Origin of the sequence: Arcobacter rhizosphaerae (assembly GCF_049472155.1) — a bacterium.
Lineage (GTDB): Bacteria > Campylobacterota > Campylobacteria > Campylobacterales > Arcobacteraceae > Arcobacter_B.
In genome coordinates, this window is record NZ_JBMOVW010000011.1 from 1 (window position 1) to 57,671 (window position 57,671).

Annotated in this window: 46 protein-coding genes and 3 pseudogenes (1 of these 49 running past the window's edge); 12 read left to right on the plus strand and 37 right to left on the minus strand. The window is 27.6% G+C overall.

Translation table 11 applies throughout. From position 1 onward, the window contains the following. The 12 genes and pseudogenes from ACH5BH_RS13245 to gltB all read right to left on the minus strand — a co-directional run. The coding region (locus ACH5BH_RS13245) for a nucleotide sugar dehydrogenase (RefSeq protein WP_423298689.1) at window positions 1–759 on the minus strand (759 nt) is incomplete at its 3' end. 32 nt (window positions 760–791) lie between these two features. Continuing rightward, the gene (locus tag ACH5BH_RS13250; RefSeq protein ID WP_423298690.1) at window positions 792–1,682 is read right to left on the minus strand and encodes a lipid A biosynthesis lauroyl acyltransferase; all 891 of its coding nucleotides are present in this window, start codon (window positions 1,680–1,682) and stop codon (window positions 792–794) included. Continuing rightward, complete coding sequence (waaC, locus tag ACH5BH_RS13255) at window positions 1,675–2,676, minus strand: lipopolysaccharide heptosyltransferase I (protein WP_423298691.1); 1,002 nt, start codon at window positions 2,674–2,676, stop codon at window positions 1,675–1,677. The genes ACH5BH_RS13250 and waaC (ACH5BH_RS13255) overlap by 8 nt, the downstream gene beginning before the upstream one ends. After that, window positions 2,676–3,194: pseudogene (locus tag ACH5BH_RS13260) on the minus strand (Ppx/GppA family phosphatase); the annotation flags it as partial. The pseudogene ACH5BH_RS13260 and the gene waaC (ACH5BH_RS13255), both read right to left, overlap by 1 nt. A 39-nt stretch (window positions 3,195–3,233) precedes the next feature. Then, window positions 3,234–3,467, minus strand: a pseudogene (locus tag ACH5BH_RS13265) (UDP-glucose 6-dehydrogenase); the annotation flags it as partial. Window positions 3,468–3,523: 56 nt separating this feature from the next. Then, the gene (locus ACH5BH_RS13270) at window positions 3,524–4,414 is read right to left on the minus strand and encodes a lipid A biosynthesis lauroyl acyltransferase (RefSeq protein ID WP_423298690.1); all 891 of its coding nucleotides are present in this window, start codon (window positions 4,412–4,414) and stop codon (window positions 3,524–3,526) included. Further along, window positions 4,407–5,408, minus strand: a complete 1,002-nt coding sequence (gene waaC, locus ACH5BH_RS13275) for a lipopolysaccharide heptosyltransferase I (RefSeq protein WP_423298691.1) — start codon at window positions 5,406–5,408, stop codon at window positions 4,407–4,409. Before waaC (ACH5BH_RS13275) ends, ACH5BH_RS13270 begins: the two co-directional genes overlap by 8 nt. Further along, window positions 5,408–6,877: a Ppx/GppA phosphatase family protein gene (locus tag ACH5BH_RS13280; RefSeq protein ID WP_404307963.1), complete on the minus strand. Its 1,470-nt coding sequence runs from the start codon at window positions 6,875–6,877 to the stop codon at window positions 5,408–5,410. The genes waaC (ACH5BH_RS13275) and ACH5BH_RS13280 overlap by 1 nt, the downstream gene beginning before the upstream one ends. Further along, window positions 6,877–7,131: a YfhL family 4Fe-4S dicluster ferredoxin gene (locus ACH5BH_RS13285; RefSeq protein ID WP_404307965.1), complete on the minus strand. Its 255-nt coding sequence runs from the start codon at window positions 7,129–7,131 to the stop codon at window positions 6,877–6,879. Before ACH5BH_RS13285 ends, ACH5BH_RS13280 begins: the two co-directional genes overlap by 1 nt. 37 nt (window positions 7,132–7,168) lie before the next feature. After that, window positions 7,169–7,924 carry an inositol monophosphatase family protein gene (locus ACH5BH_RS13290; protein ID WP_423298692.1) on the minus strand — a complete coding sequence of 252 codons (756 nt, stop codon included), beginning with the start codon at window positions 7,922–7,924 and terminating at the stop codon, window positions 7,169–7,171. Beyond that, window positions 7,924–9,297 carry a glutamate synthase subunit beta gene (locus tag ACH5BH_RS13295; protein ID WP_423298693.1) on the minus strand — a complete coding sequence of 458 codons (1,374 nt, stop codon included), beginning with the start codon at window positions 9,295–9,297 and terminating at the stop codon, window positions 7,924–7,926. Before ACH5BH_RS13295 ends, ACH5BH_RS13290 begins: the two co-directional genes overlap by 1 nt. Window position 9,298: 1 nt before the next feature. Further along, window positions 9,299–13,735 carry a glutamate synthase large subunit gene (gene gltB, locus ACH5BH_RS13300; protein WP_423298694.1) on the minus strand — a complete coding sequence of 1,479 codons (4,437 nt, stop codon included), beginning with the start codon at window positions 13,733–13,735 and terminating at the stop codon, window positions 9,299–9,301. 362 nt (window positions 13,736–14,097) lie between these two features. On the opposite strand from gltB, the gene ACH5BH_RS13305 reads away from it, so the two are divergent. The 3 genes from ACH5BH_RS13305 to ACH5BH_RS13315 are packed head-to-tail and all read left to right on the plus strand — an operon-like array spanning window position 14,098 to window position 17,000. After that, window positions 14,098–15,093, plus strand: a complete 996-nt coding sequence (locus tag ACH5BH_RS13305) for a TRAP transporter substrate-binding protein (protein ID WP_404307973.1) — start codon at window positions 14,098–14,100, stop codon at window positions 15,091–15,093. A 6-nt stretch (window positions 15,094–15,099) separates the two neighbouring features. After that, window positions 15,100–15,717 (plus strand): TRAP transporter small permease, encoded by a 618-nt coding sequence (locus ACH5BH_RS13310; protein WP_423298695.1) that lies wholly within the window; start codon window positions 15,100–15,102, stop codon window positions 15,715–15,717. Then, on the plus strand, window positions 15,717–17,000 hold the full coding sequence (locus ACH5BH_RS13315) for a TRAP transporter large permease (protein ID WP_423298696.1): 1,284 nt from the start codon (window positions 15,717–15,719) through the stop codon (window positions 16,998–17,000). The genes ACH5BH_RS13310 and ACH5BH_RS13315 overlap by 1 nt, the downstream gene beginning before the upstream one ends. 478 nt (window positions 17,001–17,478) lie before the next feature. On the opposite strand, the gene ACH5BH_RS13320 is transcribed toward ACH5BH_RS13315, so the two are convergent. Together ACH5BH_RS13320 and ACH5BH_RS13325 are read right to left on the minus strand one after the other, a co-directional pair. Beyond that, window positions 17,479–18,729 (minus strand): SEL1-like repeat protein, encoded by a 1,251-nt coding sequence (locus ACH5BH_RS13320; RefSeq protein WP_423298697.1) that lies wholly within the window; start codon window positions 18,727–18,729, stop codon window positions 17,479–17,481. Continuing rightward, window positions 18,726–20,204 (minus strand): hypothetical protein, encoded by a 1,479-nt coding sequence (locus ACH5BH_RS13325; RefSeq protein WP_423298698.1) that lies wholly within the window; start codon window positions 20,202–20,204, stop codon window positions 18,726–18,728. Before ACH5BH_RS13325 ends, ACH5BH_RS13320 begins: the two co-directional genes overlap by 4 nt. A gap of 436 nt (window positions 20,205–20,640) precedes the next feature. Between ACH5BH_RS13325 and ACH5BH_RS13330 the strand changes: the two genes are divergently transcribed. After that, window positions 20,641–21,039: a phosphate-starvation-inducible PsiE family protein gene (locus ACH5BH_RS13330; RefSeq protein ID WP_423298699.1), complete on the plus strand. Its 399-nt coding sequence runs from the start codon at window positions 20,641–20,643 to the stop codon at window positions 21,037–21,039. Between the two features lie 23 nt (window positions 21,040–21,062). Here the strand turns inward: ACH5BH_RS13330 and rimK are convergent, their stop codons facing one another. Beyond that, complete coding sequence (gene rimK / locus ACH5BH_RS13335; protein WP_423298700.1) at window positions 21,063–21,989, minus strand: 30S ribosomal protein S6--L-glutamate ligase; 927 nt, start codon at window positions 21,987–21,989, stop codon at window positions 21,063–21,065. Continuing rightward, window positions 21,989–22,414 (minus strand): ATP-dependent zinc protease family protein, encoded by a 426-nt coding sequence (locus ACH5BH_RS13340; RefSeq protein ID WP_423274233.1) that lies wholly within the window; start codon window positions 22,412–22,414, stop codon window positions 21,989–21,991. Before ACH5BH_RS13340 ends, rimK begins: the two co-directional genes overlap by 1 nt. 109 nt (window positions 22,415–22,523) lie before the next feature. Between ACH5BH_RS13340 and ACH5BH_RS13345 the strand changes: the two genes are divergently transcribed. The 4 genes from ACH5BH_RS13345 to ACH5BH_RS13360 are packed head-to-tail and all read left to right on the plus strand — an operon-like array spanning window position 22,524 to window position 28,253. Further along, complete coding sequence (locus ACH5BH_RS13345; protein ID WP_423298701.1) at window positions 22,524–24,473, plus strand: hypothetical protein; 1,950 nt, start codon at window positions 22,524–22,526, stop codon at window positions 24,471–24,473. 47 nt (window positions 24,474–24,520) lie between these two features. Beyond that, window positions 24,521–25,129, plus strand: coding sequence for an arylesterase (locus ACH5BH_RS13350; RefSeq protein WP_423298702.1), 609 nt, complete (start codon window positions 24,521–24,523; stop codon window positions 25,127–25,129). After that, entirely contained in the window at window positions 25,129–25,791 is a 663-nt protein-coding gene (locus ACH5BH_RS13355; RefSeq protein WP_423298703.1) for an ABC transporter ATP-binding protein, read from the plus strand. Before ACH5BH_RS13350 ends, ACH5BH_RS13355 begins: the two co-directional genes overlap by 1 nt. Then, the gene (locus ACH5BH_RS13360) at window positions 25,785–28,253 is read left to right on the plus strand and encodes an ABC transporter permease (RefSeq protein ID WP_423298704.1); all 2,469 of its coding nucleotides are present in this window, start codon (window positions 25,785–25,787) and stop codon (window positions 28,251–28,253) included. The genes ACH5BH_RS13355 and ACH5BH_RS13360 overlap by 7 nt, the downstream gene beginning before the upstream one ends. Window positions 28,254–28,262: 9 nt before the next feature. On the opposite strand, the gene ACH5BH_RS13365 is transcribed toward ACH5BH_RS13360, so the two are convergent. The 15 genes and pseudogenes from ACH5BH_RS13365 to ACH5BH_RS13435 all read right to left on the minus strand — a co-directional run bounded on the left by ACH5BH_RS13365 (window position 28,263) and on the right by ACH5BH_RS13435 (window position 49,302). After that, window positions 28,263–28,730, minus strand: a complete 468-nt coding sequence (locus ACH5BH_RS13365; RefSeq protein WP_423298705.1) for a hypothetical protein — start codon at window positions 28,728–28,730, stop codon at window positions 28,263–28,265. 532 nt (window positions 28,731–29,262) lie between these two features. Beyond that, window positions 29,263–30,321 carry a lipase family protein gene (locus tag ACH5BH_RS13370; RefSeq protein ID WP_423298706.1) on the minus strand — a complete coding sequence of 353 codons (1,059 nt, stop codon included), beginning with the start codon at window positions 30,319–30,321 and terminating at the stop codon, window positions 29,263–29,265. 7 nt (window positions 30,322–30,328) lie between these two features. Continuing rightward, window positions 30,329–30,970 carry a hypothetical protein gene (locus ACH5BH_RS13375; RefSeq protein WP_423298707.1) on the minus strand — a complete coding sequence of 214 codons (642 nt, stop codon included), beginning with the start codon at window positions 30,968–30,970 and terminating at the stop codon, window positions 30,329–30,331. 73 nt (window positions 30,971–31,043) lie between these two features. Beyond that, the gene (locus tag ACH5BH_RS13380) at window positions 31,044–31,958 is read right to left on the minus strand and encodes a WYL domain-containing protein (protein ID WP_423298708.1); all 915 of its coding nucleotides are present in this window, start codon (window positions 31,956–31,958) and stop codon (window positions 31,044–31,046) included. Between the two features lie 5 nt (window positions 31,959–31,963). Beyond that, window positions 31,964–33,439, minus strand: coding sequence for a DUF2779 domain-containing protein (locus tag ACH5BH_RS13385; protein WP_423298709.1), 1,476 nt, complete (start codon window positions 33,437–33,439; stop codon window positions 31,964–31,966). 9 nt (window positions 33,440–33,448) lie between these two features. Further along, on the minus strand, window positions 33,449–34,252 hold the full coding sequence (locus ACH5BH_RS13390; RefSeq protein WP_423298710.1) for a hypothetical protein: 804 nt from the start codon (window positions 34,250–34,252) through the stop codon (window positions 33,449–33,451). A gap of 2,389 nt (window positions 34,253–36,641) precedes the next feature. Next, a pseudogene (locus ACH5BH_RS14455) lies at window positions 36,642–36,755 on the minus strand (AAA family ATPase); the annotation flags it as partial. Between the two features lie 606 nt (window positions 36,756–37,361). Next, the gene (locus tag ACH5BH_RS13400) at window positions 37,362–39,065 is read right to left on the minus strand and encodes a hypothetical protein (protein ID WP_423298711.1); all 1,704 of its coding nucleotides are present in this window, start codon (window positions 39,063–39,065) and stop codon (window positions 37,362–37,364) included. 4 nt (window positions 39,066–39,069) lie between these two features. Then, a complete protein-coding gene (locus tag ACH5BH_RS13405) occupies window positions 39,070–39,834 on the minus strand; it encodes a hypothetical protein (RefSeq protein WP_423298712.1) in 765 nt (254 codons plus the stop codon). A 15-nt stretch (window positions 39,835–39,849) separates the two neighbouring features. After that, on the minus strand, window positions 39,850–43,431 hold the full coding sequence (locus ACH5BH_RS13410) for an AAA family ATPase (protein WP_423298713.1): 3,582 nt from the start codon (window positions 43,429–43,431) through the stop codon (window positions 39,850–39,852). Beyond that, window positions 43,428–44,615 carry an exonuclease SbcCD subunit D C-terminal domain-containing protein gene (locus tag ACH5BH_RS13415; protein ID WP_423298714.1) on the minus strand — a complete coding sequence of 396 codons (1,188 nt, stop codon included), beginning with the start codon at window positions 44,613–44,615 and terminating at the stop codon, window positions 43,428–43,430. Before ACH5BH_RS13415 ends, ACH5BH_RS13410 begins: the two co-directional genes overlap by 4 nt. Window positions 44,616–44,808: 193 nt before the next feature. Next, a complete protein-coding gene (alr, locus tag ACH5BH_RS13420; RefSeq protein ID WP_423298715.1) occupies window positions 44,809–45,984 on the minus strand; it encodes an alanine racemase in 1,176 nt (391 codons plus the stop codon). 133 nt (window positions 45,985–46,117) lie between these two features. Further along, window positions 46,118–47,626, minus strand: a complete 1,509-nt coding sequence (locus ACH5BH_RS13425) for an alanine/glycine:cation symporter family protein (RefSeq protein ID WP_423298716.1) — start codon at window positions 47,624–47,626, stop codon at window positions 46,118–46,120. Between the two features lie 36 nt (window positions 47,627–47,662). Further along, a complete protein-coding gene (locus ACH5BH_RS13430) occupies window positions 47,663–48,901 on the minus strand; it encodes an NAD(P)/FAD-dependent oxidoreductase (protein ID WP_423298717.1) in 1,239 nt (412 codons plus the stop codon). Between the two features lie 26 nt (window positions 48,902–48,927). Further along, window positions 48,928–49,302 (minus strand): RidA family protein, encoded by a 375-nt coding sequence (locus ACH5BH_RS13435; protein WP_404308017.1) that lies wholly within the window; start codon window positions 49,300–49,302, stop codon window positions 48,928–48,930. A 301-nt stretch (window positions 49,303–49,603) separates the two neighbouring features. On the opposite strand from ACH5BH_RS13435, the gene ACH5BH_RS13440 reads away from it, so the two are divergent. Beyond that, window positions 49,604–50,254: a helix-turn-helix transcriptional regulator gene (locus ACH5BH_RS13440; RefSeq protein ID WP_423298718.1), complete on the plus strand. Its 651-nt coding sequence runs from the start codon at window positions 49,604–49,606 to the stop codon at window positions 50,252–50,254. A 127-nt stretch (window positions 50,255–50,381) separates the two neighbouring features. Here the strand turns inward: ACH5BH_RS13440 and ACH5BH_RS13445 are convergent, their stop codons facing one another. The 4 genes from ACH5BH_RS13445 to ACH5BH_RS13460 are packed head-to-tail and all read right to left on the minus strand — an operon-like array spanning window position 50,382 to window position 53,782. Next, window positions 50,382–50,693 (minus strand): AzlD domain-containing protein, encoded by a 312-nt coding sequence (locus ACH5BH_RS13445; RefSeq protein WP_404308021.1) that lies wholly within the window; start codon window positions 50,691–50,693, stop codon window positions 50,382–50,384. Continuing rightward, window positions 50,686–51,369 (minus strand): AzlC family ABC transporter permease, encoded by a 684-nt coding sequence (locus tag ACH5BH_RS13450; RefSeq protein WP_404308023.1) that lies wholly within the window; start codon window positions 51,367–51,369, stop codon window positions 50,686–50,688. Before ACH5BH_RS13450 ends, ACH5BH_RS13445 begins: the two co-directional genes overlap by 8 nt. Before the next feature lie 47 nt (window positions 51,370–51,416). Continuing rightward, the gene (locus ACH5BH_RS13455; protein ID WP_423298719.1) at window positions 51,417–52,247 is read right to left on the minus strand and encodes an AraC family transcriptional regulator; all 831 of its coding nucleotides are present in this window, start codon (window positions 52,245–52,247) and stop codon (window positions 51,417–51,419) included. A 47-nt stretch (window positions 52,248–52,294) separates the two neighbouring features. Then, window positions 52,295–53,782, minus strand: a complete 1,488-nt coding sequence (locus ACH5BH_RS13460; RefSeq protein ID WP_423298720.1) for a cache domain-containing protein — start codon at window positions 53,780–53,782, stop codon at window positions 52,295–52,297. A 145-nt stretch (window positions 53,783–53,927) separates the two neighbouring features. Here ACH5BH_RS13460 and ACH5BH_RS13465 point away from each other — a divergent pair, with 145 nt between their 5' ends. The 3 genes from ACH5BH_RS13465 to ACH5BH_RS13475 are packed head-to-tail and all read left to right on the plus strand — an operon-like array spanning window position 53,928 to window position 56,215. After that, window positions 53,928–54,623, plus strand: coding sequence for a response regulator transcription factor (locus ACH5BH_RS13465; protein WP_404308029.1), 696 nt, complete (start codon window positions 53,928–53,930; stop codon window positions 54,621–54,623). Further along, window positions 54,624–55,034 carry a hypothetical protein gene (locus ACH5BH_RS13470; RefSeq protein ID WP_423298721.1) on the plus strand — a complete coding sequence of 137 codons (411 nt, stop codon included), beginning with the start codon at window positions 54,624–54,626 and terminating at the stop codon, window positions 55,032–55,034. It abuts the gene before it with no gap. Beyond that, a complete protein-coding gene (locus ACH5BH_RS13475) occupies window positions 55,031–56,215 on the plus strand; it encodes a S8 family peptidase (RefSeq protein ID WP_423298722.1) in 1,185 nt (394 codons plus the stop codon). Before ACH5BH_RS13470 ends, ACH5BH_RS13475 begins: the two co-directional genes overlap by 4 nt. A 21-nt stretch (window positions 56,216–56,236) precedes the next feature. Here the strand turns inward: ACH5BH_RS13475 and ACH5BH_RS13480 are convergent, their stop codons facing one another. Beyond that, window positions 56,237–57,079, minus strand: coding sequence for an EI24 domain-containing protein (locus ACH5BH_RS13480; RefSeq protein ID WP_423298723.1), 843 nt, complete (start codon window positions 57,077–57,079; stop codon window positions 56,237–56,239). Between the two features lie 39 nt (window positions 57,080–57,118). After that, a protein-coding gene (locus ACH5BH_RS13485) for a radical SAM/SPASM domain-containing protein (protein WP_423298724.1) crosses the window boundary here: on the minus strand, window positions 57,119–57,671 show its 3' portion. It continues 368 nt past the right edge of the window; 553 of the gene's 921 nt are visible here — the last part of the coding sequence; its start codon lies off the right edge, out of view — the gene reads right to left on this strand; it ends in the stop codon at window positions 57,119–57,121.

A 57,671-nucleotide genomic window follows, 5' to 3' on the forward strand; every position in this document is an offset into this window, starting at 1 on the left:
ATTATAATGATTTCCAATTCTTGGATCTAATCCTACACCTTCTATTATTTGTTTTGAATTTAGATTATGAGCTAACGCGTAAGAGTCTAATTCATTAAAATATGATACTCTCATAGCTAGGTATGTATTTGAAAATAGTTTTATTGCTTCTGCTTCTGTAGAATCAGTAAACAAAATATCTATATTCTCTTTTATTGCTCCTTGAGCAAGTAGTTTTGCAAAAGTCTGAGCTCTATCACTTTGTTCACCTACTATTATTCTTGAAGGGTATAGATTATCATGTAAAGCTTTTCCTTCTCTTAAGAACTCTGGTGAAAAAATAATATTACTTGTTTTAAATTTTTTTGATATTTCTTTTGTATATCCTACTGGTATAGTTGATTTTATTACCATTGTTGTATTTGGATTTATTTCAAGTACATCAGATATCACATACTCTATTGATTTTGTATTAAAATAGTTTGTTTCTGGATCATAATCTGTTGGTGTTGAAATTATTACAAAGTCTGCATTTTCATAAGCTTCTTTTTTATCTAATGTTGCTTTAAAGTTTAAATCATCTCTTAGTAAGTATTCACTTATTTCTTTATCTTCTATTGGTGATTTTTTATTATTTAGAAGTTCTACTTTATCACGGATTATATCTAATGCTATTACTTCATTATCTTGGGCTAATAGTATCCCATTTGATAGACCAACATACCCCGTTCCTGCTATGGCTATCTTATACTTCATAGTTTGATTACTTTTTTCAAGCATTATTTATTTTCCTTTTTTATTTCTAAAGATTTCTAATTATATAATGATTCATATTGATTTTTCCATCTTTGATGTAACCAAAACCATTCTTCTGGTTTATCTTCAATAATTTTTTGAGTAATATCAGCCTGAGCTTGTACACATTTTCTAATATCTTCTTCTTTATCATTAGTATTATCGATTTCTATTGGTTTAAAAAATTTAACAACAAAATTATTATAATCATTATTTTGAATAAATGCAGGAATAATTAATGCATCAAATTTCTTTGCTAAAACTGCGACACTAGGAGTATGTCTTGCTTTTTTTCCAAAAAAGTCAATTAAAATCCCTTCATTATCTTTTGTATTTTGATCAACTAATAAACCTACGGGTCTACTAGATTTTAAAGATTTAACCATGCCTTTCATTGCACCTGATTTACTTAATAACTCAATATCAAACTGTTCTCTATTTTTTGTAAGAATTTTATTCATAACTTCTGAATCTAAATCTCTCCCTACTATAGATAAAGGTGTAAATTTAGCTGCAATACTTAAGGATAACAACTCCCAATTACCATAATGAGCAGTAACAATAATAATTTTTTTGTTCTCTCTAATCGCATTTTCTAATATTTGACTATTTTCAAAAGATACTTTCTCTAAAATCTCTTCTTTAGTAGCCCCTTGATTTTTTATAAAATCTGCTAAAGTATAGACTAAATTTCTGTAACATTTTTTAATAATATTTGTTTTTTCTTTTTTTGATATTTTATTTTCATAAGCTAAATCAAGATTTACTTCTGCAATTTTTCTATGCTTTTTATCAATAGAATAAATAAAAAATGATAAAAAATTTAAAATTGGATTTATAATAAATTTTGGAGTAAATTTTATAAAAAACCTAAATACATAAAATATAAATAAATAAATATTATCCATTTAATAACTTCTTTGACATTTCTATAATTATATCCTCTTTTATCTCACATATTGAGAAATCATTTTTATTTAATTTAAAGTGGTTTACTTTAGAAGAAGATTTTACCACTTTATTGATTGGAGTTTCATAAACTCTATTAGTAGGGGTTGGTCCAAAAATTGTAATTGATGGAATATTTAATGCCCATGCCATGTGAGTTGGACCTGTGTCATTTCCAATTAGCAAATCAGACTTAGCGATTAAAGCCTTTAAAGAATTTAAATCACATTTAGCCATAGCTTTAGCATAGTATGAGTTTTCTTCAATATATAAAGCTTTTTGTCTTTCATTTTCATTACCCCAAACAACTATACAATTCTCTTTTAATTCATTTGCTATCTTTACAAATTTTTCTTTTGGATAATTTCTGCTTTCCCAAGTAGAGCCAACTACAAAAATAATATTTTTTTCTTCTTTTGATAAAAATTCATTTATAACATGAGATTCATTTTCATAAAATAAAAAAGCTTTTTTATTTAGAATATCTTCACTTGTAATATTAAAACCTAAAGGATTAGATAATACCTTTACATTTCTATCAATAGTATTTTTGTCATAAGCTATAAAAACTTTTTTTTTATAAAAAAATGATGCAAACTTTTCACGAATTGAATCTTTTGAAAATCCTGCAATATTCTCTCCTAATAACTTAGCAACAATTGCAGATTTAATTAAACCTTGTGCATCAATAACTAAGTCATAATTGTTTTTAGAATATTTTTTAAGTAAAGAAATTTGAGTAAAAATAGCTTTTTTATTTTTTTTGATACTTTTTAAATTAATAGTATATATATTATCTATATCTATATTTCCTTGAAGAATAGAAAAAAAAGATTCTTCTACAAACCAGTCAATTATAATATTTGGATATTCTTTTTTTATATATTGTAAGGCTACCATTGCATGAATAATATCACCCATTGCTGATAGCTTAACTATAGCTATTCTTTTCATTAAACTAACTCTAATTTTAAATTTTTTGGTAACTCCAACTTATCAATATTTGAAGCTATCATAAAAGATTTATTTTCTAATTCAATTTTTAAAGTGTTATCACTTAAAATATATCGAGTATTTGGTCTTGATAGATCTTGATTAACAGCTATATTTAATGCAATCATAAATGACATCCATTTCATATCGTGAGTTTTAGGTAAAAGTTCACTAAATTTTTCTAAATCACTTTTATTTGGTAAAGATTTTTTAGAATATTTAATAGTATGAGCTATTATAACTCTTGAACTATGTTGAAAGTCATAGTTTAAACCATTTAATATAAAGTCAAAAGCATTATCATTTGATTTATAGAAGTTTAAAGAACTACCAATTGTATGAAGTTTAGAAGCTATTATTAAAAGTTGTCTAAATTTATCATCAAGCTCATGAAGTGGTTTTAATACATCATAAATTTTACCAGCATTTGAGCCAAAATATGCACTTTGTTTTTGATCAATTTGGAATCTATCAAGTAAACTTCTAACACTTACATTATAGTTTGAAGGAAACTTATTATAGTCTGCATTTTCATAAGCTTCTTTTTTATCTAATGTTGCTTTAAAATTTAAATCATCCCTTAGTAGGTATTCACTTATTTCTTTATCTTCTATTGGTGATTTTTTATTATTTAGAAGTTCTACTTTATCACGGATTATATCTAATGCTATTACTTCATTATCTTGGGCTAATAGTATCCCATTTGATAGACCAACATACCCCGTTCCTGCTATGGCTATCTTATACTTCATAGTTTGATTACTTTTTTCAAGCATTATTTATTTTCCTTTTTTATTTCTAAAGATTTCTAATTATATAATGATTCATATTGATTTTTCCATCTTTGATGTAACCAAAACCATTCTTCTGGTTTATCTTCAATAATTTTTTGAGTAATATCAGCCTGAGCTTGTACACATTTTCTAATATCTTCTTCTTTATCATTAGTATTATCGATTTCTATTGGTTTAAAAAATTTAACAACAAAATTATTATAATCATTATTTTGAATAAATGCAGGAATAATTAATGCATCAAATTTCTTTGCTAAAACTGCGACACTAGGAGTATGTCTTGCTTTTTTTCCAAAAAAGTCAATTAAAATCCCTTCATTATCTTTTGTATTTTGATCAACTAATAAACCTACGGGTCTACTAGATTTTAAAGATTTAACCATGCCTTTCATTGCACCTGATTTACTTAATAACTCAATATCAAACTGTTCTCTATTTTTTGTAAGAATTTTATTCATAACTTCTGAATCTAAATCTCTCCCTACTATAGATAAAGGTGTAAATTTAGCTGCAATACTTAAGGATAACAACTCCCAATTACCATAATGAGCAGTAACAATAATAATTTTTTTGTTCTCTCTAATCGCATTTTCTAATATTTGACTATTTTCAAAAGATACTTTCTCTAAAATCTCTTCTTTAGTAGCCCCTTGATTTTTTATAAAATCTGCTAAAGTATAGACTAAATTTCTGTAACATTTTTTAATAATATTTGTTTTTTCTTTTTTTGATATTTTATTTTCATAAGCTAAATCAAGATTTACTTCTGCAATTTTTCTATGCTTTTTATCAATAGAATAAATAAAAAATGATAAAAAATTTAAAATTGGATTTATAATAAATTTTGGAGTAAATTTTATAAAAAACCTAAATACATAAAATATAAATAAATAAATATTATCCATTTAATAACTTCTTTGACATTTCTATAATTATATCCTCTTTTATCTCACATATTGAGAAATCATTTTTATTTAATTTAAAGTGGTTTACTTTAGAAGAAGATTTTACCACTTTATTGATTGGAGTTTCATAAACTCTATTAGTAGGGGTTGGTCCAAAAATTGTAATTGATGGAATATTTAATGCCCATGCCATGTGAGTTGGACCTGTGTCATTTCCAATTAGCAAATCAGACTTAGCGATTAAAGCCTTTAAAGAATTTAAATCACATTTAGCCATAGCTTTAGCATAGTATGAGTTTTCTTCAATATATAAAGCTTTTTGTCTTTCATTTTCATTACCCCAAACAACTATACAATTCTCTTTTAATTCATTTGCTATCTTTACAAATTTTTCTTTTGGATAATTTCTGCTTTCCCAAGTAGAGCCAACTACAAAAATAATATTTTTTTCTTCTTTTGATAAAAATTCATTTATAACATGAGATTCATTTTCATAAAATAAAAAAGCTTTTTTATTTAGAATATCTTCACTTGTAATATTAAAACCTAAAGGATTAGATAATACCTTTACATTTCTATCAATAGTATTTTTGTCATAAGCTATAAAAACTTTTTTTTTATAAAAAAATGATGCAAACTTTTCACGAATTGAATCTTTTGAAAATCCTGCAATATTCTCTCCTAATAACTTAGCAACAATTGCAGATTTAATTAAACCTTGTGCATCAATAACTAAGTCATAATTGTTTTTAGAATATTTTTTAAGTAAAGAAATTTGAGTAAAAATAGCTTTTTTATTTTTTTTGATACTTTTTAAATTAATAGTATATATATTATCTATATCTATATTTCCTTGAAGAATAGAAAAAAAAGATTCTTCTACAAACCAGTCAATTATAATATTTGGATATTCTTTTTTTATATATTGTAAGGCTACCATTGCATGAATAATATCACCCATTGCTGATAGCTTAACTATAGCTATTCTTTTCATTAAACTAACTCTAATTTTAAATTTTTTGGTAACTCCAACTTATCAATATTTGAAGCTATCATAAAAGATTTATTTTCTAATTCAATTTTTAAAGTGTTATCACTTAAAATATATCGAGTATTTGGTCTTGATAGATCTTGATTAACAGCTATATTTAATGCAATCATAAATGACATCCATTTCATATCGTGAGTTTTAGGTAAAAGTTCACTAAATTTTTCTAAATCACTTTTATTTGGTAAAGATTTTTTAGAATATTTAATAGTATGAGCTATTATAACTCTTGAACTATGTTGAAAGTCATAGTTTAAACCATTTAATATAAAGTCAAAAGCATTATCATTTGATTTATAGAAGTTTAAAGAACTACCAATTGTATGAAGTTTAGAAGCTATTATTAAAAGTTGTCTAAATTTATCATCAAGCTCATGAAGTGGTTTTAATACATCATAAATTTTACCAGCATTTGAGCCAAAATATGCACTTTGTTTTTGATCAATTTGGAATCTATCAAGTAAACTTCTAACACTTACATTATAGTTTGAAGGAAACTTATTATTAGTATTTCTAAGTAAGTCACAAAGATAAACTCCTTCTCTTACTCCAGCACCTGAGGTTATAACTTTTTTAATATTTAATTCTTCTAAAATAGTTTTAAAAATAAAAGTACCTTCTTTTATAGTATCAAATCTATCTTTTTTTACTCCAAGGTTTTTAAGTTCTTTATTCGTCTTTGCATTTACTATCAAATCAAAATGAGAAAATTCATTTTCAACATTATATTTGTAACCATGTAAAATATCAAGAGGATATTCATTTTTTTGCATTATAAGTTTTGATAAAGATCTAATACTTCCTCCAATACCAACTGCCGTTAGAGGAACATTCATATTTAAATCAAAAAGCTCTTTTAAATTATCTAAAATATATTTTCTTGCACCTTCAATATCATTTTTATTAAAGAACAACTCTTTTATTCTTACAGTTCCTATATTTAATGAAATTGATTTTAAAATAACACCATTATTTACAAATGAAAATTCAGTAGAACCTCCACCAATATCAACTGTTATAAAATTGTCTTCATGAATAAGATTTGATGCAGCAATACCTCCATAAAAAGCCTCTTTTTCTCCATCAATTACTTTGATATTTAAACCAAAGTCATTTTTAATTCTGTTTAAAAAAACTTTTGCATTAGGTGCATCTCTTAAAGCCGAAGTAGCAACACATATAATTTTTCTTGATTTTAATGATTTAGATATATTTAAAAAAGATTTTAGTGACTCATAAGCTCTTTGCATAGGTATTTCTTGAAGATTGCCATTATTTTCATAGCAACCCTCAGAAATTTTTACTCTACTTTTTGTTTCATTGATTAGGTTAAAAGCAAATCTACTGCTTTTTTCCAATACAACCATACGCATTGAGTTTGACCCAATATCTATAATAGTTGTAATCTTTGCCATTAGGCTTCTTCTTCCATTATTTGTTCATATTTGAACTTTAACTCTTCCATTGTCTCTTGATTATCTGGATCTATAATAATACAGTCAACTGGACAAACTTCAATACATTGTGGTTCCTCAAAGTGTCCAACACATTCAGTACATCTATCAGAGTCAATTAAATATATTGGATCTCCTTCTTCGATTGCATAATTTGGACACTCATCTCTACATGCATCACATGCGATACATTCATCAGTAATAATTAAAGACATATAACACCAATCCCTAGTTTTAAAATATATGTTGGAGTTATAACCTATTATTCTTTATAATTTCTTTAATCAGCTCAACTTTTTGTATATTTTTAGATATAAGCAAAAAATGTTTACTTTTATAAATATTTTGTTCGTTACATATATATAAAGAAGCAGCAATATCAAACTCTCTAATATCACCCATAAACAATACAAAATCATAATTTTTAGCAAAAGCCAAGGAAACCGCTGCTGCCCCTAAAGAACGATATTTTATGTGATTTTTATATAATTTATATGTAATTTTTGGATATTTATAAGCTCTTTCAAAAATACCAAATTTATTTAATTTTTCACTATTTATGATATTTTTTTTATCTAAATTTATCTCATTTAATTCGTAATTAAATGCTTTATATATTAAACTACCTGTAGCTAAATTACAAACAAAACCTGCAATAATTTTATCCTTATATTTTAAAGCTACAGAACTTCCATAATACTCTAAACCTGAATAAAAATTATCACTTCCATCAAGAGGATCAATAATAATTGTAAAGTCTGATTTATAATCTAAAAAACCGCACTCTTCAGAATAAATATTTCCAAATTTTTTCAAATATTTAATAAAAATATTTTCAGCATATAAATCAATATTTAAAGAATTATCTCCACCATATCCTATAATATTTGAGTATTCTAAATCTGTTTGTTTTAAATTAAAGTGTATATATTTGTATAGTTCTTTGTTAGCATTTATTACAGAACTTATAAAGTCTTCTTTATAAGCTTCTGCAATATTTTCAATCATTATGAAAGTTTTTCAATTATGGCTTTTGCAGCTTCTCTACCATCAACAGCTGCAGTTACAGCAAGGTGAGCACCTCTTTGACAATCTCCACCTGCATAAACTTTTTTATTTGATGTTTGATAATTAGTAGTTTCTATTCCACCCCACGAATTAGTTTCAATATTTAATTCTTTTAAGAATTGTGGTTTCTCTGGTGAAAATCCTAAAGCAAGAATTACGACATCAGCTTCTTCAAAATATTCAGTACCTTCATTGATCACAACTCTTTGTCTTCCTGACTCATCAGGATCAGACATAGATGTAGTTAGTAACTCAACAGCAGATACTTCTCCATCTTCAATTTTTAAAGATTTAGGTGAAACATTAAATACATATTCAACACCCTCTTCTTTAGCATTTACAACTTCTTTTTTAGATCCAGGCATATTAGCTTCATCTCTTCTATATAAACATTTAACAGATTTAGCTTTTTCTCTTACAGATGTTCTTACACAGTCCATTGCAGTATCTCCACCACCAATTACAACTACATTTTTATCTTTTACATCTATAAACTCTACATCAGTACCTAAATTTCTTTTTTGAATTCCAGTTAAAAAATCCATTGCTAAATGAACATTTGAAGCCTCTTTTTCCCCATCCATTCCAGTGTATCTACCATCTTTTGCACCAGTTCCAAGATAGATTGCATCAAAATTTTCTTCAAGTTCTTTTACTGATACATCTTTTCCAACTTCACAATTTAAATGAAGTTTCATACCAGCTTCAAGTAACCAATTAATTCTTCTATTTACTGTTGTCTTATCAAGTTTAAACCCAGGAATTCCATACATAAGTAAACCACCAGCCCTATCTTCTCTTTCAAACATTTCTACTTGGTAACCTTTTCTTAAAAGAAAAGTTGCAGCAGAAATACCAGAAGGACCAGAACCAACTACAGCGATTTTTTTATCTACTTTTTTATCAGTAAATTTAGGTTTTAAACCTCTTTCAAAAGCTTTTTCACTAATATGAGTTTCAATAGCACCAATTGAAATTGCACCATGACCTGTATTTAAAGAACAAGCCCCTTCACAAAGTACATCTTGAGGACAAATTCTTCCTAAAATCTCAGGAAAAGGTGATGTTTCATTTGATAAAGCAAAAGCTAAATCAGGATTTTTAGTAGCCGTTTGCTTTAACCATGCTGGTATAAAATTTCCTAATGGACATCCTGTATGACAGTATGGATCTCCACACTGCATACATCTATCAGCTTGTTCTTTTGCTCTTTGCTTTCCAAACACTTCATAGATCTCATTAAAATCTTTTAATCTTTGAAGTACATCTCTTTTTTCAGGGTTAATTCTTTCAAATTTTGTAAAGTTTAACATTTTAATCTCCCTCATCTGGATCTAATGGTAATACAGTCATATTTTTTGGTTTTACCATCCAGAAGTTTCTAATTTCTGCTCTAAAATTATCTAAAATATTTTGTGCTGCTTCACTTTCAGTTTCATGAACATAATCTAAAAGTAATCTTTTCAGATATAATCTTTCTCTTTCCGCTGCATCTGTATCTATTCTAACTGCTTCGATTAACTCTTGGTTCATTTTATCAACAAAGGCTTTTTCTGGATCATAAACAAATGAAATACCACCTGTCATACCTGCTCCAAAGTTAATACCAGTATTTCCAAGGATTACTACAATACCACCAGTCATATATTCACAAGCATTATCACCTGTACCCTCAACTACAGCTATTGTTCCAGAGTTTCTAACACCAAATCTTTCACCAACACTTGCTCTTACATATAATTTTCCACCAGTTGCACCATATAAACAAGTATTACCAGCACCTGCAAACTCTTGACCTTGATGAACAGGATTAATTATAATCTTACCACCATTCATTCCTTTACCAACATAATCATTAGCAGCACCATCAAGTGTTAAACTCATTCCTTTAGAAAGGAAAGCACCAAAAGATTGTCCAGCAATACCTTTTAGATTAATATTGATTGAGTTTTCTGGTAATCCAGAATCACCATAAAATCTAGCAATTTCTCCAGAAATCAGAGCTCCAAATGATCTATTTAAGTTAGAAATTTCTGTATTAACTTTTATAGGAGTATTTGGATTCTCTATTGTTCTATGAACTTTTTTTAATAATTCTTTCTCAAATTTATTATCATCAAATGGGTCATTTGATTCTTTTTGACAAGTATCAATTCCATCAACTTTTCTTAAAATATTTTGAAAGTCAAATTTTTGTGCAAACTTATCATCAATTACTTTTAATAAATCAGATCTACCAACAATTTCTTCGATTGTTTTATATCCAAGTTCTGCAAGTATTTCTCTAACTTCTTGAGCAATAAATGTAAAATATGAAATAAGTCTTTCTACAGTTCCTGTAAAGTGTCCTCTTAAATCTTCATCTTGCGTAGCAACACCAACAGAACATTTATTTGTATGACAAATTCTTAAAATTTTACATCCAAGAAGTGTTAATGCAGCTGTACCAAATGCATAAGATTCAGCACCTAATAAAGCTGCTTTAACAACATCTAAACCAGTTTTTAATCCACCATCTGTTTGTACATGAACAGAAGATCTTAAATTATTTGCTTTTAAAGCATTATGAGCTTCTGAAAGTCCCATTTCCCAAGAGTTACCTGCATGCTTAATAGATGTTAATGGAGCAGCACCTGTACCACCATCTCCACCTGAGATAATAATTTTATCAGCATAAGCCTTTGCAACACCTGCTGCAATTGTTCCTACACCTACAGAAGATACTAATTTAACTGTTATTTTTGCCATTGGATTGATTTGTTTTAAATCAAAAATTAACTGAGCTAAATCCTCAATAGAGTAAATATCATGGTGTGGTGGTGGAGAAATAAGAGTTACACCTGGAACAGTATGTCTTAATGTAGCAATAAGATTTGTTACTTTATGTCCTGGTAATTGTCCACCCTCACCTGGTTTTGCACCTTGTGCAACTTTGATTTGTAATTCTTCAGCACTTCTTAAATAACCAGGAGTTACACCAAATCTACCTGATGCGATTTGTTTAATTTTAGAATTTTTTAAAGTATTAAACCTTGCTGGATCTTCTCCACCCTCACCTGAGTTTGATGATCCACCAATTGTATTCATAGCCTGTGCTAATGCTTCATGTGCTTCTGGAGAAATAGAACCACATGACATTGCAGCAGAAGCAAATCTTTTAAAGATATCTTCTTTTGATTCAACTTCATCAATAGAAATAGGTTTTCTATCTGAATTAAATTCTAAAAAGTCTCTAATAAATTTTTTATCTCTATTTTGAACTAATTTTTTAAGTCCATCAAAGTCTGTAATCTCTTCTTTTGTAGTTGCAGATTTATTATGCATAGCTCTTGTTGTAGCTGGACCATAATCATGGTATTCACCACCATTTATATATTTGTAGAATCCACCTAAATCAAGTGGGAACATGTGATTATCATCATGGAAAGCATTTAAATGAGATTTTTCAATTCTCTCCTCGATATCTTCGTATCCAAGACCTGCTAACTCAGAATAAGCATCTGGGAAACAGTCTTCTATAATTTCATCAGATAATCCAATCGCATCAAATAATGATGAATTTCTGTATGAAGCAACTGTAGAAATACCCATTTTTGACATAATTTTTAAAAGACCTGCATTTAATGCTTTTTGTGTATTTTTAAGTACTCTTTGCATCTCATATTTAGATACTTCTTTTCTTTCATATAATGCTACAGTAGTTGCATACATCATATATGGATACATTGCTTGAGCACCAAAACCTAACATTACTGCTGCCATGTGCGGATCATATACTTCACCTGTTACAGGTACTATTGAAACACAATGTCTAACATTTGCTTTTAATAAAGCTTGATTTACATATCCAACAGCCATTGCCATAGGAATAAGTTTTGTGTTTTCACTAATATTTCTATCATCTAAGATAACTATTGAAATACCATCTTCTTTTACTGCTTTTATAACATAAGAAGCTAAGCTTTTTAATGCTTCTTTTAAATCATTTTTAAATGTAGTTGAGAATACTCTGTTTTTATAATATTCATCATATCTTGGAGAATTTTCATCACCAAATGAAAATAAAACATCAAATTTTTCTTTCATTAAAATAGGACTTGCTACTTTAATTCTTTTAGCATCTTCTGGTTTTTCAACTAGTATATTTTGAACCTTACCAAATCCAGTTTCTAAAGACATTACAACTTTTTCTCTATATGGGTCAATCGGTGGATTTGTAACTTGTGCAAACTTTTGTTTAAAAAAGTCTGTAAAGTTTCTATTTACTTTTGAAAAACATGCTAAAGGAGTGTCATCACCCATTGAACCAACTGGTTCTTTACCATCTTTAGCCATTGGCTCTATCATTTGATCAATTGCTTCATAAGTAATATTAAAATATTTTTGTCTTTTCTCTAAGTTTTCTATTTTATAATCACTTATATTTAAAAAAGAGTCTTCAATATATTCTTGTAAGTAATCCATATCATCATTTAACCACTTAGCATAGTGCTGTGATGATTTTAAATAGTCATTTATATCTTCTTCTTTTAATATTTTACCATGTTTAAGATCAAGTCCAATCATCTGTCCTGATTGTAATCTACCTCTTTCACTGATATTATCTTCATCAATTTTTAATGTTCCATACTCAGAAGTAATATATAATTTATCATCTTTTGTAATTACATATTTTGATGGTCTTAAACCATTTCTATCAATTAAACATCCAATATGTCTACCATCAGTTAAAGATACAGCAGCAGGTCCATCCCATGCTTCCATAGCAGTTGCTGTATATTCGTAAAATGCTCTTAAATCCGCATCCATGTGTGGTGAGTTTTGCCAAGGAGCAGGAACTAATGATCTTGCTGCTTTAAAAAAGTCTACACCATTTGCTAACATAAATTCAAACATATTATCTAAAGAAGCAGAATCTGAACCACCTTCTTGTAAGATTGGTAAAAGTCTTTTTATTTCTTCATCAGAAAATACTTCTGATTTAATTTTTTCTGACTTAACTTTTACATTAAATCTATTTGCTTCAACAGAATTAATTTCACCATTGTGTGCTATAGCCCTAAATGGTTGTGCTAATCTCCATTGAGGTAATGTATTTGTTGAAAATCTTTGATGAAATAAAGAAAAAGAGATTTTAAAATCATCATCTCTTAAATCAACATAAAATCGCTTAATATGCGTAGGCATTACAAGACCTTTGTACGCAATCACTTTAGATGAGAATGTAGGAATATAAAAATCTTTCTTATCTATTAATTTGTGTTCACACTCTTTTCTTGTCATATATAGCATTGCATCAAATCTCTTTGATGACATTAGAGTATTTGGAATAACAAATACTTGAATAATATAAGGTAATGTTTCTAGTGCTTGTTGACCTAGTGCTTCTGTGTCAACTGGAACATCCCTTGTTAATACAACTTTTAAATCATTTATTTCACAGAACTCTTTAAAAGTTTCAATATCTTGTAAATCTTTTGTAAAGATCATAGCTACACCATATTTTTCAGGTAAATCTATACCTTTTTGCATAGCTACTTTTCTCATAAATTGATCTGGCATTGATAAAAGTAAACCAGAACCATCTCCTGTTTTACCATCAGCTGCTACTGCACCTCTGTGCATCATTCTTTCTAACGAAGTTATTGCATCTTCTAAATTCTTATGACTTGGTCTGTTCTTCATATCAGCAACAAGACCAAAACCACAGTTATCTTTAAAAGAAGTTAGTAAGTCTAAATTAGAACCCATTATTTTCCTTTGTTTTAATCTTTTATATTCCTAAGAAAAGTGGAATATACTACTCTAATCTTGTTTAAAAAATGGTTAAAAAAAACTTGTCATTAATTTTGGCTTCTAATTTTTGTTATATCATAGAAGATTGATTTCATGGTATCTATAACAACTTTTTGAAATTAATATGAAACTTTTATGTGACTTATAAAACACTACATTTAGTATTACAATTTGTATTACTTAAACTAAATTTAATAAATAGTATTAATATCTTATAATAAGCTAAAATAAGTTTAAAACTTTTGTTGATTTTACATAATTGTGACATAAGTTTTTACTATAATTTTCTTATATCAAAATAATTAAGGAGAAATGATATGAAAAAATTAGTACTAGGAACTATTGCAGCAGCAATGGTTGCAACATCAGGATTAGCAGCGGAGTATACTTTAAAGTTTTCACATGTAGTAAGCCCAAATACACCAAAGGGTAAAGCAGCAGATTTCTTTGAAAAGAGATTAGAAGAGTTATCAGGTGGTAAAATTGACGTTCAAGTTTATCCATCATCACAGTTATATAAAGATAATGCGGTTTTAAAAGCATTAAGATTAAACTCTGTTCAAATGGCAGCACCTTCATTTTCTAAATTTGGTAAGATTGTTCCAAACTTAGCACTATTTGATTTACCATTCCTTTTCAAAGATATTGATCACTTACATAGAGTTCAAGACGGTGAAGTAGGCCAAGCTTTAAAAGATAAAGTAACAGCTAAAGGTATCGTAGCATTAGATTTTTGGGATAATGGATTTAAACAATTATCATCATCTACAAAAGCTTTAATTAATCCAGAAGATGCAAAAGGTCAAAAATTTAGAATTATGTCTTCTAAAGTATTAGAAGCTCAATTCCATGCAGTAGATGCAAATCCTCAAATGATGCCATTCTCAGAGGTTTATTCAGGTTTACAACAAGGTGTTATTGATGGTCAAGAAAATACAATTTCTAACATTTATACAAAAAAATTCCATGAAGTACAAAAAGATTTAACAATTTCAAATCACGGATACTTAGGTTACTTAGTTGTAATGTCAAAAAAATTCTGGAATTCATTACCATCTGATTTACAAGCAAATGTAAAACAAGCAATGAAAGAAGCTACAGCAAAAGAAAGACAATACGCACAAGAATTAAATGATTCTCAATTAGAAAAAATTAAAGAGTATGCAAAAACTACTGGTAAATTAAATATTCATACTTTAACTCCTGAGCAAAGAGATGCATGGAGACAAAAAGTTAGTAAAATTTACCCAAAATTCTACTCTAATAGAACAATTGGTGAAGATTTAATCAAAAAAACTATTGCTACAAAGTAGTAAATTATGTTTAGTTTTATAAGTAAACTTATAGGCTTTATAAATCAAACAATAGCAGCATTCGGTATTACAGCCGGTGTTGCTATTGCTTTTACTAATGTTGTAGCAAGATATGTATTTGACGCATCATTAGTATGGGCAACAGAGCTTACAATCTTTTTATTTTTATGGAGTGTTTTTTTTGCAGCTGCGTATTGCTTCAAAAAAGATGCTCATATTGCTGTTACAGTAGTATTAGATATTGTTCCAACAAAAATTGCTAAACCAATGTTATTAATTTCTCATATTGTAACGTTTTTCTTTTTACTTGCAGTTGCATATTATGGATATGAATATTTATTATTAGTGGCAGAACTTGATGAAAGATCTATTGATTTATGGGATATGCCTATGTGGATTGTATATTTAGTTATACCTGTTTCTTTTGCATTTGGTGCATATAGAGTAGCAGAAAAAATAGTACATATTATTAAAACTCCACATGATAAAGTAGTACCTGAAAGTGAAGCTGAAATGGTTTTAGCTGAATTAGGTGTTAAACATGATGATGATTCAAATAAACACGTAAAAGAGTTAAATGATATGGTTAAAGAAGTAGAAAAGAAAACGGGAGGAATGCTATAATGAGTGTAGGTGTATTATTTGGTATATTTTTCTTCCTTGTAATTCTTGGAGCTCCAATCGCAATTTGTTTAGGTGTAGCTACGTTTACAACATTAATGTTATTTACGCCAATTTCACCAATTGAAATTTCAGCAATGATGTTTGAAAAAGTTGAGCATTACTCGCTTATGGCTATCCCAATGTTCATTTTTGCAGGTAATTTACTTTCAAAAGGTTCAGCTGCAACTAGAATTATTGAATTTGCAAAAGCTTGTGTAGGTCACTTACCTGGTGGTCTTCCAATTTCAGCTATTTTTGCATCTATTATTTTTGCTGCTGTTTCTGGTAGTTCACCTGCAACAGTTGTTGCTATTGGTTCTATTATGTTTGGTGCTATTATGCAAGCTGGTTATCCTAAAAGATATGCAGTTGGTACTATTGCTACAGCTGGTTCATTAGGTATCTTAATCCCACCATCAATTGTACTTATCGTATATGGAGTAACTGCAGAAGTTTCTATTGGTAAGTTATTTATGGCTGGGGTTGTGCCAGGTATTATGCTTGGTCTTATGATGATGGTTGTTACATATATAGGTGCAAGAAGACTTGGATTTGAAAAAACTGAGCCAGCTCCTTTAAAAGTAAGACTTCAAAAGATGAAAGATGCAGCATGGGGATTAATGACAATTGTTATTGTTATTGGTGGTATCTATGGTGGTATTTTTACACCAACTGAGGCAGCAGCAGTAGCTTGTGTATGGGCATTTGTTGTTTCTGTATTTATCTATAAAGATATTAAAGTGACACAAATTTGGGGAACAGCTTTAGAATCAGCAAAAACAACTGCAATGATTATGTTTATTATTGCTAATGCTATGTTATTTGCTCACTTCTTAACAATTGAAAACATTCCTCAAGGAATTACAAATGCGTTAATTGAAGCAAATGTTGATAAATACATGTTCTTATTAATGGTAAATATCTTATTAATCTTAGCTGGTTCATTTATGGAACCAAGTGCAATTATTATGATTATGGTTCCATTATTACTTCCAGTTGCTGTAGCACTTGGAATTGACCCAATTCACTTTGGTATTGTAATTACTATCAATATGGAGCTTGGTATGGTGTCCCCACCTGTTGGTCTAAATTTATTCGTAACTTCAGGACTTACAGGAATGAGTATAAAAGATGTTATTGTTGCGGCATTCCCATGGACAATGACTATCTTAGTAGGACTTTTAATCACTACATATATCCCAGAAGTAGCCCTTTGGTTACCAAATCTAATGTATGGTGGATGATAAATAGATAAATCCCTTAAATATGGGCTTAAATGCCCTATTTATGGGTACTATACTAATAAAAATTCACAAAAAAAGAAATACTATAAACACAAAGCTAAAATTTATCAAAAGTTTCTACATATAGATTAAGTTATCCAACTCTAACTTCATACATCTTTTATTCTAAGTTTTTCTTTTATTATTTCTAAGTGTTTTGCTGAGTTTTCTAAAAGATTGTAAATTTCAATTAATATTGCCTTTTTATCTATCGTAATATAAAATTTTTGATTAAGATAAGGGAAGAATACGATCATATAATCTTTTGAAAAAGTTTTAGAAGAGAATTCTTTTTCTTTTTTTGAATAATCTACATTAAATACTTTTTGTTGTTTATTATTACTTATTAATTCTAAAAAGTTTTTTTAACTTTATTTGATTATTATAAAACTCTTTAAAGCTATCCCATAAAAGTTGTTTATCATTAAAATTTAACTCATTAAATGATTCCTATCTCAACTATTAATTTACCACTATCTTTATCAAATTTTGCATACCAGTAAAACTTGTAATTATATTGTGTGATTTGATTTTTAAACTCAAAGCTTTCATTTTTTGATAGTAAGCCAACTGTTACAGTATAAAATTTATTAAACTCCTTTGCTTCACTTAAATCAACTAGTAAAACCTTATATAAAAGTTTCATATCCACTATCATTTTTCTTTGTTTGAAATGATTATTTAATGTTGTTTCTAGTATCAGTTTTTTATCTTCAAAAATTAATGAGCTTTGATCTCTATAAAATTTAACTACATTTGATTTATCTTCTTTCCATCTTTTTTTGCTATACTCATAATCTTCTTCCCATTTACTATAAAGTGGGCTTTTTTTATTAAACATTTCTTTTAGCCTATAATATAGATCAAAACTATTTGAAAATTCTAAATTTTTTACCTTTAAAATATCTCTATATTTACTTCCCAATGCTTCTTCTAAAAAAAGTCTTGTTGTACTTATACTTTTTATATATGGATTTTTTAAATAAGATTTAGCTTCATTATCTCCTAATAGTGATGCTTTTAACAAATGATATTTATACATTAAATCATTCTTCTTATATGCATAATAAACAGCCATATTATAGTTTGTAATATCATTATAACTATCGTCCCAATAAGCTTTTTTCCAATATTTACCTGCTAATTCTTTATCTTTTTTCACATATCGTCCATTAAAAAGGTACATACCATAATCCGTAAAACATTCAGTATAGTTTTTAGAAGAGCCTTCTTTAAAAAGCTCATAAGCTTCTTTTAGCATATCTAGCTTATCATATTCTCTTCCTAGATAACAAATATTTCGCTCTTCCCCTGCTTTTATTGAAAGTTTTATATATTTAATTTGATTTTTTTTGTCACCAAGTCTTCCGTAAAGTCTAGATATAGTATCAGTAAGATAATTATCTTTTGCATCCCAATCATTTTTAAGTATTGAAGATATATTGTTTTTATATGATTCAAGTAAATAGCTTAAACTTTGTTTTGTTCTTCCTTGAACATGAAATAGATTATATCCTATGTAAAACTTTTTACATAAGTCACCCAAACCATCGCATTTGTATTGAAACTCTTTTGGAACATATTTTTTAAACTCTTTATCAATTTTTACTTCTTCTGATGCATTAAGGTTTATTATACTTGCATATAGAAATATTAGTAAAAAAGAAATATTGTATTTTAATTTCTTCATCTAACATCCTTTAATAGCTCTTCTACTTCATCTTTTACATTATTATATTGAACTGTATATTTAAAGCTTATCCAGTCGTTTTCATTAAATAGTATAAAGTTTTTATTTTTATCATTTTCTTTATAATATATATCTACTAACATAGAAGCATGATGTCCTTGTTCTGCATTATCATAGTATCTTTTTTTTATCCAATTACAATTTTTAAGTATTTTTTCTAACTTTTCAATTCTTTCATTTTCTTCTGGATTTATAAAACTATCTATTATAAAAGTGTTGTCAAATTCTCTATTTACATATACATCGTTTAAATACAATTGAGCAATTGACAAGAAATGATGAAGCTTATTTTTCTCTTCTTCATTTAGGTAATTATAAATTTCTTTATTTGGTAAAAAGAAAGGATTAGAAAGGTGTGAATGGGATATATTATGAGCTAATATTCCTCCAGTATCTTCTTTTGTAAAATAGATTTTTTTACCAAATGTTGTACAAGGATAATCTAAATAATAATCTCCAATTCTTCTTCTTGTTATTTGAGGAGATAAGTTTTCAATGTCTTTTGATTCATTATAAACTTCTTCAAAATAGTTATATTCAATTGTCGGTCTAAAAAATTTTTTATCATAGGAATAGTTTAATTCTGTTTTATCTTTGTCATCTAAAACTCTTGTTTTAAAAGAAAAAATATTCTCATATCTTTTAATATCAAGTTTTATCTCTGAATCTTCATCTTTAATAAAAGATAATCTATATGAATTTGTGATGTTTTTATTATCTTTATAGATAATTTCAATTATATCATCTCTATAATATGAATCATGATTGCTTGATAAATGAAATATATTTACTATTTGTTTTATATCAATTAGTATATCATGAGTAGTTTGTATGAAATCTTCTTCAAATATTGTATCTTCATTATAAGTAGTTTTCATAACTCTTGCATCTAAGGGTTTACTATTAATTTTAAAAAAAGTTGCTATTCCATACATAGAACTTATATGATAAACGGGTTCAATATTTAAAAACTTTTTTGTGTTATCTTTTAGGTAAACAATTCCTATTTCCTCACCTAGTTTATTTACTTCTAAGATTTCACAGTTTTTAATATTTTCAAATATAATTGTTTCTTTTTCACTTTTGAATTTTTTAAATTCTCCATCTATAGTTCTTTCCAAGAATTGCTTATAAACCCTTGGAGCAATCTGCTTTACATAGTCATCTTCACTAAAATCATCATTTTCTATTTTATAGAAATATTTTCTTGATTTAAAATATAAATCTTCTAAGTCTATATAAGTTTTTGTTTGAGGACAAAGTTCTTTTAGTTTCTCTTCAATTGTATATCGAAGAAAATTTTTTGCATCAAAAACTTTATCGAATTCTTTTACTAAATGCTTGTGTTTAGTCTTATCCTTTAAATAAATACAATTGATATTAAATGTTTTCTTTTTAAATAGATTAAATATCATAGTAATAAATCCTTTATTAGTAAAACAGCTATTATAAATAGTGTAGAATGCCCAAGTATGTAGACACTTTTTTATTCAATTAAGCCTTAAATTGAATAACAAATTTATTATAGCTCTTCTCAAATTCATTTGGACTTATAAAAACTATGTCTTCTTTTAAAGTTATAAAACATTTCTATACATGCAAATATTTTATCTTTTGGGTCTGTTCTCGTATTAAGGATTAATTTATTGTCTTTAATTCTATGAGTTATTTTTTCAAAACTTTAATTATCAAAGATGAAGAAGTTTTTGAAGATTTTTCTTCTTTAATTGAAGGTTTCATCACTTGATATAAACAAAGAAAAAATAGTTAAATATAATTTTTTCACAATAAGAATACTTTAAGAATAAAAATCAATTTTTTCGATTATAATTCGAAAAAAAAGGAATTTTAATGAAAAGTTTTTTTATTGAAAAAAACATGCCACCTCTTATAAAGTTTATAATAGCATTAGTTCTATTTATATCAATAAAAGACTTTAATTCTATTGATTCATTTAGTAAACTAGCTGTAGCTTTATTAGAATTGATCATTATACTAGAGCTTGTAAGAATGCTTATTGAATTTTTACTAAGTGATGAAAACAGAATTAGAATGAGATTAATGATTGATTCAACTATTGTGTTTTTTATTAGAGATATAATGCTAATAGTAAATGACACTTTTGATTCTAAAAAAATATTTGCTATTTTAGGAATTATTGCTATTTTATTTGCTTTTAGAATTTTTACTGTTAAGTATAGCCCATCTTTCTTTGAAAAAGAGTATACAAAAAAAGAAACAGATGAATAAAATTCATCTATTTCTTTATAGACTTAAACACCTATTTTATCTCTTTTTATTCTTCTTTTTTTATTTGGTTCTATTGGTGTTATATTTTTTTCAATATAATCCATAATCTTACCAGCAATATCAATTTGAGTTGACTTTTCAATTCCTTCAAGTCCAGGTGATGAATTAACTTCCATAACTAAAGGCCCTCTACTTGATGGAATCATATCAACTCCACAAACTCCAAGTCCCATAGCTTTTGCAGCTGCTAAGGCTGTTGATTTCTCTTTTCTTGAAAGTTTATGAGCAACAGCTGTTCCACCTTGATGTAAGTTTGATCTAAAATCACCCTCAGCACCTTGTCTTCTCATAGCTCCAACAACTTCACCACCTACAACAAAAGCTCTAATATCAGCACCACCTGCTTCTTCTATGAACTCTTGAACAAGTAAGTTTACATCCATTCCATAAAAAGCATCAAGAACTGATTTTGCAGCTTTTTCACTATCAACTAAAACAACTCCAACACCTTGTGTCCCTTCTAAAATCTTAAGAACTAAAGGCGCTCCACCACTTAGAGCGATTACGTCTTTTGAGCTTGACATATTTGATGCAAATACTGTTTTTGGCATATCTACATCATTTTTAGATAAAACTTGTAGACTTCTTAACTTATCTCTACTTCTAGCAATTGCTAAATTTCCTGATGTACTAAATACATCCATCATTTCAAAGTGTCTAACCATTGCTGTACCATAAAAAGTTCTACTTGCACCTATTCTTGGAATAATCGCATCAGGAGTTGGTAAAACTTTTCCTAAATAGTTGATAACTAATTCACCTTTCATAATCTCAATCGTACATTTTAAATAGTCAATTACTTTTATTTCCCAACCTCTTTGTTCACCAGCTTCAACCAATCTTTTTGTAGAATAAAGGTTTTTATTTCTCGATAATACATAAACTCTCATTACTTCTCCTGTTTTGATAAATAATCTTGTGAAACATCTACAAGAAATCTATTTTTTAAAAATAATCGACCTAATAACATAGGAAACTTCATATCAGCTCTATTTGTCAAAGAAATAACAGTACTATACTCTTTTCCAAAGAAAGCAACTTTTACTTTTATAGATGGTCTTTCTTGAACAACACCATTTGAACTTTTTACCTTTTTTAGTTTATATAAAGGCATTTTCATAGTTTTACCATGATAAGCGGGATGTACCTCATCTAGTAATTTAAAATGAACAAAGTTTTCGTCATCAATAAAGATATCATCACAATGTAAAGCATTTGAATCAGCTCCAGTATCAACCTTCGCATCCAAATCATATAAATCCAAATCCAAAATAGAGATAATCTCTCTTCTACCAATAATAGTTTTATCTTTCATTTTACTAACCTCACAAAATAATATTATATAAATGATTAAATAATAGAATATTATTACCCTTTAAATTCTATAAAGTAGTACACAGTTCATATAAACTATAATTACTTTAATGAAATACTACATATATGACTTAGAAACCTTCCCTAATATCTTTACTTGTGTTATGCAAAATGCTCAAACAAAAGAGCTTAGATTTTTTGAGTTAAGCATAAGACAAAATGATTTAGCAAAACTTCTAAAAACTTTAGAATGGCTAAGTAAAACTGATAAAATACTAGTAGGATACAATAACCTAAACTTTGATTATGCAGTGCTTCAATACATCTATAAAAATGCTAAAAAGTATGAAATAAAAGAGCTTGTTTATAAAACATTTCTTTTTGCTGATGATTTAATAAAAAACAATACCATATATAAAGAAGATAAAGACTCTATAAAAATCAATCAACTTGACCTTATGAAAATACATAACTTTGACTATAAAGCAACAAGAGTTAGTCTAAAAGTTTTAGAAGTAAATATGTGTATGGACTCTATTGAAGATTTGAACTTCACTATTGGTGAAAATCTAAAAGTAGATGAATTTGATAATCTTATCAAATACAATAAACATGACGTTGAAGCAACCCTACTTTTTTTTAATCACTCCTTAGAAGCTATAGAGTTTAGAGAAAATTTAAGTTCAAAATATAATGAGTATATGCTTAACTACAGTGATACAAAAATAGGGAAAAGATACTTTATACGAAATCTTGAAGAAAAACTTGGTAAAAACATTTGCTATATAAACGGTAAACCAAGACAAACAGTAAGAAACTTTTTAAATTTTGATGAGATTATATTTGATTATATAAAATTTGAAAGTTATGAGTTTCAAGCTCTTTTAAAGTACCTAAAAAAACAGTACACAAACGATATGTCAAAAGTCTTTTCTAATATCAAAAAAGAAGACTTAGAAGAGCTATCATCTTTTTGCACACTAAATGCCAAAAGTGAAGCTTCATCTTTGCACTTAAACTATAAAGATTTTTCTTTTTACTTTGGAACTGGTGGTCTTCATGGAAGTGTTGAAGGAAAGTTTTATGACCAAAGTGATGAGTACTTAATCATAGATGTAGATGTTGCTAGTTACTATCCATCTATTGTGATACAAAATGGTCTTTACCCAGAACATCTAGGGGCTGAATTTGTAGATATATACAAAGAAATAAGAGATATGAGATTTTCTTATGAAAAAGGAACTTCTCAAAACAAGATGTTAAAACTAGCTCTTAACTCAGCTTATGGAGATACAAACAATAAATTTAGTCCATTTTATGACTATAAAATGACTCTAAGTATCACTTTAAATGGTCAACTAATGCTTTGTATGCTTGCTGAAAAACTTATGAGTATAGAGTCAGTTTCACTAATACAAGCAAATACAGATGGTCTTACTTTTAAAATAGACAAAAAAGATAAAGCTCTATATGAAGGTATTTCTAAAAACTGGCAAGAGTTTACAGGCTTAGAGTTAGAAGAGACTATTTATAAAAAACTTTGGATAAGAGATGTAAACAACTATATAGCCCTAAAAGAAAATGGTGAAGCAAAAAAAATAGGTGCCTATAAATATGAACTTGCTTGGAATCAAAATCATTCATGCCTTGTGGTTCAAAAAGCTGTTGAAGCTCATCTTTTAAAGGGTATTTCAATAGAAGAGTTTATACGTAATCATAGAAATAAATATGACTTTTTACTAAATACCAAAGCTACTAAAAACATAGACCTAGTACTTGAAAAAGTTTACTCCCTAGAAAAAACCTATATGAAACTGCCAAATACAATAAGATATTTTATAAGTAAAAATGGATTTCCTTTAAAGAAAATCCTTCCACCTCTAAATAATAATAGCGAGCCAAGAGTAATAGGTATAAATGTAGGATACAAAATAGAACTTTGTAATAATATAAATGACTTTTCTTATGAGTTTTTAGACTTTGATTTTTATATAAAAGAAGCCTATAAACTAATAGAACCTTTTAAACAAAAACAAGAATCTCTTTTTGATTTTAGCTAATTTATCTTCTTTATGATTGGTTAACAAATTTTTGATAACATACCAACATGAAAAAAATAATTTTTATCTTATGTGTAATTATACTACAAATTTTAACAGCAAATTCAAGTACTAAAACTATCCTATTTTTAGGAGACTCACTAACTGAGGGCTTAGGAGTATCAAAAAATCAAGCCTATCCAAACTTAGTACAAGAACTAGCAAGAAATGAACTAAACAAAAATATCAAAGTTATAAATGGTGGAGTTTCTGGCTCAACAACAAGTGATGCAATATCAAGACTAAAATGGTACCTAAAAAGAAAGCCTGATATAGTTTTTGTAGCTCTTGGTGCGAATGATGGACTTAGAGGTTTAAACCTTACTCAAAGTCAAAAGAACTTAGAAGAGATTATAAATCATGCCCAAAAAGCAAATGCAAAAGTACTATTAGCAGGTATGCTAATCCCACCAAATTATGGACCTACTTACTCAAAAGAGTTTGAGCAAATGTATCTTAAAATCAAAGAGAAATACCAGCTTAGATTTATGCCCTTTTTACTAAAAGATGTGGCAGGAGTACAAGAACTAAACCAAGCAGATGGGATACACCCAAATCAAAAAGGTCATAAAATTATGGCAAAAGAAGTTTTCAAGTTTTTAAAGGAAGAGTTATAATGCTACAAATCAAATCACTTAAAAAATCATACACTCAAGGCGCACAAGAAGTAAAAATCTATGAAGATTTAAACTTTCATGTAAAAAAAGCTTCAAGAGTAGCTATTATGGGAAAATCAGGAAGTGGAAAATCAACCCTGCTTTCACTAATCTCAGGTATTATCAAACCAACATCAGGTGATATTTTACTTGATGGTGTTTCATATAAAGATATGAAAGAAGAGCAGATAAATGACTTTAGAGCTTCAAATATAGGCTTTGTATTTCAAAACTTTCATCTTGTTTCATACTTAAATGCCTTAGAAAATGTAATGCTTCCTGCAAAAGTATGTGGTATAAAAAATCCAAAAGAAAAAGCAATTGAACTTCTACAAAGTGTAGGCTTAGGACATAGACTTGATCACTTACCATCTGAACTAAGTGGTGGAGAGAAACAAAGAGTAGCAATAGCAAGAGCTTTGATACATAATCCAAAGATAATTCTAGCTGATGAACCAAGTGGAAACTTAGATGAAGAGACAGGAATAGCTGTGATGGATAAGCTTTTTGAGTTAATCAAAAAAAACAATACAACTTTGATTTTAGTAACTCACTCAAAAGATGTAGCTGCTAGATGTGAAGAAACTTATTCACTAAATCATGGAAACTTAGAGAAATGTTAGTAGCTGAACTAGTTTCAAAAGCCCTTAAAAGGTCAAAATCTTTTAGTCTTATTTTTATACTAAACTTTTGTTTGGCTATTGCATCACTATCTTACTTGCAGTTTTTTAAAGGAAGTATCGATACTTCCCTTGATACAAAAGCCAAAAGTTTGCTTGGAGCTGATTTAGTAGTAAACTCTAGATTTCCAATAAGTGATAAGCAAAAAGAACAAGTAAAAGACCTACTTCCTCAAATCAAAAGCTTCGATGAAGGTATCTCAACAGTAAGTATGGTGGCATCAGAAAAAAGAGCTAGACTTATGGAACTTGTGCAAATAAATAAAGGTTTTCCATACTATGGTGGTTTAGTTTTCAATGACAGCTCAACTTATCCAAAAGAGCAAGCCCTACCAAAAGAGAATGAAGTTTGGGTATATCAAGAAGTTTTAGACTTACTAGGACTTAGTCTTGGAAGCACTCTTAAAATAGGAAGTAAAAACTACACTATTGTAAAAGTTATAAAAGAAGATAGTCTTAAAAATATAAGTTTTAGTGGTTTTATGCCAAAAGTATATCTAAGTGCCAAAGGTCTTGAAAGAAGTGAACTTCTAAAGTTTGGCTCAACTGCTAGATATAAACTAAACTATCTTTTTGAACAAAATCTAAGCAATGATAAACTTGAAGAGTTAGAAGAGCAAATAGAAGCAAAACTTGATAGAAGTCTTAGAGTTTTATCCCCAAATGATGGAAGAGATAGACTAATAGCCGTTCTTAGTTTCTTGACAAATTTCCTATCACTTGTATCTTTGATTTCATTTTTCTTAGGACTTGTGGGACTTATATATCTATACTCAGGCTTTTTGAAAAAGCATGAAAAAGATATTACAGTTTTAAATGATATTGGAGTTAGTAAGAAAAACCTTATCATGACTTACTTAACTCATCTTTTTGTACTTATATCAATAGCTACTGTTTTAGTTTTTGCTTTTATCACAGCATCTTCTCAGTTCATAGGGCCACTTGTTCAAAAGTATATTGATTTTAGTTTTGATTTTAGTCTTGATTATATGTTTTTTGTGAAGTCTGCTGTTGTGCTTTTTGCTTTAAGTTTATCTATTGGGCTTCCTTTGATACTACCACTTGTACAAAGACAAAAAAGAAAACTATCAAGAGTTATCATAAGTTTTACTCCTTTTGTAGTGTTTTTACTTGTGCTTTCACACTTTGTAACACCAGCTCGGAATATAGGATTTTTCTTTGCTTTAAGTGTGCTTGTAATCATCGCCCTACTTTTTGCTATAGGCTCTTTTGTATTAAAAAGATTTGATTTTTCAGGTCATCTTGATAATCTAGCTTTATCACTAGCTCTAAAAAATATCACAAGGCAAAAAAGAACTTCACTTACACTCTTTAGTGCCATACTTTTATGTACTGCATTTTTTAGTTTGATACCTCAAGTTGGAAGTTCTTTATCAAATGTCTTATCAAAAAGTGTAGAAGAAAGACCTAGATTTTTTGTAGTAGATGCAAAGGAAGAGCAACTATCAGATATAAGTAAAGAAGTTGAAAAACTAGGAGCAAAACTAGAAAACATAGCCCCAATGATTCGAGCAAGAGTTCTTAAAATAAACGGCCAAGAACAATCACAAGAAGGCGAAAACGCAAGAAACTCAGCTGTAAACTTATCATATAGAAGTGATTTGAAAACAACTGAGCAAATACTAGAAGGTAGAGAGTTTAGTGGAGTTTATAACTCTGCTGATTTCTCAAAACCTATTGAGCTTAGTGTTGAGAAAAGATATGCAAAAAGAAGAGGCATAAGCTTAGGTGATACAGTAGTATTTGATGTATTAGGTCTTGAACTAGTTGCGAAAGTAGTAAATATAAGGTCAGTTAAATGGACAGAGTTTACACCAAACTTTTTCTTACTTCTACAAGAAGGAGCTATAAATGACGCTCCCAAAACTATGCTAGCAACTATTTCTACAGGTGAGTATGACGCTTCTAAAATGCTACTAGCATTAACAGATAAGTTTCCAAGTCTTACTGTAATAGATGTGAAGAGCTTATTTGAGTCATTTGCTACAGTAGTTGATGATGTTACAGCTATTACTGAAAAGATGAGTTTTTACTCTGTTGCTATTGGGCTTCTTATGAGTTTTATCATCATACAGTATCAAATGAACTTACAAAAAAACAATATCCTAAGACTAAAGATGATAGGTATAAAAAATAAGAGTATTAAAAACTCATTTTTATTGGAGTTTGGGCTTATTGCACTTAGTGCAAGTAGTATAGGTATCATACTTGGAAGTGTTGGTTCGTACTTTATAAGTAGTTTACTTTTTGAGTCGTATTGGGATTTTAGAGCTGATATACTAGTGCTTTATTTCTTACTAATACCAATACTTACTATTTTAGTTGTAAATTTCTTTACATCTAAAATCATACATCAAAAAGAGAATGTACTTTTTGGTGAATAAAAAAGGGTTTTAAGGTTTTAATCTATACAAAACCTGCCCTACAAAAAAGGCAAGCAAAACACACAAAGACATAAGAGCTGAGAAAAAGCTTTTAGGTTTTTTCTTGTGTTGTCTTTGATACTTATGTATATACATCCACTTTTTCACAAGATAAAAAACAAACCCATCAGCAAAACTAAAATGCTTTAGCAAAAATATCACAGGAGCCAAAACAAACAAGTATCCCCTAAAAGTAAGCTCATCATAAAGTGAAGCCACCTCAACAGTTTCAAACTCATACTCATCATCACTTAAGTATTTTTTACTATTTAAAACACTACAAATAGTCTCTCTTTTCTTCACCATATCCAAATCAACATGAACTCTTTTTTTATAAAGAACTGAACCAAGAAGAGAGATAATAAAGCAAAAAAGTAACCAGATAGTAAATAGTGGTATGCTTATGAGGTAGGCTGTTGTTTTTTGTATAAGTGTCATAAATTACTTTATTTTTAGTTCACTATCTACTCTTGCACTTACCATTGAATCTAAAGACATAATTCAATCCTCTTTATTTTTATAAATTGTAGTACCTTTATACTACAAAGTCAATATTATACTTTGTTCTTAAAATAGCTTCTATATTGACTTATTACTAATGTTTTTATATGATTTTACTATGACGCCCATTAAGTCTTAAACCTTAGAGTTTAAGCTTGGGTTTTTTATGCACATGTAACTAATGACACTAAACTAGTCACAGTTTGTGACCAGTTCTTTTTTCTATCAAATTATTTTAATACGATTAGCTTGTTATTGCATTTATTTATATTTTGTGTTATAATTTAATTCTAAATTCCTACGGGACGACCCATCTTTTTGATGGGGTTAATCTATCAACTCTTTAAACTTATTTTTAAATTCCATAGATATATTTTCTTTTGCTATTTTTTTTAATATTATTCCAAAATAAAACCTTTTTTAATGATAAATATTCTTCTAATGGAAGAATACCACTATTTAATAAAAATCAATTCTCCTTATTCTTATTTTTTTCTATAGCTATTGACTTTAACTTCTTTCTATAAACTGAAATTGAGTGATCTGATGGTAAATCTGATATAGCTCTTACTTTTTTATAATATGCCCTTAATCTTCTCATCAAAGTAACTGAATAAAGTAACTTTGCAGATTTATAATCACCTACATCAACATTTGTTAAAAATCTCATATATCCTAAATGATAATATCCACCAAATTTATCACTTAAATTTTTTGATAATTTTGTTAATCTTAGTAACCTAAGGATCCATGTGGTAAATGTAATCAAATCGCCTCCAGGAGGGAGCATTGTCACAGGATCTGCTGAGTTTACTATTCTGTAAATGGGTGTTTTTATGCCATTCATCCATTCTTCATTTCCTACTCTTGGTGAGCCATATGTATAACAAGCTGCAATTTTTGAATATTTTAATTTCTTTGTTGCAACTATAGCTAAAGCTCCTCCTAAACTATGACCTGTAATAAAAAGAGGTTTATCTTCTTTTTCAAGAGAATTTAAATAATTTTGAATATCAATGTAAACTTCATTAAAAGCATCATAAAAACCTGTATGCATTTTGCCACCAGATTCACATACTCTAATATTCGCTTTTAAATCAGCTTTTATATCTTTTATACTTGTTACTTCTGTACCTCTAAAAGCTAAGACATAAAAGCTATCATTTTTGATAATAATTGCTTGTGTACCATTATTATCAAAAGTTTTTACTAATTCTAAATTTAAAAAAGATAATTCTTCTTTTAACTTTTTAATCTCTTCTTCATGGTCATATCCAAATATTTCATAAAGTTTTTTAAATGAAGATAATTTATTATTATCAATAAGTAATGAGACTTTTTTAATAAGTTTTTTATCATCTTTATCAAAAAAAGGTTTATTAAATTGTAAGTAAACTAATTCTGATAAGCATGCCATAATAAATGATGTTCTATCACTATAAGCTTGTCGATAATTTGGTATTTCTTTGGAAATTAATGTACTAAGTTCTTCTTTTTCACGATTTGACTTTACTAATATATTTGTCATAATAATTCTACCTTTTATTAGCATTTGCTAATAACGCTAAAACTATACTAGCTGATATTATAAAACTTTTAAATAAAGTTAATGTTGAAACAAAATATACATTTAATGCTAATATAATAACAATAAAACAAAGAACACCATGCATTCTAAAAATATCCCAATCTTTTTGGTTTACTTCATAAAAATGATCTTTTACATTTATAAATAATTGTGAAAACTTTGTACCTACATATAAAGTAGGAAATAAAAGAATAAAAGCTACACCTAAGCAAACCCATTTTAATGGTTCTATTTTAAACACTAAATATTCTTTACTTAATCCTAGAATATTTACGATATTACTATTAGATAAGTCAACCATACTATTTAGAAACCCTGCTTTAAATAAAAATGGCCCATATAATGCACCCCAAAGTAAAAAAAGGCTAAATACAATAAAAAAAAGATTATAAAAAAAGCTACGATTTTGAACTCTCTTGTTATCATCTACATTAAAAGTTCTTTTCTTATTGATAAAAGAAAACTTTTCATTAAATAGATATGCGGGTTCATAGTCGCTATTTCTTATTAAGTTATCATATATATAAGCACCTACAATACTTGTTATTAATCCCATAATTAAAGCAATTAAAAGCTCATCAAAATTCATTTTCTATCCTCCAACATTTTATTTATGTAGAAAGTATAAGACAAATTGAGGACAGAAATGTGTCCTCATAAATTTATATTTGAAATTTTTTTAAATTGTCACGAATAATTGTTTTAAGTTCTTCTGGTTTAACAACTTCAATTAAAGGTATCCATTGTTGAATTAAAGGAGATATTTCTCTTAAGTTAGACACAGTAATAGACATAAGATACTTACCATCATTTTCAGTATCTTTTTTTATTTCTTGTGAACTATTTAATTTTCTACGTTTTAAAACTTTCATTGGAGCTTTTTCTAATCTTAAAAGTACCTTATTCTCATCATTAATATTAAAGTATGCATTTATTGCATTATCCAATTTTTTATAATATAGTTCTTCATCTAATTCAAAATAATTAGCAAGTACATTTATATTCTTAATTCCTTTAAAATGATATGTTCTAAATGACTTAACATCTAAATCGTAACAAAATAGATACCAATACTGTTCTAAATTTGTTATTTTAAGAGGCTGAACATGTTTAATATTATCATCATAATGAAAAGAGAACTTAATCTCTTGTTTCTTTTCTATAGCATCTTTAATTTTATAAAACTCTTCTTTATATGAAGGTAACAACTCCTCTATTGAATTTTGCTTATAAATAGAATGAGATACTTTTTCTTGGAGAAAATCAAATAATTCAATAGTTTTTTCATATAAATACAAATCATCATGATAAGCTTTTTTTAAAAGTAATGCAATTGAAACTAAATTAGAGGGAGTATATGCACGTATGTCTATGATAGGTTTAGGAACAATCCATACTCGATTGCAAAATTCTATTGGAGATTCAAATAAGACAGAAATTACATTTTTAAAATCTCTCACTACTGTTTTTCTATGGCAGCCTAAATGATTAGCAATTTGAACTGGTTTTAATTCTTCATTACGTTTTATCTTTCCAAAGATATATTCATAACGTTCTAAATCTTTTGAATCAATCATTAAGTCTATACTCCTTTTAATTTTCTCAAAATCTCTACCATAGCCAAAGTGTCAAGTTTACAATACTCTAAAAGTGAAGTTCTCATTTTTTCTTTCTCTTTATTATCAAGCTTTCCAAGATTTGCAAAAGCATTCATAGCTTGGTTTCCATTTTGTACTCCATCTAGTTCTTTATATCCTTTTTCAAACTGTGGTACTAATGCTGGTAATACATACTTGATAGAATAACTTCCTTGCATAGAAGGAGTTATGTACCATTTCTTTTGGAAAGGTATCATCAAGTCTTTCATATTTTCATTTATACCTAGAAGATGTTCACTATATTCTGAATATGTATTTGCTAATCTTTTTATAACACCTTTTTCAAAACTCATGTTGTAAGCTAATACTGTCATATCACTTGGTATATCTTCAATTAATCTTTTTACAATTTGCTCTCTTGGGTCAATACCATCTTGTGCTAAAAACTCTTTGTGTTCTAAAGTTCCATCTTCATACTCTATATGAAGTGAATATTGAAAAGGTATTTGTTCAAAAGGTTTAAGACCTTTATATTCTGGTATTGCTTGTTGGAATGTCTCAAAATCTAAATGATAAATAGGATATGTCAAATCATCACAAAAAGCTTTGATATTTTCTTTATCGATATGTGTTGTTTTATTTTTATAGTTTTCTACTGTTTTTACCTGATTTTCAGTCATATCAAAAGAAGAAGGAATATCTTTTATATTTACTATCCCTTGAGAGTATAGTTCTACTTGCTTTTTACTTCCAATATTAAAAATATTAAATATAGAATAATCTGGAATTTGTCTTTGAACTTTCCAACAGTAATCTTTTGCATCACATTCATAAGGCTTTTTACAATGACTTCCTATATCAATATTTGGTTCATTTTGTTTATCATCTAAGTACGCACTAAACTCTTCTAAAACATTTGGGATATTTGATTGTAATTCTTCTACTTGTGAACTAACTTCATCAATAATAAAAAGTTTATCAAGTTCTAATTCATCACCTCTTATATAATCATTGTTTATATAAACTACATTTGAACTTTTGATTTGTAAGCCTAAATTTCTAAGTACATAATACTGTATAGACACATCATGTAAATATATATCTTTTAAAGAAGTAGCACTTTTAACTTCATAGATACTAACACCATCATCTTCGACTTTTAAAACATCCACCATCACTAAGATACCTTGGTATTCAAAAGTAGCTTCGTAGATATGTGGTATTTTTTCGTCTAAATACTTTTGGGTAGTATTTAACATCTTTGAAAAGTCTTTTGTGTAATCTACTTCTTTTCCATTAGGAAAAAGTTTACAGGCTAAATTCCCTACTATATTTCCAGTTTCAAATACAGCTTGGGCTGATTCATCAGGTGGTGTTAATACACTTGAATTATATTTTTTAAGCCAAAGTGCTTTGGGGCATTGAATACCTTTTGTGTAGAGAGATTTTGAGAGATTCATTTATTATCCTTAGAATCTTGTTCTTGCATAAAGAGTATGAATATCAATTTGACTTTCATCACCATAAGATAAATAACTTTCTCTTATTTCCTCAATAAATCCCAAACACTTTTCATTTAAAATACCAAGACTATTTATATTATCTACTAAATGACAATACCATGTAGATTTATTATCAAAAGTAGGATGTAATTTAGTAGGTGAAAACTTTTTACTAAATTCATCATCTTCTATTTCTCCATAGGGATGTATTAAATTAATCTCTTCATTAAAATTTTTTAATCTACGATAACTTAATTCAAAAAGGATATCTCCATGTGCAATAGAATGACGAATACATCTCATTGTCTCATAATATTTCCAAAATTTGATTTTTTTTATATTAACCTTTTTTTCAGTAATTTCTGCAATTTTCTTAATTGCTATAAATATATCAGTAAAATGTTCTTTATCATCAAAATACTTTTCCTTATATTCTTTGGTTTTATGTATATATACTAAATGTTCAAACAAATTAATAATCATATTTTCTATTAATGCTACGTGTTTTACCAATATCAACTCATTTTGAAACTGAGAAAAAGTTTTTATATCATTAATCGGTTTTTCATATTCTATTTGCTCCTGAACATTATCATAAAACTCTTCTGTACCTTCACTTCTTTTTAATTTTAAATCTAATTCTTCCTTAACCTGAGTATAGTCACTATCATATTCTTTTAAGTCTCTATCATAATTTCTAATTAAATCCTCAATTAAAAGAGAAAGTTTTTTCATTTCATTTCTCACATAATTAATTCGCATAAGAGACATAACTTTACCTTTCTAAATGATGATATTTAAAATCATCACCTAAAAAGTCAAATTTTTTCTTAAATAAATTGGCAACCTTTGAATTTGCTGTAACAAAAAATATTTGTCGTTGTCCACTTAATGATATATCTCTTAAAAAATCAAAAAATGCTAATATATTAATATCATCAGTATTAGAAACTGGATCATCAAATAAAATATATTTAGGAGCTTTACTCGCATTTCTATTCATAACTAAAAAGACTGATAAAGCCAATGCACTTTTTTGACCTGTACTTATTTTATTAACACCAACCCATTCATCATTAATTGAACGTTTTAACTCAATATTATCATTTTGAAATCTCAAGCTATTAAATTCTTTTGGAGCATGAATAGTCATAAATACATCTAAAATTGCACTAGTGTTTCGTATAAAAAAATCTTCTAAGATATTTTTTGAAGATACTAAACTTTGTAGTGTTTCTATAGCCCTAGATAATTTTTCTTTATTCACAATATTTTTAGAATATTCTTCAGTTTTTAAATCATTTTCTTGTTTTAACTGTATTTCAAGAGTTGAAGTTTTATTTGTTTGTAATAATGTTTCAGAATATTGAGATGATATTGCAGATAAGTCATCCACTTGTTTTTTTATATTATTCATACTAAAGTCTTTAAATACAAAATATAAAGATACCTTTTCTTTATACTTTTTAATTAAGTGAATCTTTTGTAATAAAGATGAAAAATAATTTAATGTTTCCTGATTATTATCGATGAATATTTCATTATTTTTCTTAACATCATCTATAACCTTAGTATAGTTTGTAATTTGTTCTTCAAAACTATCTATTGTATCTTTTTGGTTAGTTATTTCTGCAATATATTTACTCTTAACCCCAAATAATCCTTCTACTGATATTTCACCATATTCAGCTGTATACTTATCATTATAAGCTTTAATCAATTTTTCATATTCATATTCTGTAATACCTTTAGAAACAAAGAAATTCTTTAAATCAACTAATTCTTTTGTTTCTACTTTTAAGACTCTCATCTTTTCATACGAACTATATATTAATTTTATAGCATCTTTTATTGTTATTGTAGAACTAATAAGATTTGGAGACAATTTCTCTATAAAATAAATTACTTCACTAATTACTTCTAATTCATCTGAATTATCTTTAATTTCTTTTTCTAAAAGATTAATATCTGACTTTAATTTATTTACATACTCAAGTCCCTCAATATTTTCAGTAATATTTTTAATTAAAGAAGATAGATTTTCTTCTGTAAAAGTTGTTTTACATACAGGACAAGTTTCTTTATCGTTTGTTGAGCTCATTGTTTTTAAAACATATTCTTGCAAGTTTGTTTTATTAGAGCTTATAGTTCCAATTTCTTTTTCTTTTATAGCTAGTTCTTCTATTAAATCATTCAAGTCACTTTTTTGTTTTTCTAATTCTAAGTTTAAACTAGTAGCATAATCAAATAAATCATATTCTTTTTCTTTATAACTTTCAAAGTCGTTATTTAATTCTTCAATTTTAAAAATATTTTCTAAAAAAATATAAGATTCTTGATTCTTTGATATTTTTTCATCAAGTCCAATAATTTCAGAAATTTTATCAACCTGAATCCATTCACTTAATTTATCAATATTTGCAATCCTTGAACTTAAAGTGTTAACTTTTTTAATGAACTCATCTTTTTTTCTATTTACCTCAGAAATGTTTTTAATACTATCTATTAAAATTTTATGTTCTTTATCTAAGAAAGATATTCTTTCATCAACTAGAGAGAGATCATTTAATTCAATTTCATTTGATAATGTATATAGTTCTTTTGTGATATTTTTAAGCTCATTTACTTCAAAAAACATATCTTGTATTTTGTCATAGTCGATAATTTGCTTTTTCCAATCAATTGACTTAATATTATTTTTGAATTTTATTTCAATCTCATTTAGTAAAGTTTTATTATCCTCTATAGTTCTAATTTGTTGATTAATACTATCTATATCTTTTTCTAAAGATGGAATATATTTGTTTGATATTTTTCGCTCTTCTTTTTCAAACTCATATATTGCGTCAGAAATATTTTTTTCATATTTAGCAACATCTTTTCCTAAAACAATATCTTTAACTATTTTATCTATATTTCCGTCATTTGAAATCTCATTTGCAGCATCTGCATGATAAAAATTAAATCTATTAAAATTCTCATATAATTTATTTTGTCCTTCATTAGTGCTTGAATACCATTCTTTATCTCTATTTTTATATATCATAGGAGTATTAAACCATCTTAATTCACTATCATTAAAATGTAATACTAAATCTGTAAAGTTACTCTCTGAAGTATCTCTTTGTATCTTTCCACAAGTTAATGCTTCTATAGATTCTAAAAGAGATGTCTTCCCAGAACCATTAACACCATGAATCAAATTAACTTTTGAAAAATTAAAATCCCTTTGATTAGGATATGGTCTGTATCCACCTAATTCTAACCTATTAATAAAACTATTTTCAGGAAATCTTGTTTCTAATTCATTATTAGTTAAAGGAACTTGTTCTTCCACTTCACTAGTTTCTTCAGTTTCTTCTAGTAATTTTTCAATCCAATCTTTCTTATAAGTTCCATCGCAAATAAAATTTAAATTATTAGCAGATATTTCAACATCCCACTGATTAATTAAATTTGGTGCAAGATTAGTTTCAGTTGAGTAAAACTCTTGAATAAAAGTCTCTTTATCTAAGAAATCATTAAATTTTTCTTTTTGTAAAACAATTTTTCTTGTATAATCTTTATTTTTTTCAATTTTTGAAACTATTTTTTCATCATATTCTCCATCAATAACAAATACAGTATAATAATTCCATTGAACGCTTCCTCTATCTTGATAATATCTAGGAGCAATAAATTCTTCTTGAAATGATTCCAAATAGTTATTAACTTCATTATCATCATCACTATCAGGAATTTCATTTGAAAAGTTAAAAAACACTTTTTCTTTAACATTATCTCTATAATTTTCCGATTGTAAATACAAACTATTTTCTACTATCATCTCTAAATTGTCTGGAAATCTATTTGTTAATTCTTGAATTTGTTCAATCATAATTTATTCTCCCTCTCTATCATTTGTTATAGACTTTCTACTTTCTGTAAAATCTGCATCTATATTATTGTTATTTTCAGAATAAAATTCTGGATCTCCATCATCATTCTCATACCAAACAACTAAAGTCCTTTCTTCTTCTTTAATTGCATCTGAAATATTTGAATAAACTCTTTCTGCATTAATAACTGAATCACTACCTAACCCAACAAAAGTTGCACTCAAACTATCATTAACCACATTTAAATGAGACTTAATATCCTCTTCATAAATAGTAAAATCATTTACAGATTCTAGAGATGAGAACTTGTTAGGATAACTTATGTTTGAGTTTATAACTTTCCTCTTAAGCCAATGAACATTATTCGTATATTCTTTTAACTTAGAAGCATCTATAACTCTTGGATCAAAGAAAACAGATAACTTTGAAGGCTTCTCATCACTATCTATATAGAAAGATTTAAGATTTTTAGGTTCGTACCATTTTACTGATTTGAGTTTATTACCCGAAGTCAAGTTTAAAAATCTTTCTTTAGAGATTGGACTACTTGAACTTAAAAAAGAAACCCTACTTAAATAACCATAGCTATCTAAGTACCCATCCCAATTATCATCACAAGAAGTACACTCAACCCAACTATCATTCCATGAAAATGTATTAATTGTTTCAATACCATCTCTTAGTTGACTAATATTTGCTGAATCATTTTGTAATAATTGATTTGAATTCAAATAAAAAACATGCTCATTATAATTAAACAAAAAACGATGATAATGTTGAGATGTAGAATACGTATAATATATACCTTTTTTATGATTTTCATTTATTCTAGTATCAGTATAATTAATCTTATCTGTATGCATATAATAGGCAGAAGCACCATATTTACTTTGACTAGAACCATTTATTTCAAATCCCTTTGCCCAATTAACACAAATTACTTCTACATTTTTTCTCTCTTTAAATATTTTCAATCGATAATCCATAAAAGAAGGGTGAAATGGGGCCGTATTTAACTGTAAATGAGGTATAATATATGCTTTATCAAGTACTAATTCTAAATCATATTGAATCGCTTCTGCACATATCATTGTTATAAGTCTTGCAGAATTTTCATCGTTCATTAATTCATAATAGTTTTTTCCTACAATAAGATGTCTTCGTTCTAATTGCATCTCATGATCTACCATATTTCTTCTTTTAAATTGAATAAGTACAATTTTTTCATTTCCACCACTATTATTTGTAGCATTAAAACAATATATAATAGGATCTAAAAAGTTTTTTGTGCCTCTTGAATTTAAAGCATCTAGATCTTCTACTATAAATTTAACCTTATCACTATTCTGAGATATTATGCATTTTAACTCAGGTATTGTAATAGATTCACATCCTAGTACCCATAAAACACCTCTTTCTGGGAAACTGTTTTCAAACTGATTAACAACTGTTAACCAAGGACAAGAGTATTCAGGAGCTAGAACTAAGTCTATTCCATATTCATTTGTCATTTGAAAAAAACTACTATATTTTAAATCTATACTATCACTATTTACATTCTTTACTTCATTCTCATTTGCTGTAATATTTTCAGATGGCTGAAAAATTGCCAAAGTATAAGATAATGCTTCATTCTTCAAAGCTTCTATAGGATAAATAGTTAAGTTATCTTCAGCTAGTTTTTCTAAAATATCAATTTTTGCCATAGCCTTAATTTCCTTTTAATATCAGTTTACATTCTTCTTGAAGTATAAATAATTTTTCTAGAATATTCTCAATTCTTTTAAACTCTTTAGTTTCTGGTTTAATTTCATTAACTAAATTGGTTATTGGTGCTAAAACTCCTTTAAAAGAATCATCGGTAGACAGTTTTTTATTAAATTCATAATAACTCATACATGAATTATTGTCTTTTCTCAATAGTTCTGATATTTCTCTTTGTTGAAGAGAGTAAATAGGATTACCCCTTTCATCAAAGTCTGTATCTTGTGTATATTCTCTTATTGCAATATTTACATCTTTTATTGCCATAAAAAAAGTACTTTCATTCTTTTCTTCATCAAATATCTCATAATTTATTTCTTCTTTTAATATTTGAATCCAACATAAATACTGTGAAAAATAGTATAATGTACTTGGGTAATAATATTTATAACCTTCATGATTTACTGAAAGTTCAAAATGTCCATTTTGTTCAACAATATGTTTAAGTCTTCCTGTAATCCCATTAACACTACTCAATATAGGGTTTGCCCATTTTTTTGTTTCTTCAAATTTTCTATCAAAACTTTCTTTCTCTTTTAGAATTTCTGATTTCTCTTTTTCTAATAAAACATTTAAATCTTTTTTATAATTCTCTAGTAATGCAGTAGCACTACTTTCAAAGACTTTTTTCCCTACCCATACTATTCCACCAGTCAAAACGGTTAAACTACCTAAATATGTTCCTACTTGACTCAATAACTCATTATCCAAAATATAATTCCTCCTTTAATTCAAATCTAAAATACTCGTCCCATCACCCTTAGGAATAACCTTTATTTGTAATGGAATTCTCTCTTTTAATGCTTCCACATGTGAAATCACACCTACCATCTTTCCTGAACTTTGTAACTGATTTAGTGCATTTAATGCTAGCTCTAGACTATCTGCGTCAAGTGTCCCAAATCCTTCATCTAAGAAAAGGGAATCTATACTTATCTTTTGACTTGCAAGTGCTGAAAGTCCTAAGGCTAAAGATAAACTCACTATAAAACTTTCACCTCCTGATAAAGTACTTACTGGTCTTACTACATCACCTTGAAAACCATCTATTATCTCTATTTCAAGTAATTTACTTGAATCCATACTTCTTTGCAGTTCGTATCTTGAACTTAATATTTCTAGATGTTTATTTGCTAAGAAGATTAATTGATCTAGAGTAATACCTTGAGCAAATTTTGCAAACTTATCACCAGTAGCTGAACCTATCATGTCATTTAGTTTTACCCATAGTTTGAAGGCTTCTTTTTTCTTATCTAGTTCTTTTATTTTATTTTCGTGTTTTTTGATATTTGAAGCGTTTATTTCTAGCTCTTTTTCCAAGCTTCCTATTGTTTTTTGAAATTCATCTATATTTGATTGAAGCTCTTTTAATTCAGTATTTATATCTTCTAGTTCTCTATCTGTAAGTTTTAGTTCTTTTTGCTCTTTTAGCTTTTTAGTTGTATCTATTTTAAGTGTTTGTATTTGAGTATATTTTTCTTCTATAGCTTTACAAATAGAATTTAACTTTTCTCTTTGTTCCTTTGGTAAAAGTGCTTTTTCAAACTCTTCTTTACTTTCAAAACTATTTTCTTCTAATACTTTTTCAAATGATATTCTTAACTCTTCTAGATTTGTATTATCTTTAGTTTGTTTTTGAGTTAAGTCTTTTATTTGAGTGTCTAAAGATTCATCTTTTGAAGTTATTTGAGCTAACTCTTTTGATAAAGTATTAAAATTTTCATTTAGGGTATTAAAACTATTTGTTATAGCTTCTTCATAAACTTCTAAATCTTCTACGTCAAGTATACTTTTACTTTGAGTTTGCAGTGTCCCTATCTCTTTCAATAAACTTGATAAGGTTTCATTATCTTCTTTTAGAGTTTGAGTGATTGATGATAATTTCGTACTATACTCTTTTTGCTGTACAAGTATTGATTGAAGTTGTGTATCTGACTGTTTTTTTAATTCTTCATTTTCAATGAATTTATCTTTTCTATCAACTAATTTTTTGTAATCTCCCCCATATTCATCATTTAAAGACAATTCATATTTAGAAAAAGAAAGTTCAATCTCTTTTTTAATAGCTTCTACTTTAAAACCATTTTGTTGCTGTTCTAATTCAGAGTTTTCTTTTGTAGTTTTTATTTTATATAACTCTTGTTCTTTTTGATTTAATAAAATTTGTTTATCATTTAGTTCTTTTTGAAGCTTTTCTTTTTTTGCTAATTCTAAATCTTTTTTATTTCGTAAACTTACTATTTCATCTAGCTCTTTTTGTTTTTGAGTTTTCTCTTCTTCTAATGATACTTTTGAATCATCTTCTAAGTTGAACTCATACTTAGTAAATACATTTTCGATTTCACTCTTATTTTTCTCACACTTTTGCTTTTCTAAAATTGATGTTTCATATTTTGATTCAACTTTTGAAAGAGATAGTTCTAATACTCTTAACTGGTTAGTTTCTTCATCTAAAGTTTTTGTTTTCTCTTCTATTTTTGATGTAGTTTCATCACTATTTATATTTAGTTCATGTGTTATATATGGATGATTAGTTGAACCACAAAGATAGCACTCTTCGCCCTCTTTTAATTTAGCCCTGTCACTTTCATATTTAGCTAATAAAAGTTCTGTTTCTTTTTTCTCATTTAGTGTTTGTATATGAGTTTTTAGTTCATTTATTAACTTGTGTTTTTCTTCTATTTTTGTTTTTGTAGATTTAATTTCTTCGTCAGATGTACTTATTGTAGTTTCTTCATCTTTTATAGTTTTGATGGTTTTTTCATAATCATTTATACTATTTAGTAGTTCTTCTATTACTTTTATTCTAGTTCTATTTTCATCTTCTTTTGATGAGTAAGAAGAAGTTTTTGATTCTAGCTCTTTATACTCAATCTCTTTTTGTTTGAACTGTTCTTCAACATCTTTAAACTCTTGTTTTATTTGTTCATACTGCGTGTTTAATAGCTGTTCATCTTCTACTGAAGTTTTTAGAGTTGATTCTATTTGTTTTTGATTTGAAAGAAGCTCATTATAATCATTTAAATTTTTTTGAATTAAAGGTAGTTCTTCTTTTAGGTTTTCATCCTTTTTACTTGATTCTAAATATACATTTATAATTGATAGCTTTTCATCTAATACTTTTTGATTACCATTTAATTCATCTACTTTTTTTGTTAAATTTTCTTTTTCTTTTTCATTAGCTGATATTTTATTTTTTAGTTCATCTAAATTTGATTGTTTTGATTGAATCTGTATTTGTAAAGTTCTTACTTTTTGGAGTTTTTTACTATTTTTTTCAAATGATATTTTTTCTTTATCACGCTTCTCTTTTAGTATTTTAGATTCATTTGTTTTTTGCTCTATTTTTGCTTTTAACTCTTCTAATTCTTTTTGAAGAAATTGAAGCTTTTCTTTATCTTGAATAATCACTTGGTTTAAATGATTCTTTTCTTGATAAACTGGTTGTACATTCAAAGCTTTATTGGCTTGTTCTAACTTTTTAAAATCTTCTTTTTTATCTTCTTTTTCTTTTGATATATTCTCAAATTCTTGAGCGTATTTAATACTATCAGCTTCTAATTTCTGTAAGCTCTCAAGCCATGTAGATATTTTTTTAAGAGATTCTTCTTTTTTATCTTTCTCTTTCTTTTGAGATTTTAAACTCTCACACTCTTTTGTTTTTTCTTCTACAACTTGAGGCTCTAATAAATCTATATTTCCAAGTAACAACTCATCATTTTTTATATCTTGATTTTTATTTGAGTATGTATCATATATCTCTTTAGAAATTTGTTTATAGATATATGTACCAGTAATTTTTTCTAGAAGAGTACTTCGTTCATTCTCTTTTGCTTTTAAGAAAGCATCAAAAGAACCCTGAGCTAGCATCATTGATTGTTTGAATCTTTCAAAATCAAGACCTGATAACTCTTCTACATACTTTGGAACTTCCCTTAGTTTTGATTCTAATACTTTATTTGTATCTAAATCTACTATTTCCATCTTTGCTGTTTGGAAGTTTCCATCAGCTTTTTTTCTAGCTCTTTTTTGAGACCATGAAGATCTATAAATATTTCCTTTAATTTCAAATTCTACTTCACATAGACATTCACCTGTATGTCTTGACATTAAGTCATTTGGATTTTGAAGCCTCGCTGTTCTTCCATATAAAGCACAAGTTATTACATCAAGAATAGTACTCTTTCCTGCACCAGTAGGACCTGTAATAGCAAATAAAGATTCATCTTTTAGAAACTCTTGAAAGTCTATTTCAAACTCACCTTTTAATGAGTTAATATTTAGTGATTTTACTTTTAGTATTTTCATGAGTTTTGAACCTTTTGCACTACTTGTTTGAAATTTACAAAAAGTTCATCTTTTAACTCTTTGTCTTCTAACTCTTCTAGTTCAAGTCTTTTTTCAAATACATCATTTACAGATAAATCATCTAAACTAATAGCTTTCATCTCTTTAGCTCTGATTTGTTTTTCACTCTTTTCAATTTTAACTGCAAGGAGTGTTAGTTCAAACTTTGTTGCTAAGTCTCTTATTTCTTGATTTGCTACAAGGGGATTATCATCTTTGATATGAACTTCAATCCAAGCTGTTTTGTCTTCGATAGTTTTTAATTCTTTTTTTATAAATTCACTGTCACCTTTTAAAACTATAAGCTTTCTTTTTAGTGGTATTTCAAGTTCTTCTACTTCTACAGTCTCACCAAAACTTACTACATTTACTTTTTGAGTATTTTTTGACTCACTAAAACTTAGAGGGATAGGAGAGCCAGAGTATCTCACATGATTAGAACCAACTGCTTGATTGATATGAAGATGTCCTAATGCCACATAATCAAAAAGACTTCCAAGATAATCTCCACCTATATCAAGTGTTCCACCTATATAAATATCTCTTTCACTTTCACTTGTTCTACTTCCTACTGTTGTAAGATGTCCTGTAGCTATGATAGGTATACTTTTATCACCTTTTAAATCAAGTGCTTTTTTATATGTATTTTTATAATAGGCTTTAATTCCACTATTTGCTACTTTTTCTTTTTGGCTTATAGTTTGACCTGAAATTGATTGTCTTATTACACTATCCCTTAAAAATGGTACTGCACATACAATAGCTTTAAGTTCATCATTCTTTTTTATTTCTATTACTTCATTTTCTTCATCATCACCACTTGTGATAACTTGAACATTAAGTACTTGAAGAAGTTGTTTCGGTGCTTTTAGCGTCGAGATTGAGTCATGATTTCCAGCAGTTATAATAGTAGTATTTAAAGTATCTATACTTGATAATTGTTTTAAAAAGTTATAGTAAAGTTCAAGTGCATAATTTGGTGGTGTTCCAGTATCAAAAATATCCCCAGCTACAATAAGTACTTCTATATGTTTTTCTTTTATAATCTCAAAAAGCCAAGACAAAAAAGCTTCATGCTCTTCTTGTCTACTTTTTCCCATAAAATTTTGACCTAAATGCCAATCAGATGTATGCAGTATTTTCAAATCTCAATCCTAAAATAATTTTACTATTATAGTATTATTTATTTAGTTGATTTTGGATTAAAAAGTAAGTTTTTATAACACCTATTTATAAATATATACTTGATTATTATTTTATATAATAAATATTTATATCTGATATATAGTAGTTGTAGAGATAAAACAAAGAGTTATTCTTTGTTTTATTAAGATTTATTTAGTCTTTACAAAGACATAAAACATAGTCTTTGTAGTTTGTTTTAGTATTATTTTTTAGGTACACTCTTGGGACTCTTTTATCTACCATACAAACGATTTCATAGTTGATTGTGTTTAGAAGATTTGCTACACTATCGATTGAGATTCCATCTTTGTTATTTCCTCCGTATAGTACTACCTCATCACCCATTTTTACATCAAGGTTTGTTACGTCTATGATACATTGATCCATACAGATATTTCCTAGTACTGGTACTATTTTGTTTTCTACTAGTACTTTTGCTTTATTTGAAAGCATTCTTGTATAGCCGTCTGCATAGCCTATTGGTAGGGTTGCGATTTTTGTTTTGTGTTCACATTTATATGTAAGTCCGTAGCTTATGCCTGAACCTGCTTCTATTTCTTTTACTTGGGCTATTTTTGCTTTTAGACACATCACTTCTTTTAGGTTTACTCTTTCGTGATTTACACTTTGAGAAGGGTATAAACCATATAGCATGATACCTGCTCTAACCATATCGAAGTTAAACTCAGGCATATCTATGATAGCAGCACTATTTGAAACGTGTTTGATAGGTATAATTAAACCTTTTTCTTCTATCTGCTCTACTATTTTAATGAACTTCTCTACTTGCATTTTTGTATATGTTTTATCTAGTTCATCTGCTGCTGCGAAGTGAGTGTAAATACCCTCAATCACTAAGTTTTCAAGCTTACTTATATCTAAAACTGTGTTTACTGTATCTTCACTACATAGCATACCAAGACGGTTCATTCCACTATCTATTTTTATATGAACTACGATATTTTTATTTAGTTGTTTGGCTACTTTTGAGAACTCTTTGGCTTGTTCTAGTGAATATATTGTTTGTATTATGTTGTTTTGGATTATCTCTTGGGCTAAGTGTTCAGGTGTATATCCTAAGACCATGATTTGAGTTTTTTTAAACTCTTTTCTTAACTGAAGTGCTTCACTTAAAGTAGCAACAGCAAATCTATCTGCTCCATTTTCAAGTAAAGTTTGAGCGATTGCTACTGCTCCGTGTCCATAGCCATCTGCTTTTATCACAGCTGATACTTTAGTCTTAGGATTAGTAACTCTTCTTACTTCTCGAATATTATTTGCTAAATTATCTAAGTTTACTTCAGCCCATACTGCTCTTGTTAAGTCCAATTTTCTCTCCTATTTCGTACTTATTATTACATGATATTCTTATGAAGACAATATAAAGAAGCACAAAACTTTATATTGTCTTCATAAAAGTAACATAAGCACAAGAAAGCAAAACTTTCTTGTACTAATTACTCTACTTATATTTTTTTATTTCGCCTGAGTCAATTCTCGCAAGATATGACTGTAATTCTTTTTTTACAACTGGCATTAAGTAGTATAAACCAATGATATTAAAAATCGACATTGCAAACATAGCAGCATCTGAGAAGTCAATTGCTGCACTAAAGCTAATACTTGTACCAACAATTACAAATAAACAAAACATAGTTTTATAAATAAGTTCAGTTTTCTTACCCTCTCCAAACAGATAAGTCCATGCTTTTAGTCCATAGTAAGACCATGAAATCATCGTAGAGAATGCAAATAAAACAATACAAAGTGTCAATAAGTATTCAAAAATTGGTGAGGTTTGTGTAAATGCAGCTGATGTTAAAGTAACACCTGTTAACTCACCTGTATTAACTCCTGCAATAATAATAACTAAGGCAGTCATCGTACAAATCACAACTGTATCAATAAACGGCTCTAATAATGAAACTAAACCTTCTGTTACTGGTTCTTTTGTTTTTACTGCTGAGTGAGCAATAGCAGCAGAACCTACACCTGCTTCATTTGAAAAAGTTGCTCTTTTTAGACCTTGAATCAATGCCCCAAGGAATCCACCTGCTACACCAGCACCTGTAAATGCTCCTACAAGTATTTGCTCAAAAGCCCAACCTATTTTGTCATAGTTAGCTATTAAAACAATTAGTGCCATTCCGATATATAAAAAAGCCATAGATGGAACTAGTTTTGAAGTAACTGAACCGATTGAAGGCATACCACCGATAATCACACTAGCAATTAAAACTGCTAAAATAACACCCGTAACCCAACCATATCCAGGAGCAATATCAAATGTTTGAACAATCATCGCATTTGCTTGATTTCCTTGGAATAAGTTTCCTGCACCAAGAGCTGAGAATATTGTCATAATAGCAAAACCTATAGCAAAGAATTTACCAAGAGTTGCATAACCACCATCTTTGAAACCTTTAGAAAGGTAATACATAGGACCACCTGATACTGTACTATCAGGATTTACATTTCTATATTTTACAGCTAATGTACACTCAGTAAATTTTGAAGCCATACCAAATAAACCACATAAAATCATCCAAAATGTAGCCCCAGGTCCACCAATAGCAATAGCAACACCAACACCAGCAATATTACCAAGTCCTACTGTACCAGAAAGTGCAGATGTAAGAGCTTGGAAGTGTGAAACTTCACCAGATTTTTTTTCTTTCGGGTCAGTATATTTTCCAGAAACTATATCTACTGCTAGCCCAAACCTTCTAAATTGAATAAATCCAAAATATATAGTAAATACAATAGCTGCAACAAATAACCATCCAACAATCAATGGAAATGAAACACCATCTTCAATTGAAGCTCCAAAAAAGATAGCATTAGCAAACCAACCTAAATAATCACTAAAAAACTGATCTATTTGTTTATCTATACCTATAGTCTCTTCTGCAAAAACAATGCTTGGTAGACATAAAACTACCATAAATAGCAATACTCTTTTTAATATCATTTTAATCTCTCCTTTAAAATTTAAAACTTAAATTTATTACCCTTGATAAAATGCTGAGAATAACAACACATCTTCGTTAGTCTCATTTTTTCCATCTTCTGTAATCACTTCCCCTATTATCTTCCCAATTGCGGGTGCAAATGTAATACCTAACCATCCAAGTCCCGTAGCATGAACTAGATTGTTATATGTTTCATCAAAGCCAAGAATTGGCATATCATTTGGAGTAAGAGGTCTAAACCCTGCCCACTCTACTTGCTCTTTCATTTCAAACTTATTTGTGTAAAGTCCTAAATTTTTATGAATACTATCTATTTGTTTTCTTACAATATCAGGATTTGTAGTACCTAATTCTAGTTTTGAAGTCATTCTTACTGTATTTCTTCTTGGAGTCATTGCTATAAATAAGTCAGCAAAAAGTGATGATGTTTTTGGTTTTAGTTCATCTTTCATCTTAAAAGTTACACTATAACCTTTTGCAGGTGTCATCATGAACTTATTTTTTGCTTGCTTTGCTAGTGTATCATCTGCCCCTGTTGATAATACAAAAGTTTCAGCCTTATAAGAGCCTTTTGATGTTCTGATTTTACTTACTTTTGAACCTTCAAACTCTAATCTTTGAACTTCTTCATTTAGTAAAAACTCTACACCATTTGATTCAAGATATTTTTTAAGTTCAAGCATAAATTCACCCGGATCAACATGACCGTTTTCTTTTAATAAAATAGAACCAATAACTTTTTCATTTAAAATAGGCATATACTCTTTTGTTCTTTCTTTTGAAAGAATCTCATAAGCATCAGGATTTGTACAAAGTGCTGCTTTTGCATCAAAAGTGTTTTGCTCTGTATAAATCATAAGTAACCCATCTTTACAAAAATGAAAGTCCATTCCATCATTTTTTACCATTGATTCATACATATCTAAACTTATTTGCCCATATCTCTCAAATAAAGCAAGTGTTCTTTTTAGTCTAGCCTCAGTTGCACTTGCAGCAAATTTTAAAAGCCATTTATATAAGTGCAAATCAAATGTTGGATGAACACTTGCAGGGGATTGACCTTTTGCCATAAGTTTTAAAGTATCAAGTACAACTCCAGGAGCACTTAAAGGTGCTTTTTTAAAGGCAGATAATAAGCCAGCATTTCCAAATGATGTACCACTTGTAATATCTCCTTTTTCTATTACTGTTACTTCTCTACCACTTTTTTGTAAGCAGTAAGCAGACATAAGCCCAATACATCCACCACCTACTATTACAATATCTTTCTTCATTTTAACTCTCCATTTAAAATTTGATATTATCTTTTTGCTATTGCTTCTATTTCTATTAGTGCATCTTTTGGAAGTCTTGATACTTCATAAGTAGCTCTTGCAGGGAAAGGCTCACTAAAATAGCTTCCATAGATTTCATTTACTACTACAAAATCTTCTAAGTCTTTTAATAAAATAGTTGTTTTTGTAATATCTTTCATTTCTAAACCAGCTTCTTCTAAAATAAACTTGATATTTTCTAAAGATTGTTTTGCTTGCTCTTTTATAGTTTGACCTGCAAACTCTCCTGTTGTTTCATCAATAGGTAATTGTCCTGATACAAAGATAAAACCATCTTTATCTACTGCTTGAGAATAAGGCCCTATTGCACTTGGTGCTTTTGCTGAATTTATTGCTTTCATTTTCATTCCTTTTATGATAATTTATTTTCATTGCAGTCAGTATATAATAAATTTTTATCATTGTAAATAGTTTTTATTATGAATTGATAAATTTTTATTGTATTTTTTATACAGTTATTGTTTTTTTGTTATAAAAAAGTCATATTTTTGTTTCAAAAACTGATATTTTTATACTTTAATAACTTTAGAATATATATTATTTTAAAAGAATTATTAACATGATAACAATTTATTATCATCTTGACATTTTTTTATATATTTCTTATAATTTAGAAAATCAATCATAATAAAAAGGCATCCTTTGAACCCTTATGTTAAAAAATATATTCCTATTGCTAACTTTTTAGGCGAAGTTTTAGGTGAGAATACAGAAATTATAATTCATGATTTAACAAATTATGATAACTCTATTGTTCATATTATCAACGGAGATATTAGCAATAGAAAAATAGGTGATCCTATCACTGATTTAGTTTTAGACTTTATTGCTACTGAATCAAAAGGAAATAAACAATTTATTTGTAATTATAATTCTAAAACAATTGAAGGAAGACTTTTATACTCTTCTACTTATTTTATTAGAGATGATAAAAATGAGATTGTTGGTGCTTTATGTTTAAACTCTGATTATCATGAAGTTAAAAAATCCTTATCGTTTATCACATCTTTATTACCAAACTATGTGGATGATAAGATTTTATCACTTAATAATATAAAAGAGAATCTAAATACAAACCCTCATGAAACAACATTAAGTAAAATAGATGCGATAATAGATCAATTTGATGTGCTTCCAAAAAGAATGACAACAAAAGAAAAAACAGAAATTATAAAAGCCATAAATGATTGTGGGATTTTTAATATAAGAGGTGCCGTTCAAGAAGTAGCAGACAAACTTCAAATGTCAGAACCTTCTGTATATAGATATATTAAAAAAATTAAAAAAAATTAGATATGAGTGATTTAATATCTGAAATAATAGGCTTTAGTATTGTTACAATTGTAGTAATAATGCTAGCTTATTTTACAAAAAAAATGCAAGATAAATATAAAGAAGAGGATTAATTTTAATCCTATCTTTATATAAAAAAGTTTCTATAAATCGCTATAGTAAAAACTCCAACAATTAAAGATAACAATATACTTTTTGTTTTATACATACACAAAAATATTAAAAATGCAGCGATTAAACCAATAACACCCTCTTTTAAGATAGAAGGAACAACCAAAGCCAAAAGTAATGTTGAAGGTAGATAATCCAAAAATAGTTTTAAATCCCCCTCTTCTTTTACAAACTTTGAAGATAAAAGAAGTCCTGATACTCTTAAACTATATGTTCCAAGAGCAACAATAAATATAATTAGTAAAGCATTTAAATCAAGACTATTCATAGCTTTTCCTTTTATGCAAAATCACTGCACTATATGATCCAAGTATTGCTGCAATTACTATATAGAAATTCCCTTCAATATAATAACTTGAAATAATAGCTATCAATGAAGTTATAATCCAAGGTAAAATATCTGAACTACCTTTATACATACTAAGTGCCAGGGCAAAAAATATCGCCACAAAAGCAAAATCTAAACCAAATATTTTTGGATTTGAGATAAACTCTCCTAAATTGTATCCCAAAACTGTACCTATAAACCAAGTAGCAAAGATACAAACTCCTCCACCCAGTAAAAACTTTGGACTTATTTCTTGAGTTTTTAATCTTTGCATAGTTATAGCCCAAGATTCATCAGTAGCAAAGTGCATATATTTTAGTTTTTCTTTTTTACTACTTTGTTTAAATAGTGGATTCAAAGAGGCTCCAACTAAAAAATATCTTAAATTTATAAGTAAAGCAGCTGTTATCATGGCTATGATATCAAGAGTATTATCCCACATTTGAACTAACACAAATTGAGAAGAACCTGCAAAAATAAATATATTCATAAGTACTAACTCAAAAAGTTCAACTCCTTTTTGAGAGCTAAGAACACCTAATACTGAACCATAAGTAAAAACACTTATTCCAATTGGCAAATTTGCCATAAATCCATCTTTAAAATCATTTTTCATAATTGAATTTTAACAAAGAATAAAAAGAAAAATCTTGGATATAATTGCTAATTAAAAAACTTCCTATAATTTCCAGGAGTTAAACCAACATAAGCTTTAAATCTTCTATTTAAGTGACTTTGATCATTGAAACCGCACATATATGTAGTATTTATAATACTCTCGCCTTTTTGTAAAGCCTGCTTAGCTCGTTCAATTCTTTTCAACATAAGATATGAGTGAGGAGAGATAAAAGTCTTTTGTTTAAAAAGTCTTAAAAAATGATACTTTGAAATATCAAGTTCATTTGAAATATCATCTAAAGATAAATCAAGATGTAAATTATAGTTCATAAACTCTTTTGCTCTATTTATCATCTTATCATGTTCACTTAAAATAATAGGCATTTTAGCTTTACTATTATTTAAAAATAACTCATTTAAAGTACTTACAAGTTCACACTCAAAGTCAATACTTGAGTTTGCTTTATACTCATTTTCCATGATTATGTTTATTAATTTATTAGCAAAAAATCTATTTTCAAAGATTCCAGAAGAGAAAAAAAGCTCTTGATTATAGAAATTTTCTTCTTCAAGCTTTTTTATAAAGTTTGGTTTAAGATATATAGAATAATGTTTATAGCCCTCATGGTACTGCGTCTGGCAAGCATGAGTTTCATCTGGATTTATCGTAATTACACAGGCTTTATTTAGCTTTTTTTTCTGTCCATCTACAAAAGCATCCATCTGTCCTTCATAAATAAGACCAATTGTATAATCTTCATGTACATGTTTATCAAAACCATAGTTATTAAAGTGAGCTTTATGTAAAACTATATCTTCATTTATTTTAGGCTTCCAAAATTTTGCATCGTAAATAATATCTTCATTTTTATTCATAATTTATAGTATATCAAAAAAGCAAACTTTTTTATTGGATTAAATTGCTATTTATTCTCTTTTGGAATAGAAATAGAAAACCTAGCCCCATCATTGATATTTTCTACAAATAGCTTGCCTTTCATATTTTTATCAACAATTATTTTTGACATATAAAGCCCTATTCCTGTTCCATCACTATCATCCCTTGTAGTAAAATATGGTTCAAAAATTTTACTTTTTGGTTCAACAGTTACTCCTCCACCATTATCTTCAATATATAAAGTAACTTCAAACTCTTCTTCTTTTGCCCAGATAAAGATTTTAGGGTTTTCTATCTTTTTTTCAATAAGTACATCTTTTGCATTTTTTAAAATATTTAATAATACTTGTTCATATTCATTTAAATAAGTATGAAGTTTTATTTTTTCATTTACATCAATTGTTACATTTATATTATTATTTTCTAAAGCACTAGCAACTATTGTCATAACTGAGTCTATCATACTGCATAAAGTAAACTCTTCTTTCTCTTTTTTAGGCATAAAGAAGTTTCTAAAATCATCAATAGTATGAGACATAAACTCAAGAACTTTATCAGCTTCTCTTGATTTTTTGTTCATTGTTTCATCATCTAAAAGTCCCATACTATGCTTAAATTTTATATACATCAAAATTGAAGAGAGTTCTGATAAAGGCTGCCTCCATTGATGGGCTATATTTGATATCATTTCACCAAGTGCAATAAATTTTGATTTTTGAATTAAAAGTTGTTCTTTTTCTCTATTTTTTTCTACTTCATAAAATACTTTATTTTCAAGATTTTGATTTAGTTCTTCTAATTCTTGGGCTTTTGTTTTTACTTTATTTTGATAATTTTTTAAAACCTCATCAATCTTTTGAGATACAGCTATTGATATTAAAATAGCAATTGATAAAAACATCACAAATAAAACTATATTTTGCCCTACTTGATTTCGAACTGTTTTTTCTAATGCCTCTCTTTTTTTCTTTATCTCTTTTTCAATATCGTCCATGTAAACACCTACAGCTATAACCCAATTCCAATTTTCGTAATACTTAAAATATGATAATTTTTGTTTTATTTCATCGTTTGTATTAGGTTTTTTGTAAGCATATTGAGTATAAGATTCTCCCTTTACTTTTATCTTATTTAAAAACTCTTCTCTAAATTTTTTACCATTTGCATCTTTGTAGTTTGTAGAAATTACTTTTCCTAATAAATCAGGTCTATTTGGATTTACTATCAATCTAGCAAAATTATCACCACCATTCATATCTAAAATATCATATACAAAATAGTAATTACTTTTATTTTCTTGAAATGAAATATTATTTAAAAGTCTTATGGCATCTTCTTTTATTTCTTTTTCATTTGTATCTACTTTTGTTAAATTATAATTTAAGACATCAATAACTGTATCTATTTCTTTTTTTAATATTCTTTTTTGTTCTTCATAATACTCATGAACAAAGTTTTCCATTTGTTTTTCAAAGTCATCGTATGTATTTTTTACATAAAAATATGAAATCATAAATATCATTGACGACATAATAATAATAAAAATGTAAATAATAATTTTTGATAAATTTTTTTCTGTTATTAAATTCAACTTTTCTTGTCCTGTAACCTTTAATATGCTATGATAGCATAATATTTCTAATAAGGATTTTATCGAAATGCAAGATAATATAGTAAATAAGTTAAATGCTTTTTCAGTGCTTTATATAGAGGATGAAGATGGCATTAGAAACAATATAAAAGAGATATTAGAGCACTTATTTAAAGAGACAATTACCGCAAAAAATGCAAGTGATGGATATATCAAATATGTACAAAACAAACCTGATTTAATAATAACTGATATAAAAATGCCTCCAGGTGAAACAGGTATTGATTTAGTAAAAAAAATAAGAGAATCTGATTCAAAAACAAGAATAATAATCACATCTGCTCATACAGATTTAGAGTATATGCTAAAAGCAGCTGAACTACATCTAGTAAAGTATATTATTAAACCTATAACTCAAGAAAAATTGATGGATGCATTAGAAGCATTTATAAAAACACATGATGATAATAAAATTTTTACATTAAATGAAAAATGGTATTTTGATTATAGTAAATCTATAGTTTCAAATAATGAGGAAGTTTTCAATCTTACAAAAAAAGAGAATATGTTCTTAAAACTACTTATAACAAAAAATAGAATTATTACTTATGAAGAAATGGAAAATCAAATTTGGGATGAAGATTCTGTGATGACTCAAAATGCTATGAGATTATTTATTAAAAACTTTAGAAAAAAATTGCCAGAAAAATGCTTGAAAAATGTTCAAGGTACTGGATATAGATTAGTTATAGGAGAAGTTTAGTTGAAAAAGAATATATTTATTGCTTTAGTTACACTTATTTCAAGTAACTTACTAGCAAATGACTTCTATTATGAGTTTGATAAAAAAGTTGAACTTATCAAGCCTCTTGAGTCTGAAAGCCTAAGTGTTAATAAACAAAATGAAAACTCTGAAAAAATACATACTTATAAAACAACAAATGGAAATACTGTTCAATTTAAAGATGAACTTATTGTTCAATGTCATAAAGAAGCATATTGTGAAGATGATTTTAGTGACTTAAATATTACAAATTATAAAAAAATAAGTAAAAGATTTTTTCTAATAAAAGTTGAAGATACACAAAATATTTTTACTTTAGCACAAGAACTACATAAAAAAGAAGATATAAAAAGTGCTACACCAAATTACATTGTAAAGTTAAAAAGATGAAATTAAAACATATAAAAAATTATAGTATAGCTATTACTTTGGCTATTAGTCTTACAGCTTGTGGTGGTGGAGGAAGTGGTTCTAGTAATTCATCAAGTTCTATTTCAAACGTAGTAAACTCTGTATTAGGGAATGATTTTTTTCAATTTGCTTGGCATATAAATAAAGATATCAATGCTACATATAAAACAAACAATAATATAAACAATGAAGCACACATAAGTTTGGAAGAAGCTTGGGCTGTTACAAAAGGTAAACAAACAAATGGTGAAGCAATAAAAGTAGCTATAATTGACGAAGATTTTGAAATAAATCATCCAAATATAAAAGACAAAGTTTTTTATACATATAATGAAAGTGATGGTGGCACAAATGTTTCTGATACAGATGGTGATACGTTTTATCATGGATTAGCAGCTGCAGGAATAATTGCTGGAGATGAAATAGGAGTAGCTCCTAATGTTGAAATAGCATTAATAAATATTAATTTAGCTACACAAGGTTCTACTATAGATAAATACCTAACAGCCTTTAATAAAGCTAAAGAAGCTGGTGCAAAGGTAATAAACTGTAGTTGGAGTATATCTAGTGAAGATCCTAATTTATGGGATAGCTACACACTTCCACTTAGAGCATTAATTGAAGATTTTAAAGATCAAGGGATAATAATTGTTTTTGCTTCAGGAAATGATGGAACAGATTTAGACCAAGCAGGCGAAAAAAGTTTATCGGAACTTGATTCTGTAATAGGAGTAGGAGCAACAAGTGTTTTAAATGATGTAACTTCTTATTCAAACTATGGTTCAGCTATTGATGTAATTGCACCTGGTGGTGGAAGTTTAAATGATGGCTTACTTGGTATTTTATCACTAGATCAAAGTGGAAATGCAGGTAGAAATAGTAACTCTCAACTTTCTTATACAAATGAAAATTTAAATAACTATACTTTAACATCGGGTACAAGTTTTGCAGCGCCTACAACAAGTGGTTTAGTTGCATTGATATTATCTGTAAACCCAAATCTTACTTTTGACCAAGTAAGAAATATTTTGATTTCAACTACAGATAAAATTGGTGGAAGTAATGCTGATTATACAACAGGAAATTTTGACACTAAAAGAGCTTATGGGAAGATAAATGCTAAAAAGGCAATAGAAGCTGCACAGGCTACATTACCATAAAAAAAGATAAGTAAGAAACTCTTACCTATCTTCTAAAAACTTTACTTCTTCTTTCTTCTCTTCACTATTTATATTAGAAGTTTTTGGAACTTCAAACTCATAAAGTTTTTCAAGTTTTATCAAATAAGCATGACCTAAATATATTATATAAAATACTGCTGTAAAAAGAGTAATAAAAGGTATCATAGAAACTAAATATAAAAATAGAGTTCTTCCTCTAAAAGCATTTGCTTCTTTCTTATAGATTTTTTTATACTCTTCTTCACTTAAAAGAGTTGATGCAACATCATGATTTAAAAGCTTATGAAAGAAATAGTACAAAGGCAAAGCAAAAGCAATGATATTTAATAAAGGTATAAAATACACAGGAATTAAAAGTATAAATAAAAGTATCATCATAAGTGAACTTTTAAATAAAACCCAAAGAGGAGATAGTAAAGAACCATGACCATGTAAAGTCAAATGACTATAATGTCTCTTATGAACTACACCTAAAATCATCGGTGTTAAAAAACCAATCACAACTAAAGTTAAAATAACAGAAGCTTGTAAAACTATGATAGAACCTATAGTGTAAAGAAGAAAAGCTGCAATCCAAGAAGTAAATGAATACTTAAATAAAAATACAATTAAATATGTAGCCCATACAAAATAAAATGGTGCATTCTCATCAATAATAACTTCTTGTCCATTTTGAGAAGCTTCTGCTGCTTGTTGTAGTGCTGTTATTCCAAAATCAGCAGCTGCAAAAAATAGTGAATAAATTAAAATCATAGTCACTATTAAAGGAACTAATGCAATTTTTAACATCTTTGGAGTCAAGAAGTCCTTTAAACTTCTTGATAAAATATCTATTTCGTTCAAATTCAACCTTTTAATAATTTATAAGATTATAGCTTAGTTTTACTTATCAAATCTAAGTCTATATTCACATTTTTGACAAAGTTCTTCTACTACTTTATTTTGTCTAAAGCCACTTTGTATTGCTTTTACTCTTTTAGAATTTAAAATATCTTTTATTTGTGTAGTATTTGTATTTCCAAGATTAACACAGGCATTTTGGTCTAAACAACAAGGTATTACATCACCTGATGAAAGTATTCCAAAATGTGAATCTAAACCATAACAAAAACCTTCTTTTGATACAAAATCATTTTTTAAACTAGGCCAATTAAAATACTCATCGAAATTAAAAAATAGTTTTCTATCTATTCTTATATTTTTAGGTTTATTTTTATATACCTCATCAAGTAATATATCTGTATTAAAACTTTTATTTATTTTTTCAAATACTTTTTCATTAAACTGCTTAGCACTTTGTTCTTCATCTAAATTCCATATTCTAAGATTTATAAAATACTCATGCTTTTTCTCTTGTGCATATTTTATAAAACTAATAATAGGATTTAAATACTCATCTAAACTTTTTTTATGAGAGTTTGCATTATAAGAGTTA

Coding starts and splice junctions, on each gene's coding strand:
- ACH5BH_RS13250 (WP_423298690.1), bottom strand. CDS start 1,682: ATGGATAATATTTATTTATTTATATTTTATGTATTTAGGTTTTTTATA.
- waaC (WP_423298691.1), bottom strand. CDS start 2,676: ATGAAAAGAATAGCTATAGTTAAGCTATCAGCAATGGGTGATATTATT.
- ACH5BH_RS13270 (WP_423298690.1), bottom strand. CDS start 4,414: ATGGATAATATTTATTTATTTATATTTTATGTATTTAGGTTTTTTATA.
- waaC (WP_423298691.1), bottom strand. CDS start 5,408: ATGAAAAGAATAGCTATAGTTAAGCTATCAGCAATGGGTGATATTATT.
- ACH5BH_RS13280 (WP_404307963.1), bottom strand. CDS start 6,877: ATGGCAAAGATTACAACTATTATAGATATTGGGTCAAACTCAATGCGT.
- ACH5BH_RS13285 (WP_404307965.1), bottom strand. CDS start 7,131: ATGTCTTTAATTATTACTGATGAATGTATCGCATGTGATGCATGTAGA.
- ACH5BH_RS13290 (WP_423298692.1), bottom strand. CDS start 7,924: ATGATTGAAAATATTGCAGAAGCTTATAAAGAAGACTTTATAAGTTCT.
- ACH5BH_RS13295 (WP_423298693.1), bottom strand. CDS start 9,297: ATGTTAAACTTTACAAAATTTGAAAGAATTAACCCTGAAAAAAGAGAT.
- gltB (WP_423298694.1), bottom strand. CDS start 13,735: ATGGGTTCTAATTTAGACTTACTAACTTCTTTTAAAGATAACTGTGGT.
- ACH5BH_RS13305 (WP_404307973.1), top strand. CDS start 14,098: ATGAAAAAATTAGTACTAGGAACTATTGCAGCAGCAATGGTTGCAACA.
- ACH5BH_RS13310 (WP_423298695.1), top strand. CDS start 15,100: ATGTTTAGTTTTATAAGTAAACTTATAGGCTTTATAAATCAAACAATA.
- ACH5BH_RS13315 (WP_423298696.1), top strand. CDS start 15,717: ATGAGTGTAGGTGTATTATTTGGTATATTTTTCTTCCTTGTAATTCTT.
- ACH5BH_RS13320 (WP_423298697.1), bottom strand. CDS start 18,729: ATGAAGAAATTAAAATACAATATTTCTTTTTTACTAATATTTCTATAT.
- ACH5BH_RS13325 (WP_423298698.1), bottom strand. CDS start 20,204: ATGATATTTAATCTATTTAAAAAGAAAACATTTAATATCAATTGTATT.
- ACH5BH_RS13330 (WP_423298699.1), top strand. CDS start 20,641: ATGAAAAGTTTTTTTATTGAAAAAAACATGCCACCTCTTATAAAGTTT.
- rimK (WP_423298700.1), bottom strand. CDS start 21,989: ATGAGAGTTTATGTATTATCGAGAAATAAAAACCTTTATTCTACAAAA.
- ACH5BH_RS13340 (WP_423274233.1), bottom strand. CDS start 22,414: ATGAAAGATAAAACTATTATTGGTAGAAGAGAGATTATCTCTATTTTG.
- ACH5BH_RS13345 (WP_423298701.1), top strand. CDS start 22,524: ATGAAATACTACATATATGACTTAGAAACCTTCCCTAATATCTTTACT.
- ACH5BH_RS13350 (WP_423298702.1), top strand. CDS start 24,521: ATGAAAAAAATAATTTTTATCTTATGTGTAATTATACTACAAATTTTA.
- ACH5BH_RS13355 (WP_423298703.1), top strand. CDS start 25,129: ATGCTACAAATCAAATCACTTAAAAAATCATACACTCAAGGCGCACAA.
- ACH5BH_RS13360 (WP_423298704.1), top strand. CDS start 25,785: ATGTTAGTAGCTGAACTAGTTTCAAAAGCCCTTAAAAGGTCAAAATCT.
- ACH5BH_RS13365 (WP_423298705.1), bottom strand. CDS start 28,730: ATGACACTTATACAAAAAACAACAGCCTACCTCATAAGCATACCACTA.
- ACH5BH_RS13370 (WP_423298706.1), bottom strand. CDS start 30,321: ATGACAAATATATTAGTAAAGTCAAATCGTGAAAAAGAAGAACTTAGT.
- ACH5BH_RS13375 (WP_423298707.1), bottom strand. CDS start 30,970: ATGAATTTTGATGAGCTTTTAATTGCTTTAATTATGGGATTAATAACA.
- ACH5BH_RS13380 (WP_423298708.1), bottom strand. CDS start 31,958: ATGATTGATTCAAAAGATTTAGAACGTTATGAATATATCTTTGGAAAG.
- ACH5BH_RS13385 (WP_423298709.1), bottom strand. CDS start 33,439: ATGAATCTCTCAAAATCTCTCTACACAAAAGGTATTCAATGCCCCAAA.
- ACH5BH_RS13390 (WP_423298710.1), bottom strand. CDS start 34,252: ATGTCTCTTATGCGAATTAATTATGTGAGAAATGAAATGAAAAAACTT.
- ACH5BH_RS13400 (WP_423298711.1), bottom strand. CDS start 39,065: ATGGCAAAAATTGATATTTTAGAAAAACTAGCTGAAGATAACTTAACT.
- ACH5BH_RS13410 (WP_423298713.1), bottom strand. CDS start 43,431: ATGAAAATACTAAAAGTAAAATCACTAAATATTAACTCATTAAAAGGT.
- ACH5BH_RS13425 (WP_423298716.1), bottom strand. CDS start 47,626: ATGATATTAAAAAGAGTATTGCTATTTATGGTAGTTTTATGTCTACCA.
- ACH5BH_RS13430 (WP_423298717.1), bottom strand. CDS start 48,901: ATGAAGAAAGATATTGTAATAGTAGGTGGTGGATGTATTGGGCTTATG.
- ACH5BH_RS13435 (WP_404308017.1), bottom strand. CDS start 49,302: ATGAAAGCAATAAATTCAGCAAAAGCACCAAGTGCAATAGGGCCTTAT.
- ACH5BH_RS13445 (WP_404308021.1), bottom strand. CDS start 50,693: ATGAATAGTCTTGATTTAAATGCTTTACTAATTATATTTATTGTTGCT.
- ACH5BH_RS13450 (WP_404308023.1), bottom strand. CDS start 51,369: ATGAAAAATGATTTTAAAGATGGATTTATGGCAAATTTGCCAATTGGA.
- ACH5BH_RS13455 (WP_423298719.1), bottom strand. CDS start 52,247: ATGAATAAAAATGAAGATATTATTTACGATGCAAAATTTTGGAAGCCT.
- ACH5BH_RS13460 (WP_423298720.1), bottom strand. CDS start 53,782: ATGATTTCATATTTTTATGTAAAAAATACATACGATGACTTTGAAAAA.
- ACH5BH_RS13465 (WP_404308029.1), top strand. CDS start 53,928: ATGCAAGATAATATAGTAAATAAGTTAAATGCTTTTTCAGTGCTTTAT.
- ACH5BH_RS13475 (WP_423298722.1), top strand. CDS start 55,031: ATGAAATTAAAACATATAAAAAATTATAGTATAGCTATTACTTTGGCT.